The organism is Streptomyces sp. NPDC090442 (assembly GCF_044769405.1).
Classification (GTDB): Bacteria; Actinomycetota; Actinomycetes; order Streptomycetales; family Streptomycetaceae; genus Streptomyces.
In genome coordinates this window covers 1-57,671 of the sequence record NZ_JBIVXW010000045.1, presented here as the reverse complement: position 1 = coordinate 57,671, position 57,671 = coordinate 1, and the positions used below count along the sequence as shown (strand labels likewise).

The 57,671-nt window shown below is 70.6% G+C and carries 46 protein-coding genes and 2 pseudogenes (1 of these 48 running past the window's edge); 35 read left to right on the top strand and 13 right to left on the bottom strand.

All coding sequences use genetic code 11. The annotated features are described in order from the left end of the window. The 5 genes in view from argC to ACIQU6_RS28305 are tightly spaced (at most 19 nt apart) and all read left to right on the top strand, a layout consistent with a single transcriptional unit that may run on beyond the window. Nucleotides 1-492, top strand: the final stretch of a protein-coding gene (gene argC, locus ACIQU6_RS28325) for an N-acetyl-gamma-glutamyl-phosphate reductase (protein ID WP_403484513.1). The gene continues 540 nt to the left of window position 1, outside the view; 492 of the gene's 1,032 nt are visible here — the last part of the coding sequence; the start codon falls outside the window, past its left edge; the stop codon is at nt 490-492. A gap of 19 nt (nt 493-511) precedes the next feature. Then, nucleotides 512-1,333 carry a [LysW]-aminoadipate kinase gene (locus ACIQU6_RS28320; protein WP_403484512.1) on the top strand — a complete coding sequence of 274 codons (822 nt, stop codon included), beginning with the start codon at nt 512-514 and terminating at the stop codon, nt 1,331-1,333. Then, entirely contained in the window at nt 1,330-2,394 is a 1,065-nt protein-coding gene (locus ACIQU6_RS28315) for a M20/M25/M40 family metallo-hydrolase (RefSeq protein WP_403484511.1), read from the top strand. The genes ACIQU6_RS28320 and ACIQU6_RS28315 overlap by 4 nt, the downstream gene beginning before the upstream one ends. Further along, the gene (locus ACIQU6_RS28310; protein ID WP_403484510.1) at nt 2,391-3,200 is read left to right on the top strand and encodes a transketolase; all 810 of its coding nucleotides are present in this window, start codon (nt 2,391-2,393) and stop codon (nt 3,198-3,200) included. The genes ACIQU6_RS28315 and ACIQU6_RS28310 overlap by 4 nt, the downstream gene beginning before the upstream one ends. An 11-nt stretch (nt 3,201-3,211) precedes the next feature. Beyond that, nucleotides 3,212-4,174, top strand: coding sequence for a transketolase family protein (locus ACIQU6_RS28305; protein WP_403484509.1), 963 nt, complete (start codon nt 3,212-3,214; stop codon nt 4,172-4,174). Nucleotides 4,175-4,190: 16 nt separating this feature from the next. Here the strand turns inward: ACIQU6_RS28305 and ACIQU6_RS28300 are convergent, their stop codons facing one another. Beyond that, complete coding sequence (locus tag ACIQU6_RS28300; RefSeq protein ID WP_403484508.1) at nt 4,191-5,582, bottom strand: DegT/DnrJ/EryC1/StrS family aminotransferase; 1,392 nt, start codon at nt 5,580-5,582, stop codon at nt 4,191-4,193. A gap of 209 nt (nt 5,583-5,791) precedes the next feature. Here ACIQU6_RS28300 and ACIQU6_RS28295 point away from each other — a divergent pair, with 209 nt between their 5' ends. The 17 genes from ACIQU6_RS28295 to ACIQU6_RS28215 all read left to right on the top strand — a co-directional run bounded on the left by ACIQU6_RS28295 (nt 5,792) and on the right by ACIQU6_RS28215 (nt 35,859). After that, on the top strand, nt 5,792-7,576 hold the full coding sequence (locus ACIQU6_RS28295; RefSeq protein WP_403484507.1) for a condensation domain-containing protein: 1,785 nt from the start codon (nt 5,792-5,794) through the stop codon (nt 7,574-7,576). Nucleotides 7,577-7,593: 17 nt separating this feature from the next. Continuing rightward, nucleotides 7,594-15,528 carry an amino acid adenylation domain-containing protein gene (locus tag ACIQU6_RS28290; RefSeq protein WP_403484506.1) on the top strand — a complete coding sequence of 2,645 codons (7,935 nt, stop codon included), beginning with the start codon at nt 7,594-7,596 and terminating at the stop codon, nt 15,526-15,528. A gap of 39 nt (nt 15,529-15,567) precedes the next feature. Beyond that, nucleotides 15,568-16,548 carry a LuxR C-terminal-related transcriptional regulator gene (locus ACIQU6_RS28285; protein WP_403484505.1) on the top strand — a complete coding sequence of 327 codons (981 nt, stop codon included), beginning with the start codon at nt 15,568-15,570 and terminating at the stop codon, nt 16,546-16,548. A 96-nt stretch (nt 16,549-16,644) separates the two neighbouring features. Further along, entirely contained in the window at nt 16,645-16,857 is a 213-nt protein-coding gene (locus ACIQU6_RS28280; protein ID WP_403484504.1) for an MbtH family protein, read from the top strand. Between the two features lie 77 nt (nt 16,858-16,934). After that, entirely contained in the window at nt 16,935-17,696 is a 762-nt protein-coding gene (locus ACIQU6_RS28275; RefSeq protein WP_403484503.1) for a thioesterase II family protein, read from the top strand. A gap of 10 nt (nt 17,697-17,706) precedes the next feature. Further along, nucleotides 17,707-21,678, top strand: a complete 3,972-nt coding sequence (locus ACIQU6_RS28270) for an amino acid adenylation domain-containing protein (protein ID WP_403484502.1) — start codon at nt 17,707-17,709, stop codon at nt 21,676-21,678. After that, the gene (locus ACIQU6_RS28265; protein ID WP_403484501.1) at nt 21,675-22,955 is read left to right on the top strand and encodes an MFS transporter; all 1,281 of its coding nucleotides are present in this window, start codon (nt 21,675-21,677) and stop codon (nt 22,953-22,955) included. The genes ACIQU6_RS28270 and ACIQU6_RS28265 overlap by 4 nt, the downstream gene beginning before the upstream one ends. A gap of 128 nt (nt 22,956-23,083) precedes the next feature. After that, nucleotides 23,084-24,055, top strand: a complete 972-nt coding sequence (locus ACIQU6_RS28260; protein ID WP_403484500.1) for an aspartyl/asparaginyl beta-hydroxylase domain-containing protein — start codon at nt 23,084-23,086, stop codon at nt 24,053-24,055. 57 nt (nt 24,056-24,112) lie between these two features. Beyond that, complete coding sequence (locus ACIQU6_RS28255; protein ID WP_403484499.1) at nt 24,113-24,889, top strand: 2OG-Fe dioxygenase family protein; 777 nt, start codon at nt 24,113-24,115, stop codon at nt 24,887-24,889. A 66-nt stretch (nt 24,890-24,955) separates the two neighbouring features. Then, on the top strand, nt 24,956-25,996 hold the full coding sequence (locus ACIQU6_RS28250) for a hypothetical protein (protein ID WP_403484498.1): 1,041 nt from the start codon (nt 24,956-24,958) through the stop codon (nt 25,994-25,996). A 13-nt stretch (nt 25,997-26,009) separates the two neighbouring features. Further along, nucleotides 26,010-26,840, top strand: coding sequence for a fumarylacetoacetate hydrolase family protein (locus ACIQU6_RS28245; RefSeq protein WP_403484497.1), 831 nt, complete (start codon nt 26,010-26,012; stop codon nt 26,838-26,840). 99 nt (nt 26,841-26,939) lie between these two features. After that, nucleotides 26,940-28,631: a non-ribosomal peptide synthetase gene (locus tag ACIQU6_RS28240; protein ID WP_403484496.1), complete on the top strand. Its 1,692-nt coding sequence runs from the start codon at nt 26,940-26,942 to the stop codon at nt 28,629-28,631. Between the two features lie 4 nt (nt 28,632-28,635). Next, entirely contained in the window at nt 28,636-30,411 is a 1,776-nt protein-coding gene (gene asnB / locus ACIQU6_RS28235) for an asparagine synthase (glutamine-hydrolyzing) (RefSeq protein ID WP_403484495.1), read from the top strand. A gap of 73 nt (nt 30,412-30,484) precedes the next feature. Next, nucleotides 30,485-31,285, top strand: coding sequence for a phytanoyl-CoA dioxygenase family protein (locus tag ACIQU6_RS28230; protein WP_403484494.1), 801 nt, complete (start codon nt 30,485-30,487; stop codon nt 31,283-31,285). Further along, nucleotides 31,282-32,802 (top strand): AMP-binding protein, encoded by a 1,521-nt coding sequence (locus tag ACIQU6_RS28225; RefSeq protein ID WP_403484493.1) that lies wholly within the window; start codon nt 31,282-31,284, stop codon nt 32,800-32,802. Before ACIQU6_RS28230 ends, ACIQU6_RS28225 begins: the two co-directional genes overlap by 4 nt. A 474-nt stretch (nt 32,803-33,276) precedes the next feature. Continuing rightward, entirely contained in the window at nt 33,277-33,663 is a 387-nt protein-coding gene (locus tag ACIQU6_RS28220) for a hypothetical protein (protein ID WP_403484492.1), read from the top strand. Nucleotides 33,664-34,251: 588 nt separating this feature from the next. Beyond that, complete coding sequence (locus ACIQU6_RS28215) at nt 34,252-35,859, top strand: multicopper oxidase family protein (RefSeq protein WP_403484491.1); 1,608 nt, start codon at nt 34,252-34,254, stop codon at nt 35,857-35,859. 616 nt (nt 35,860-36,475) lie between these two features. On the opposite strand, the gene ACIQU6_RS28210 is transcribed toward ACIQU6_RS28215, so the two are convergent. Beyond that, nucleotides 36,476-36,973, bottom strand: a complete 498-nt coding sequence (locus tag ACIQU6_RS28210) for a hypothetical protein (RefSeq protein WP_403484490.1) — start codon at nt 36,971-36,973, stop codon at nt 36,476-36,478. Nucleotides 36,974-37,868: 895 nt separating this feature from the next. Here ACIQU6_RS28210 and ACIQU6_RS28205 point away from each other — a divergent pair. Beyond that, on the top strand, nt 37,869-38,114 hold the full coding sequence (locus tag ACIQU6_RS28205) for a hypothetical protein (RefSeq protein ID WP_403484489.1): 246 nt from the start codon (nt 37,869-37,871) through the stop codon (nt 38,112-38,114). A 372-nt stretch (nt 38,115-38,486) separates the two neighbouring features. On the opposite strand, the pseudogene ACIQU6_RS28200 reads toward ACIQU6_RS28205, so the two are convergent. Continuing rightward, a pseudogene (locus ACIQU6_RS28200) lies at nt 38,487-38,609 on the bottom strand (IS5/IS1182 family transposase); the annotation flags it as partial. A gap of 228 nt (nt 38,610-38,837) precedes the next feature. Beyond that, nucleotides 38,838-39,485, bottom strand: a complete 648-nt coding sequence (locus ACIQU6_RS28195) for a hypothetical protein (RefSeq protein WP_403484488.1) — start codon at nt 39,483-39,485, stop codon at nt 38,838-38,840. 437 nt (nt 39,486-39,922) lie between these two features. On the opposite strand from ACIQU6_RS28195, the gene ACIQU6_RS28190 reads away from it, so the two are divergent. The 5 genes from ACIQU6_RS28190 (at nt 39,923) to ACIQU6_RS28170 (ending at nt 43,916) form a co-directional block, all read left to right on the top strand. Beyond that, the gene (locus tag ACIQU6_RS28190) at nt 39,923-40,192 is read left to right on the top strand and encodes an ATP-binding cassette domain-containing protein (RefSeq protein WP_403484487.1); all 270 of its coding nucleotides are present in this window, start codon (nt 39,923-39,925) and stop codon (nt 40,190-40,192) included. 158 nt (nt 40,193-40,350) lie between these two features. After that, on the top strand, nt 40,351-40,785 hold the full coding sequence (locus tag ACIQU6_RS28185; RefSeq protein ID WP_403484486.1) for an AAA family ATPase: 435 nt from the start codon (nt 40,351-40,353) through the stop codon (nt 40,783-40,785). Between the two features lie 60 nt (nt 40,786-40,845). After that, nucleotides 40,846-42,063: a hypothetical protein gene (locus ACIQU6_RS28180; protein WP_403484485.1), complete on the top strand. Its 1,218-nt coding sequence runs from the start codon at nt 40,846-40,848 to the stop codon at nt 42,061-42,063. 35 nt (nt 42,064-42,098) lie between these two features. Continuing rightward, the gene (locus tag ACIQU6_RS28175; protein WP_403484484.1) at nt 42,099-42,665 is read left to right on the top strand and encodes a hypothetical protein; all 567 of its coding nucleotides are present in this window, start codon (nt 42,099-42,101) and stop codon (nt 42,663-42,665) included. A 219-nt stretch (nt 42,666-42,884) separates the two neighbouring features. Then, the gene (locus ACIQU6_RS28170; RefSeq protein ID WP_403484483.1) at nt 42,885-43,916 is read left to right on the top strand and encodes a serine/threonine dehydratase; all 1,032 of its coding nucleotides are present in this window, start codon (nt 42,885-42,887) and stop codon (nt 43,914-43,916) included. A gap of 52 nt (nt 43,917-43,968) precedes the next feature. Here the strand turns inward: ACIQU6_RS28170 and ACIQU6_RS28165 are convergent, their stop codons facing one another. Together ACIQU6_RS28165 and ACIQU6_RS28160 are read right to left on the bottom strand one after the other, a co-directional pair. Then, a complete protein-coding gene (locus ACIQU6_RS28165; protein ID WP_403484482.1) occupies nt 43,969-44,325 on the bottom strand; it encodes an Ig domain-containing protein in 357 nt (118 codons plus the stop codon). Nucleotides 44,326-44,687: 362 nt separating this feature from the next. Continuing rightward, entirely contained in the window at nt 44,688-44,843 is a 156-nt protein-coding gene (locus ACIQU6_RS28160) for a DUF6131 family protein (RefSeq protein ID WP_403484481.1), read from the bottom strand. A 252-nt stretch (nt 44,844-45,095) separates the two neighbouring features. Here ACIQU6_RS28160 and ACIQU6_RS28155 point away from each other — a divergent pair, with 252 nt between their 5' ends. The 3 genes from ACIQU6_RS28155 (at nt 45,096) to ACIQU6_RS28145 (ending at nt 48,024) form a co-directional block, all read left to right on the top strand. Then, nucleotides 45,096-45,773, top strand: a complete 678-nt coding sequence (locus ACIQU6_RS28155; RefSeq protein ID WP_403484480.1) for a DNA polymerase ligase N-terminal domain-containing protein — start codon at nt 45,096-45,098, stop codon at nt 45,771-45,773. A gap of 357 nt (nt 45,774-46,130) precedes the next feature. Then, nucleotides 46,131-47,162 (top strand): AI-2E family transporter, encoded by a 1,032-nt coding sequence (locus tag ACIQU6_RS28150; protein ID WP_403484536.1) that lies wholly within the window; start codon nt 46,131-46,133, stop codon nt 47,160-47,162. Nucleotides 47,163-47,319: 157 nt separating this feature from the next. Next, on the top strand, nt 47,320-48,024 hold the full coding sequence (locus ACIQU6_RS28145) for a hypothetical protein (protein WP_403484479.1): 705 nt from the start codon (nt 47,320-47,322) through the stop codon (nt 48,022-48,024). A gap of 85 nt (nt 48,025-48,109) precedes the next feature. Here ACIQU6_RS28145 and ACIQU6_RS28140 read toward each other — a convergent pair. The 4 genes and pseudogenes from ACIQU6_RS28140 to ACIQU6_RS28125 all read right to left on the bottom strand — a co-directional run. Then, nucleotides 48,110-48,457, bottom strand: a pseudogene (locus tag ACIQU6_RS28140) (ATP-binding protein); the annotation flags it as partial. A gap of 3 nt (nt 48,458-48,460) precedes the next feature. Then, nucleotides 48,461-49,654 carry a DUF2306 domain-containing protein gene (locus ACIQU6_RS28135; protein WP_403484478.1) on the bottom strand — a complete coding sequence of 398 codons (1,194 nt, stop codon included), beginning with the start codon at nt 49,652-49,654 and terminating at the stop codon, nt 48,461-48,463. A 167-nt stretch (nt 49,655-49,821) separates the two neighbouring features. Further along, the gene (locus tag ACIQU6_RS28130; protein ID WP_403484477.1) at nt 49,822-50,352 is read right to left on the bottom strand and encodes a PadR family transcriptional regulator; all 531 of its coding nucleotides are present in this window, start codon (nt 50,350-50,352) and stop codon (nt 49,822-49,824) included. 87 nt (nt 50,353-50,439) lie between these two features. After that, nucleotides 50,440-51,411 (bottom strand): DMT family transporter, encoded by a 972-nt coding sequence (locus tag ACIQU6_RS28125; RefSeq protein ID WP_403484476.1) that lies wholly within the window; start codon nt 51,409-51,411, stop codon nt 50,440-50,442. 74 nt (nt 51,412-51,485) lie between these two features. Between ACIQU6_RS28125 and ACIQU6_RS28120 the strand changes: the two genes are divergently transcribed. Then, nucleotides 51,486-52,403, top strand: coding sequence for a LysR family transcriptional regulator (locus tag ACIQU6_RS28120; RefSeq protein WP_403484475.1), 918 nt, complete (start codon nt 51,486-51,488; stop codon nt 52,401-52,403). 76 nt (nt 52,404-52,479) lie between these two features. Here ACIQU6_RS28120 and ACIQU6_RS28115 read toward each other — a convergent pair whose 3' ends face one another. Then, the gene (locus tag ACIQU6_RS28115; protein WP_403484474.1) at nt 52,480-53,715 is read right to left on the bottom strand and encodes an FAD-dependent monooxygenase; all 1,236 of its coding nucleotides are present in this window, start codon (nt 53,713-53,715) and stop codon (nt 52,480-52,482) included. A 135-nt stretch (nt 53,716-53,850) separates the two neighbouring features. On the opposite strand from ACIQU6_RS28115, the gene ACIQU6_RS28110 reads away from it, so the two are divergent. Further along, on the top strand, nt 53,851-54,474 hold the full coding sequence (locus ACIQU6_RS28110) for a PadR family transcriptional regulator (RefSeq protein WP_403484473.1): 624 nt from the start codon (nt 53,851-53,853) through the stop codon (nt 54,472-54,474). Nucleotides 54,475-54,509: 35 nt separating this feature from the next. On the opposite strand, the gene ACIQU6_RS28105 is transcribed toward ACIQU6_RS28110, so the two are convergent. Beyond that, the gene (locus ACIQU6_RS28105) at nt 54,510-55,124 is read right to left on the bottom strand and encodes an N-acetylmuramoyl-L-alanine amidase (RefSeq protein WP_403484472.1); all 615 of its coding nucleotides are present in this window, start codon (nt 55,122-55,124) and stop codon (nt 54,510-54,512) included. A 175-nt stretch (nt 55,125-55,299) separates the two neighbouring features. Beyond that, nucleotides 55,300-56,241, bottom strand: a complete 942-nt coding sequence (locus ACIQU6_RS28100) for a LysR family transcriptional regulator (RefSeq protein WP_403484471.1) — start codon at nt 56,239-56,241, stop codon at nt 55,300-55,302. 353 nt (nt 56,242-56,594) lie between these two features. On the opposite strand from ACIQU6_RS28100, the gene ACIQU6_RS28095 reads away from it, so the two are divergent. Next, on the top strand, nt 56,595-56,816 hold the full coding sequence (locus ACIQU6_RS28095) for a hypothetical protein (RefSeq protein WP_403484470.1): 222 nt from the start codon (nt 56,595-56,597) through the stop codon (nt 56,814-56,816). Between the two features lie 130 nt (nt 56,817-56,946). Further along, on the top strand, nt 56,947-57,543 hold the full coding sequence (locus ACIQU6_RS28090; RefSeq protein WP_403484469.1) for a dihydrofolate reductase family protein: 597 nt from the start codon (nt 56,947-56,949) through the stop codon (nt 57,541-57,543). Nucleotides 57,544-57,671: the final 128 nt, after the last annotated feature.

Sequence of the window (57,671 nt, the reverse complement as noted above, 5' to 3'; positions counted from 1 at the left end):
GGATCGGGGGCTTCCAGCGGACCCGCCGGCGCCCATGCTGAACGCAGCGGTGCCTTCCGGGTGTTCGCGCCCTCCCGGCACCGGCACGAGGCGGAGATCGCCCAGGCCACCGGTCGCACCGTGCGGATGTCCGCCACCGGCGTCGAGGCGGTCCGCGGCGTGCAGGTGTTGTGTCACGCGAAGGTGGCGTCCGGCGTGACGGAAAGAGAGGTCCGGTCCGCGTTCCGCGCGGCGTACAAGAACGAGCCGTTCGTCCGGGTCATCGCCCAACGGCACGGCCTGTACCGGCTGCCGGAGCCGAAGATCCTGACGGGATCCAACTTCTGCGACGTCGGGTTCGCGGTGTCCGCCGATGACGGCACCGTGGCCCTGATCGGAGCCTTGGACAACCTGGTCAAGGGCGGCGCGGGCGGCGCGGTGCAATGCCTGAACGTCCGCTTCGGCTGGCCGGAGCGGACGGGGCTGGAATTCCCCGGACTGCACCCGAACTGACGTGAGGCTGATAAAGCACATGCGAGACATGCTCGTGGTCAAGTGCGGTGGGAACGCCGCTGTTCGGTCGGATGCGATCTGCGCGGACGTCGCCGCGATACACCGCGGCGACAGGCCGGTGATCCTCGTCCACGGCGGTTCGGCCGACATCGACGGCCTCGCCGAACGCCTCGGAGTGCCTTCCCGCCGGCTCGTCGCCCCGAACGGGGTGTCGAGCCGGTACACCGACGACCGCACTCTCGAAGTGGTGCAGATGGCGCTGGTCGGCTCCGTCAAGCCCCGTCTGCTGGCCGCCCTGCGCGCATGCGGGGCCAACGCGGTCGGGCTGACCGGTCTGGACGCCGGACTTCTCGTGGCCGCCCGCAAGCCGGCGCACCGCGCAGTCATCGACGGACGCCGGCTCGTGGTCAGGGACGACCACACCGGACGGATCGTCCAAGTGAACGGCGACCTGCTGTCCACGCTGCTCGCGGCGGGACTGCTGCCCGTGGTGTCGCCACCGGCCCTGGCCCAGGACGGCCGGGTGCTCAACACGGACGCGGACCGCGCCGCCGCGGCCGTCGCGGGCGCCGTCCGGGCGAGCACCCTGGTGCTGCTCACCGGGGCGGGTGGGGTGCTGGCCGACCAGTACGACGAACGGTCGGTGCTCCCCGTCTGCCGGGTTCCCCGCCGGGGAGCGCCTCCGGTGGTCACCGGAGGAATGGCGGTCAAGCTGATCGCGGCTCGGGAGGCACTGCTGGCCGGTGTGGACCGCGTCCTGATCGCGGACGGCCGTCGACCGCATCCGGTCCAGGAGGCCCTGGCGGGCTCGTGCACCGAAGTGCTCCTGGAGGAAGAGTGACAGGGTTTTCCGACCCGGCCGCGATCGAACTGCTCCACGGCATGCTGAGGATTCCCTCACCGTCCTTCGCGGAGGCGGAGCTGGCCGGTTACGTGGTGGACGCCATGCGCGGAGCCGGTCTCACCGCGCGGATCGACAGGGCGGGCAACGCGGTCGGGGAGATCCGGCACGGCCCGGGCCCGACGGTGATGCTGCTCGGGCACATGGACACCGTGCCGGGGGACGTCCCGGTCCGGCTGGACGGCGATCTCCTGTACGGCAGGGGTGCGGTCGACGCCAAGGGGCCGCTCGCCACGATGATCTGCGCGGCCGCCGGGAGTACCGGGTTCCGCGGTCGGATCGTGGTCGTGGGGGCGGTGGAGGAGGAGACCACGATGTCCCGGGGCGCGGTGGAGATCCGTCGTACGCACGAGCCACCGGACGCGTTGATCATCGGCGAGCCCAGCGGCTGCGACACGGTCGTCCTGGGGTACAAGGGGAAAATCGACCTCCGCTACCACGTGCGGTGCGAGGCGACCCACCCCAGCAACGTCGTGCCCAAGGCGTCCGAGTTGGCGGCCCGAGCATGGACGGAACTCCTGGAACTGCTCGGCCCGGAGGCGAGCCATGCCCGATTCGACTCTCCCGGCCCGACCCTGACGTCGATCAACGGCGAACTGACCTGCGCCACCGCGGAGTTCAGCATCCGCACTCCTCCGGGCTTCGACGGTGCGGGCCTGGTGACGGCGCTGTCCGAGCGGTCGGCCCCGGGCACGCTTGAGGTCGTCAACACGGTGCGTGCCTGCCGGGTCGGCCGCAACGATCCCGTGGTGCGGGCCCTTTCGGTCGCGATCCGGGCGCAGGGCGGCAGCCCGAGGGCGAAGGTGAAGACCGGCACCTCCGACATGAACACGCTCGCGGAGGAGTGGACGATGCCCATGGCCACGTACGGGCCGGGGGACAGCAGCCTGGACCATTCCGACACCGAACACATCAGACTGCCCGAGTACCTGTTCGGCATCCGGGTGTTGACCCGGGCGCTGACCGAACTGGACGGGCATCTCACCAGAGAGGGCCGATGAGCGACGACCACGCGCGCAGGGCACGGGAACTCATCGTGCAGATGTGCGCCAACCCGGAAGGCGGCCACCTCGGCGGATCGATGTCCCTGGTCGAGATCCTGGTCACGCTCTACCACGACGTGTTGCGGATCGACCCGCGGCTGCCGCGGGCGCCGGACCGGGACATCCTGCTGCTGAGCAAGGGCCACGGCGCGATCGGACTGTACGCCGCCCTGGCGGAGCGGGGCTTCTTCCCCGAGGAGTGGCTGGCGAGTTACGGCGCTCCGGACAGCATGTTCACCGCACACCCGAACCCGGCCGTCCCCGGGGTCGAGATGCCGACCGGGTCGCTCGGGCACGGACTGCCGCTCGGCGTCGGCTTCGCGCTCGCCGCACGGTTGGACGGGAGCGACCGGCGTTGCTTCGTCGTGCTCGGCGACGGCGAACTGCAGGAGGGCTCGGTCTGGGAGGCCGCGATGGCCGCCGGTGCCCGGCGACTGGACCGGCTGGTGGCGATCGTGGACCGCAACGGGCTGCAGATCAGCGGTGACACCGAGGAAACCGTGGGCCTTGAGCCGCTGGGGGACCGTTGGCGTGCCTTCGGGTGGACGGTGCATGAGGTCGACGGGCACGACCCGGACCAGTTGCGGACGGCCCTGTCGGGTATCCCGCACACCCCAGGCAGACCGACCGTCGTGCTGGCCCGCACGGTCAAGGGCAGGGGATTGCCCTACATCGAAGGCCAGGCCCGCAGCCACTACGTCCGACTCACCGAGCGCGGGCACCGGCGTGCTCGTGCGGCGGTGATGCGCGGCGAACGATCCTGAACGGAGACGACATGTCCGTCGTGACAGCCGAACCGACCGCGTCGGACCAGGCCCGCGCGGCCCGGGAGATATACCGGGACGTACTGGTCGAGTTGGTCGGCGAGGACGAACGCTATGTGTGCCTGGACAGCGACACCGGTCTGTTCTCCGCCACCTCGTGGGGCGAGGCCGCGCGGCGGTACCTCAACCTCGGTATCGCGGAACAGAACCTGATGGGTGTGGCGGCGGGACTGGCCAGGTCCGGCCGGATTCCCTTCGTCAACACCATGGCGACCTTCGCCGCCACCCGTGCGCTGGAGGCGGTGAAACTCGACATCGCCTGGAACGACCTGCCGGTGCGGATCGTCGCCACCCACGGCGGGCTCTCCGCCGGCCATCTCGGCTCCACCCACCATGCGTTGGAAGACCTCGCCATCATGCGGATGCTGCCCAACATGACGGTGCTGGTCCCCGCGGACGGCCCCGCCACCGAGAGCCTGGTCCGGGCCGGCGCGGAGCTGCCGGGACCGGTGTACCTGCGCCTCGGGCGCGGCGCGACGCCGGCCCTGGCATCGCGGGAGCCGGTGCGGATCGGGGTCGCGCAAGTCCTGCGCCGGGGATCCGACGTGACGCTGATCGCCACCGGACCGGATCCCGTGCTCACCGCCGTCGAGGCCGCCGACGAGCTGGCAACCGCCGGAATCGACGCGGCAGTTCTCAACATGCACACGGTCAAACCGCTCGACCAGGAGGCGATCGTCGCGGCCGCCACCCGCACGCGCGGCATCGTCACCATCGAGGAACACTGGGCGGCCGGGGGCCTCGGCTCCGCGGTGGCCGAGGTCGTGGCCGGCCTGGGTGTCGGCTGCCCGGTGCGGCGGGTGGCGGTGGACGATCGGTTCGCCGCCGGAACCGGCGGACACCGTCATCTCTTGGCGCGCAACGGGATCTCCGGCGCGACGGTGACGGAGCAGGTGCGACGGCTGCTGGCGTGAACCGCCGCCGTCGAGGTCATCGCTCGTGGAACGCCGTGGACCATTCGGCGTCGGCGATCTCCGAGGCGCGTTCCCCGTGTGGCTTGTAGGCCGCCGTCGTGGCGACGGCGGCCAGCGCGTCGCGGTGCTGCCAGACCTTCTCGAACGCGTCGGCGTACCTGGCGAGCAACGGCCCTGACTCCGGGTGCAGATGCGCCTTTTGCAGGGTGAAGGAGTCGTCGAGGACCCGCAGGGTGGCCGGGAAGTCCTCGGCGCGGTAGGGGCGGGTCGCGACGCCGGGCAGCGCCCACGGATAGGCGCCGAACCCACGCTGTTCCGTGAACACCCGTTGCGCGGGCAGCGGTTGGAGCTGGTAGGGCGCGGCGGGCACCCCTTCGGCGCGCAAGGCCCGCTGTACGGCGGCGCGCAGCGGGCCCGCGCACTCGTCGGCCAGCCCGAAGGCGGCGGGGTTCACCCGGAAGCGCAGGATATGCCAGGCATGGGTGCGATCCCGTGGGACCTCGGGCACCAGGAAGCCGGGGAACGCGGCCAGCCGCCCCAGCAGTTGGCGGACGTTCTCCTCGCGGACGGCCGCTTCGGCGGGGAACCGGGTGAGACGGCTACGGGTGAAGGCCGCCTGTACCGCGTTCGGCTTGCAGTTCCAGCCCAACAGGTGGGCGACGTAGCTGCGTTCGCCGTTGGTCGGAATGAGCTCACCGAACTGCCGCAGCATGGTCGCCCTGGTCGCCACGTCCGCGTCATCGGTCGTGATCAGGCCGCCCTCACCACAAGTGGCGAGATTCTTGCTGACGTTGAGACTGAACGTGTTCACGGCACCGATCGAGCCCACGGCCCGGCCCTGATAGCGGGCGCCGTGCGCCTGCGCGGCGTCCTCGACCACGGCGACCCCGTGCCGGCCGGCGATCGCGGTGATCCGGTCCAGGTCGGCGGGCAGACCGTGCAGGTGGACCACGACGATCGCCTTGGTGCGGGGCGTTATCGCGGCGTCGAGCGCCGCGGGGTCCAGATTGAACGTGACGGGGTCGATGTCCACGAAGACCGGCACGGCCATGAGGTGCAGCGGAGCGGTGGCGCTGCCGATGAAGCTCAGGGCGGGCACGATGACCTCGTCACCGGCCCCCACGCCCACGGCGCTCAGCGCGACCGACAGCGCCGCGGTTCCGTTGCTCACCGCCACGCAGTGCTCCGTGCCGACGTGCTGCGCCCACTCCCGCTCCAGCCCCGCGATCTCCTGCTCTCCTGACGAGGCGGAGGTGAACCGGCCGGACCGCAGGACCCGTTGGACCGCCTGCTCGTCCTGCTCGGTCACCAACGGCCAGGGCCTGATCCGGAGTTCCCTGGGGACGGCTCGCGCGCCGCCGAACATCGCAAGGTCGACCGCCGACTGGGCCTGTTGCTGGATTGTCACCGTTAAGCCTCTTCTCGATGTGATTCCGTGCGAACGTCGCGCCTGTCAGTGTCGGCGTGCGCCGTCGCGTCCGGCGGCAATCGCACCGGCAATTCACCCGCCCTCCTTTGTGGTCCGCCCTCGGATTGCCGCTGCGACTGCCGCTGGTGGCGACCGCCGCTCGATAGCTTCGTTCTCGATTCCAGACCGGACTCGGAATGAGGGAATACGTGACCAGCCCTTTCGACGAACCGAATGCGAGCGTGGCCGGGCGAAATCCGGTCACCCGGCACCAGCGCGTCCTGTGTGAACTGGTCGCCGACGTGCTCCGGGTGGGCGACGTGGGGCTCGACGACGGCTTCGTGGCGCTCGGCGGAGACAGCATCATCGCCATGCAACTCGTCAGCCGGGCGCGGAAAGCCGGTCTGCGGATCACCGTCGGCGACGTGCTGAGGCACCGGAACATGGAAGCGCTGGCGGAGACGGTCACCACGGTCGACCGGACGTCGACGCCCGTCGCGGACAGCGGGGTGGGGCCGGTGGTCACCACTCCCATCATGCGCTGGTTCCGGGAACGCGGCGGTGGGGTGGACACCTACAACCAGTTCGCGGTCCTGCGCACGCCTTCAGCACTGACACAAGCGCACCTGATCTCGATGGTGCAGGCCCTGCTCGACCACCACGACGCCCTGCGCCTGCGGCTGTCCGTGCTCGGCGGCGACGAGGACTGGGCGCTCGAAACCCTGCCGGCGGGCGCGGTCGACGCGGCCTCGGCCGTCCGACGGATCGACGTGGCGGGGCGTCCCGAGGATGACTGGGCCGCGCTGGTTCGACCGGAGTCGGATGCGGCGCGCGACAGGCTCCGCCCGCGGGAGGGCAACGTCCTCCAGGCCGTGTGGTTCGACGCCGGACCGGATCGTCGGGGCGAACTGGCGCTGATCGTGCACCACTTGGCCATCGACTCCATCTCCTGGCGCATCCTGGTGGCCGACCTCGCGACGGCCTGGCGAGCGGTCGAAGGGAACGCCGCGATCGCCCTCGATCCGGTGCCGACCTCGTTCCGTCGCTGGTCCGAGGTGCTCAACGAGCAGGCGCACGCGCAGGCCGGCCTCGCGGAACTCCCCGACTGGCTCGCACGGTTGCGTCCCGGCGCCGCCCGGTTCGGTGCCCGGGCGAGGGTGCCCGGTCGTGACCTCGAAGGCCGGGACCGGTGCTTCACCGCGTCCCTGCCGGCTGAGTTCACGGAGGAGTTGCTGACCACCGTGCCGGCGTTGTTCCACGCCGACATCAACGACGTACTCCTCGCCGGGCTCGCACTGGCGATGGGCGACTGGCACCGCGCACGCGGCACGGCGGGCGACGGCACCGCGCTGCTGCACCTGGAAGGCCACGGCAGGGAAGGCGCGCTCGCGGACCTGGATCTCTCCCGGACCGTGGGCTGGTTCACCAGCATGTTCCCGATCAGGCTCGAAGTGGGGGAGCTGGACTGGGCGGACGTGGACGCCGCCGGGCCCGCGGTGGGGACCGCGGTGAAGCGGATCAAGGAGCAGGTGCGCGGCATTCCCGACAAGGGGGTCCGGTACAGCCTCCTTCGCTATCTGAACCCGGAGACCGGTGCGCTGCTGGAGCAGGCGGCCCAGCCGGAGTTCGTCTTCAACTACCTGGGCCGCTTCGAGGTCTCGGACGACGCGGACTGGTCGGTCGTTGCGGAGTACGGGACCGGCTTGGACGACACCGGGCCGGGTATGCCCATGGCCCACAGCATCGAGGTCAACGCGGCCACGGTGGACCAGGCGGACGGCCCGGTGCTGCGTGCCACCTGGACCTGGGCCGACAGCGTCGTGTCCGAGGCGGACACCCGCGAGCTGGCGGAGACGTGGTTCCGGATGCTTCGGACCCTGGTCGCGCACGCCCGCGAACCCGGAGCGGGCGGACTCACCCCGTCCGACCTGACGCTGAGCTCGCTCAGCCAGCACGAACTCGAAGAAATCGAATCCGACCTGCGGGCTTTCTGAGGAAGTTGACACGGAAGATGAGCCAATCAGTAGTCGAGGACGTCCTTCCCCTGTCGCCCCTTCAGGAAGGGCTTCTCTTTCACGCGCTGTTCGACCGGGAAAAGCACAGCCCCTACCTCGCGCAATTCGCGGTAGACCTCGACGGACCGCTGGACACCGCGCTCCTGAGGGCGGCGGCGGAGACCGTGATACGGCGCCACGCCACGTTGCGGTCCGGATTCCGGTACCGGAAATCAGGTGAACCGATACGGGTGGTCCGCCGCCATGCCTCGCTGGACTGGCGGGAGATCGCACTGGGGCAGGACGAGGGCGCGCAGCAGCGGTTCGCCGAACTGACCGAGCGGGACTGGGCACGGGGCATCGACGTCGGCGGATCGTCGTTGATCCGGTTCACGCTCATCCGGCACACCGCCCGCCACCACCGGCTCCTCGTCACCGCCCACCATCTCCTGCTGGACGGATGGTCCTTCGCCCTGCTGTTCCAGGAACTGTTCGCGGTGTACTCCCAAGGAGGCGGCACCGCCGGCCTGGCACCGGTGCGTCCGTACCGGGACTACCTGGCCTGGCTGGCGGCACAGGACCGGGCCGGCGCGGAGCGGCACTGGGCGGCGGCCCTGGAGGGGGTCGTCGAGCCCACCTTCGTCGCCTCCGCCGACTCCCGGAGCGGTCCGCCGCCGGAGGAGGTGGCGGTGCTGCTGCCGACGGAGACGACGGCGCTGCTGACCGCGCACGCCCGGCAGAACCACGTCCTGCTCAACACCGTGTGCCAAGCGGTATGGGCCGTCCTGGTCGGCACGCTCACGGGGCGCGACGACGTCGTGTTCGGCTCGACGGTCAGCGGCCGTCCGGCGGAGCTGACCGGCGCGGACTCGATGATCGGGATGCTCATCAACACGGTCCCGGTGCGGGTGCGGCTGGACCAAGCGGCTTCGGTGAGCGCGCTGTTCGAGCAGATCCAGTCGGGCCGCGCCGCCTCGCTCGACCACGATCACCTCGGGCTGACGGAGATCCAGCGCCTCACCGGTTGTCCCACCGCGCTCTTCGACACCAACGTGGTCTTCGACAACTTCCCGATGCACGACTACAAGGTCGACTCGCCCGACGGCGAACTCGAAGTGGGCGTCGCCTTCCGGGACAGCGCGCACTACCCGCTGACCCTCGCCGTCGAACCGGGCGAGCGACTCGCCCTGCGGCTGCACTACCGTCCGGACCTGTTCACCGCCGCCGAGGCGACCGAACTCGCCGAGCGGTTGCGGCTGTTGCTGGCACAGGTGGCCGCGGATCCGGATCAGCCGCTCGCCGCGCTGACCGTGCTCTCGCCCGATCAGCGCGACCGGGTCGTACGGGAGTGGAACGACACCGCGGTCGCACTGCCCGAGGTGACGCTTGCCGAGCTGTGGTCGGAGCAGGTCCGGCGCACACCACGAGCGACGGCCCTGGTGGGGCCCGACGAGCGGCTGAGCTACGCCGAGTTGGACGCACGCGTGGATCGACTGGCGTCGCAGCTCGCTCACCGAGGCGCGGGCCCGGACCGGGTCGTGGCCGTGGCACTGCCCCGTTCGGTGGAGCTCGTGGTCGCGATCCTCGCCGTGGTCAAGGCGGGCGCCGCCTACCTTCCGCTGGACCTGGAGCACCCCGCCGGGCGGATCGCCGCGATGGTCGCGGACGCCGGACCGGTCCTCGTGCTGACCGACTCCCAGAGCGTCGACGCCCTTCCCGACTCCACACCGAGGCTGCTGCTCGACGAGCCGATCGCGCCCGTCTCCGCCCGGCCGGTACGGCCGCTTCCGGCGCACCCCGCCTACGTCATCTTCACCTCCGGGTCCACCGGACGACCCAAGGGCGTCATGGTCCCGCACGCGGCCATCGTCAACCGTCTGCTGTGGATGCAGAGGCAGTACCAACTCATCGGCTCCGACCGGGTGTTGCAGAAGACCCCGGCCGGTTTCGACGTGTCGGTCTGGGAGTTCTTCTGGCCGCTGATCTCCGGCGCGACCCTGGTGCTGGCGAAGCCCGGCGGACACCGCGACCCCGGCTATCTCGCCGGGCTGATCCGGCGCGAATCGGTGACCGTCACGCACTTCGTGCCCGCCATGCTGCAGGCGTTCCTCCGGGAGCCCGGTGCGGCCGACTGCACGGGCCTGCGCCGGATCATCTGCAGCGGCGAGGCGCTGCCCGCGGAGACGCAACGCGAACTGTTCGCCACGCTCGGCTCCACCGAACTGCACAACCTCTACGGGCCGACCGAGGCCGCCGTCGACGCGACCTACTGGCGGTGCCGCCGTGGCGACGAGGGGAGTTCGGTGCCGATCGGCCGGCCGCTGGCCAATGTGGCGGCCTTCGTGCTGGACGGTGCGCTGCGGCCGGTGCCGCCGGGGGTGGTGGGCGAGCTCCACCTGAGCGGGACCCAGCTCGCCAGGGGGTACATCGGGCGTCCCGCGCTGACCGCCGAGAGGTTCGTGGCCTGCCCGTTCTCGGCGGGGGAGCGGATGTACCGGACCGGTGACCTGGTCCGGTGGACCGCCGAGGGGGAGTTGGAGTTCGTCGGCCGCGCGGACGCACAGGTGAAGATCCGGGGCTTCCGCGTGGAGCTCGGCGAGATCGAAGCCGCGCTGGCCGACCACCCCGAGGTGACCCAGGCCGCGGTCCTCCTCCGGGAGGACCGGCCAGGTGACCCGCGCCTGGTCGGGTATGCCGTGGCCCCATCCCGCGGCCTCACGGACCAGGAGCTTCGCCGGTTCGTGGCGGACCGCCTGCCCGAGTACATGGTGCCCGCCGCCGTGGTCCTGGTCGAGACCATGCCGACGACGGTGAACGGGAAGCTCGACCGTGCCGCGCTGCCGGAGCCGGACCGGACCGCGCACGCCGTGCGGGAGCCGCGGAGTCCGCGCGAGGAGATCCTGTGCGAACTCTTCGCGGAAGTGCTCGGGTTGCCCCGCGTGGGGATCGACGATCACTTCTTCGACCTGGGAGGGCACTCCCTCCTCGCGCTCCGGTTGCTTTCCAGAATCCGGTCGGTCCTGGGAGAGGGGTTCGAGATCCGGGACCTGTTCGCCGAGCCCACCGTGGCCGGACTGGCCCGGCTGACCGGGACCGCGCGTCCGGCGCTGACCGCCCGAGCGGGGGCGGAGCCCGTGCCGCTGTCGTTCGCCCAGCGACGACTGTGGTTCCTGAACCGGATGGAACGTGGCGAGGGGACGTACAACGTGCCCGTCGCGGTCCGCCTCACCGGCACGGTGGACGGGGACGCCCTGGCGCGGGCCCTCGCCGACGTGGCGCAACGGCACGAGAGTCTGCGCACGGTCTTTCCCGAGGACGGCGGTGAGCCGCACCCGGTGGTGCTGGATTCGGTCCCCGGGATCGAGGTCGTCGAGGTGGCGCCGAACGACCTCGCCGACGCCGTGGCGGAGCGGGTGCGTCACCGGTTCGACCTCACCGAGGACGCGCCGCTCCGGGCCACGTTGTTCCAGCTCGGGCCCGAGCGGCAGGTACTGCTGTTGGTCATCCAGCACATCGCGGCCGACGGATGGTCCCTGCGTCCGCTGCTGGGGGACCTCGGCATGGCGTACACCGCCCGATGCGCGGGGACCGCACCGGACTGGCCGCCGCAGCCGGTGCGCTACGCCGACTACACGCTGTGGCAGCGAGAGCTGCTCGGCGACGCCGAGGACCCGGCGAGCCTGATGAGCCGTCAGTTGGACTACTGGCGCAAGCAACTTGCCGACCTGCCGGCTGAGTTGACGCTGCCGGTGGACCGGCCGCGCCCCGCGGTGGCGGCACAGTCGGGTGGGATCGTGGCGGTCGACTGGGGGCCGGAGCTGCACGGCCGGCTGCTCGAACTCGCCCGGTCCGCCGGCTGCACGCTGTTCATGGTGGTGCAGGCGGGCTTCGCGGCGCTCCTGACCCGGATGGGCGCGGGCACCGACATCCCCTTCGGCACCCCGGTGGCGGGCCGGTCGGACAGCGCGCTCGACGAGCTGGTCGGGTTCTTCGTCAACACCCTGGTGCTGCGCACCGACACCGCGGGCGATCCGGGGTTCGCCGAACTGCTGCGGCGGGTCCGGGACACCGACCTGGAGGCGTTCGCCCACCAGGACCTCCCGTTCGACTCCCTCGTCGAGGACCTGCAGCCCGAGCGGTCGCTGTCCCGGAACCCGCTGTTCCAGGTCATGATCCAGGTGCAGCACGCCGAGACCTCCACCCCGGAGTTCGCCGGACTGGAGGGCGAACGGGCCCAAGTGAACTGGGACGTCGCGAAGTTCGACCTCAGTCTTGAACTGGTGGACGAGCGCGATGCCCAGGGCGCACCGGCCGGGCTGACCGGCTACCTGGAGTACGCCGAGGAGCTGTTCGACCGGACCACCGCCGAACACCTCGTGCCGCGCCTGCAACGGCTGCTGGAACAGGTGCTCGCCGCCCCGGAACGACCGATCGGCGCTGTCGACGTGCTCTCGGACGAGGAACGGCGACGCCTCCTTCCCGAGCGTCCCGCGCCCGCGCCGCGGACCGTGTTCCTGCCCGACGCGTTCCGGGAGCAGGCCGCCCGCACACCGGACGCGACGGCGCTGGTCTTCGAGGACACCGCGACGACCTACGCCGAACTCGACGCGCGCGCCACCCGGTTCGCCCGCCGCCTCGTGAGCCGGGGCGCGGGTCCGGACCGAGTGGTGGCGGTGGCCCTGCCCCGGTCCGCGGACCTGGTGGTCGCGCTCCTGGCCGTACTGAAGTCGGGCGCCGCGTTCCTGTTCGTCGACACGGCGTACCCGGCCCGACGGATCGCCTACCTGCTGGAGGACTCCGCCGCCGCCCTGGTCGTCACCGACAGCGAGTCCGCCGGGTCGCTGCCCGCGTGCGAGGCGGTGCGCATCGACGCCCCCGGGCTCGACGACGAGTCGTCGGAAGAACTCAAGACCACCGTCGACGCGGACCATCCGGCATACGTCGTGTACACCTCGGGTTCGACCGGTCGACCCAAGGGCGTGATGGTGACCCACGGCGGGCTGGCCAACCTGCTGGCCTTCTACCGCGCGGAGGTCATCGCCACCGCCGAGCGGATCCGCGGCGCGGGGCGCTGCCGGATGGCGCTGACGGCGTCCCTCTCCTTCGACACCTCGGTCGTCGGTCTGCTGTGGCAGGCCGTTGGCCACGAACTTCACCTCATTGGCGACGACACCCGCCGCGACCCCGCCGCCATGGCCCGGTACATCGACCGGTGCGGCATCGACGCCCTCGATGTGATGCCCAGCTACGCCGAGGAGTTGATCCGACAGGGGATGCTCGATCCGGCCCGAACGCCGCCGGCGGTGCTGATGACCGGCGCCGAAACGGTCGGCGAGAAGCTGTGGGCGCGGATCCGGGAGACCGAGGGGATCACCGTCTACAACATCTACGGACAGACCGAGACCACGGTGGACTCGCTCTTCTGGGCGTCGGACGAGGACGACCGCCCCCTGATCGGCCGTCCGATCGCCGGGGTGGACGTGTTCGTGCTCGACCCGGGACTGCGGCCGGTCCCGCCGCGGGTGGTCGGGGAACTCTACGTAGCGGGCGCCCAGTTGGCGCGGGGTTACGTGCACCGTCCCGGCCTGACCGCGGAACGGTTCGTGGCGAACCCGTTCAGTCCGGGCCGGCGAATGTACCGCACGGGTGACCTGGTCCGGTGGACCGGCGACGGCGCGCTGGAATTCCTCGGCCGGGCTGACGACCAGGTCAAGATCCGCGGCTTCCGGGTCGAACTCGGCGAGGTCGAGGCCGCGTTGGCCCGCCACGAGGGCGTCGCGCACGCGGTGGCGGTCCTGCGCGAGGACCACCCCGGGGACAAGCGTCTCGTCGGGTACGTGCTCGCGCGGAACACCGAACTCGACGCGCGACGACTGCGCGAGTTCGCACGGCAGAACCTGCCCGACTACATGGTGCCCGCCGCGATCGTGGTCATCGACGAGCTGCCGTTGACGCCGAACGGGAAGGTGGACAGTGCCGCGCTGCCGAAACCGACGTACCCCACCGGCACCCGGCGCGCGCCGCGCAATCTCCGCGAGGAGCTGCTGTGCGGGCTGTTCGCGGAGGTGCTCGGCCGCGACGCGGTGGGTATCGACGACGGCTTCTTCGACCTCGGTGGCCACTCCCTGCTCGCCGTGCGGCTGAGCAGCAAGGCGCGCTCCGTGCTCGGCGTGGAGCTGCCGGCCCGTCTGCTGTTCGCCAGCCCGACCGTGGCCGGGCTGGCGGAGAGCCTCGACGACATGCTCCCCGCCAGGCCGACGCTCCGGGCGGGGGAACGCCCGGACGTGTTGCCGCTGTCCCACGCCCAGCGGCGGCTGTGGTTCCTGAGCCAGTGGGAGGAGGCGGGCACCACCTACAACCTCCCCGTCGCCCTTCGCCTGTCCGGGCCGTTGGACCGGGAAGCCCTCGAACGGGCGCTGTCCGATGTCACGGATCGACACGAGAGCCTGCGGACGGTCTTCGTCGAACGGGACGACCAGCCGGCGCAGTGGGTGCTCGCGCCGGGCGAGCTCCGGCCGGGACTGGTGCACCGCGAGGTGTCCGAGGTCGAGGTCGAGGCGGCGGTTCGCGCGGCCGCGGACCACCGGTTCGAGCTGGCCGCACAACCTCCCCTGATCGCCCACCTGTTCACGACGGGCCCGGAGGACCACCTCCTGCTGCTGGTGTTCCACCACATCGTCTGCGACGGCTGGTCGCTCGGACCACTCCTGCGCGATCTCTCCGCCGCCTACGCCGCCCGCACGCGGCGCGAGGCCCCCCGGTGGGACGAACTGCCGGTGCAGTACGCTGACTACGCGCTGTGGCAACGGGACCTGCTCGGCAGCGAGGACGACCGGGACAGCGTGCTGTCCCGTCAGCTCGGCCACTGGCGCGCCCAACTGGCCGATCTGCCCGTGGAATTGGCCCTGCCGACGGATCGGCCCCGGCCCGAGACCAGCGACTCCGCAGGGGGATCGGCGCACGTCGAGTGGGGACCCGAACTCCATCGGAGCCTGCTCGCGCTTGCCCAGGAGCACCACTGCACGGTGTTCATGGTGCTCCAAGCCGGATGTGCCGCCCTGCTCAGCAGGCTGGGCGCGGGGACGGACATCCCGATCGGCACCCCGGTGGCGGGCCGGTCGGACAGCGCGCTCGACGACCTGGTCGGGTTCTTCGTCAACACGGTGGTCCTGCGGACCGACGTCTCGGGGACCCCGAGCTTCGCGGAGCTGCTCCGTCGCGTCCGGGCCACCGACCTCGCGGCCTACGAGCACCAGGACGTCCCGTTCGAGCGGCTGGTCGAAGCGGTGAATCCGCCACGCTCGCCCAGTCGTCACCCGCTCTTCCAGGTGATGGTGCAGCTCCAGCACGCGGCCGCCGACCCCGAGTTCCCCGGTCTGCGGGCGACGGAGTGGCCGGTCCCGACGACCACCGCGAAATTCGACCTGGTCATCGACGTGGAGGAGCGGCTCGACCGGGACGGAGCACCGGCCGGGCTGGTCGGCTCCCTGATGTACTCGACCGCGCTGTTCGACGCATCGACGGGGGAGCAACTCGCGGACGGCCTGGGCCGGTTGCTCACGCAGGTCGCCGAGGACCCGGAACGGCTGGTCGCCGACCTCGACGTACCACCCGTCCAGGACGGGCGGTCCCGTGACGTCACCGCACGCCCGGCCCCGTCGCCGGACGCGGCGCCGACCACCACCGGCCCGCGCACGGCGCACGAGGAGGTGCTCGGCGAGCTGTTCGCCACGGTGCTCGGCCTGGACTCGGTCGGCATCGACGACAACTTCTTCGCCCTGGGCGGGCATTCGCTGCTGGCGACCAAGCTGATCTCCCGGGTGCGCTCGACCCTGGGGCTGGAACTGCCGGTCCGCGAGTTCTTCCGGTCCCCGACGGTCGCCGGGGTCGCCAGCTACCTGGCGACCGCCCGCCCCGCCCGGCCGGCGCTGCGGCCAGCCACTTCCCGCTGACCGTGCGGCGTTCACCGACACACCTGGGAGACGGGCCTCATGCTCACCATGTTCGGACTGGAACTGATGGAAGAAACGGTGTACCGGGAGACGCGCGCGTCGCCCGCGTCGAGCGCCGAGGCGATCGCCGACCGGCTGGCCGTCGGGCCGGACCGGGTACGTGCCTGCCTCGACCGACTGCTCGAACTCGGCCTGGTCGGGCACTCCTTCGAGGTGCCGGGCGGATTCGCCGCCGTGGATCCGGTCCTGAGCCTGCGGCAGTCGTTGGCCGGCCAGCACGAGGAGTTGATGCGTCGGCAGCGGCGGCTCGCCGAAACCCACGCCGAGGTCGTCCGGCTGCTCACGTCCGGTGCATCCGGCCTGTCCGGCAGGGCCGAACAGGTCGAGCGGCTCCTGGGGATGGACGCGGTGCAGCGCCGGGTGGACCGCCTGGCGGGGGAGGCCACCCGCGAGGTGCTGACGTTCCGGCCCGGCGGCGCGCAGTCGCCGCTGGAACTGATGGCGTCGCGCCGGAACGACGCGGCGTTGCTGAGCCGCTCGGTGTCGATCCGGACCGTCGGCACGGACACCGACTCCTACGACGCCGCGACGATGGCGCACGTGCACTGGCTGACCGCCAACGGGGGCCAGTTCCGTGGCTCCGCGGCTCCGTTGCCGAGAATGCTCCTGGTCGACGGCTCGGTCGCACTGGTCCCGGTCGACCCGGAGAACGCGGCGGCGGGCGCGCTCCACGTGACCGATCCCGGCCTCGTCGCCCCCCTGCTCGTCCTGTTCGAGCAGACCTGGTCGTCGGCCACACCGCTGGACGCCGAGCGGCCCGCGGCGGGCGACGCCCCGAGCGGCAAGGAACTGGCACTGCTCAGGCTGGTCGCCAAGGGGTGCACCGATGCCGCCGCCGCGGGGCAGTTGCACATCTCGCACCGGACCGCCCGGCGCATGATGGCGGTGCTGATGGAGCGCCTCGGCGCCCGCAGCCGCTTCGAGGCCGGGGTCAAGGCCGCCCGACTCGGCTGGCTCTGACCGTCGAACAGGGCGACCCCGCAGCATTTTTGACGCTACGTCACATTCCCGGCCGATCTCCACGATCCGGCCTGATCACCTTGAAGGGAAAGTACCGTGAACAACCCGTTCGATGACGAAAACGGCTCCTATCTCGTGCTGGCCAATGCGGAGCGACAGCATTCCCTGTGGCCCGCGCACCTCGACGTGCCCGCCGGATGGTCCACCGTGTTCGGAGCGGGAACGCGGGCCGCGTGTCTGGACTACGTCGAGGAGAACTGGACGGACATGCGGCCCGCCAGCCTGGCGGCCACGATGAACGGGGCCTGACCGATGGCAGCGAACGCAATGGGTACCACCGGGTTCGAGGCCGAGCTCCCGCTCACCGGGGCGGCACGGTGAGCGGCGTGCGGGACACCACGGTGGTGCCCCTGCACCGGACGCCGAACGCCGGACAGACCCTGGTCGGCCTGAGCTTCTTCGCCGGTGGCACGGCCGCGTACCGGCCGTGGGTCGCGAACATGCCCGCCGGGACGGACCTGGCCGTGCTCTGTTACCCCGGCCGGGAGGGGCGGTTCACCGAGCCCTTCGCCCGGGACTGGGCCGAACTGGCCGCCAGCGTAACGGAATCGCTGTCCGCCGCCGATCTCGGCCCGTATGTCCTCTTCGGGCACAGCATGAGCGGCTGGATGGCCTTCGATGTCGCCACCCGGCTGGAGAAGGCCGGGGCGCGGAAGCCGGAGGCGCTCGTCCTCTCCTCCTGCAACGCCCCCGACCGGGGCCTGACCGACAGCGAACGTTTTCCCACGCTCCAGGACGACGACGAACGACTCCTGGAGTGGCTGGGGACCTACGGCCTGTTGCCCCCGCACGTCCGTGAAGACGACGGACTGACCGAGCTGGCACTGGAGTTGATGCGGGCCGACTTCGGCGTCCGGGACACCTTCGGCTATGCCGGCGCCACGGTGAGCGTGCCGCTGCAGGTCTTCTCCGGCGCCGACGATCCGCTGATCAGCGCCGACGTCGGTGCCCGGTGGAGCGCCCTGACCTCCGGTCCGTACCGGCACGACGTGCTCGGCGGCGGCCACTTCTACACCCCGGAGATCTGGCGGACTCTCCCGAGCCGGATCGTCGCCACCCGTTCCGCCGCATCCGGCTCTGCCCCCTGAGGAGTGGCCTGTGTCCCCCGTGTCCTACGCCCAGCGGAGGCTGTGGTTCCTCAATCGCGTGGACGGCCGGTCGGCGGTCTACAACTGCCCGCTCGTGATCCGGGCGAAAGGCGAACTGGACCGCACGGCCTTGGCCGCGGCGCTCACCGACCTGGCAGATCGGCACCAGGTGCTGCGCACGGCATACCCGGCGGTCGACGGCGAACCCGCACCGCGGGTGCTCGCCCGACGGCCCGCGCTCGACGTGGTCGTCTGCGAGGAGGAGAGCCAGTTCGCCGAGGCGCTCGCCGCCACCGTCGACCGTGGCTTCGACCTGACGACGGAACTCCCGATCCGGGCGACGGTGTTCGCGCTGGCGCCACAGGAGCACGTGCTGGCGTTGGTGATCCACCACATCGCCTGCGACGAGTGGTCCTGGCAGCCGCTGCTCAACGACCTGGCCAGGGCCTATCACGCCCGGGCCGCGGGGCGCTCTCCGCAGTGGACGCCACTGCCGGTGAGCTACGCGGACTACGCGGTGTGGCAGCGGCAACTGCTGGGTGACCAGGACGATCCGACGAGCCTGCTCGCGGCGCAGCTGTCCTTCTGGCGGGACCAACTGGCCGGGCTGCCGGCCGAGTTGGAGCTGCCGTTCGATCGTCCGCGCCCCGCGGTGGCCGACCACCACGGTGACTGGGTGCCGCTGAAGCTCGACGGCGATCTGCACCGCCGCCTGCTCGCGGTCGCCGCCGACCACGGGTGCACCACGTTCATGGTCCTGCAAGCCGGGCTGGCGGTTCTGCTGTCCCGACTGGGGGCCGGTACGGACATCCCCATCGGCACCGCGGTGGCGGGGCGCTTGGACGAGGCGCTGGAAGACGTGGTGGGCTTCTTCGTGAACACCTTGGTGCTGCGCAGCGACGTGTCCGGTGATCCGACCTTCAGCGAGCTGCTGCACCGCCTGCGGGAGGCGAACCTCGCCGCCTACGACCACCAGGACGTCCCGTTCGAGCGGCTGGTCGAAGAGCTGAACCCGGAGCGGTCGCTGGCACGGCATCCGCTCTTCCAGGTCATGCTGACCCTGTCCCGAGCGGAGGAGGCAACGCTCGCGCTGCCAGGCCTGACCTGCACCGAGGAGCAAACGGACTGGAAGGTCGCGAAGTTCGACCTGTCCGCTGACTTCCGGGAGAACTACACGCCGGACGGGGACGCCGCGGGCATCGACGGCGCCCTGGAGTACGCCACCAGCCTCTTCGACCGGGCCACCGCCGACCAGATCGCCGACGCCCTGCCGCGGTTGCTGCGGCAACTCGTGTCGGCACCCCAACGTCCCGTCGGCGAAGCCGACCCGCTGTCCGCCGAACACCGCCACCAGGTCCTCGTCGCGTGGAACGACACCGCCCAGCCCGCGTCGCCGGCCACCGTGCCGGAGTTGTTCGAGGCGCAGGCCGCGCGAACGCCCCGAGCGACCGCGGTGGTGTGCGGGGACACGCGACTCACCTTCGCCGAACTCAACGACCGTGCCAACCTCCTGGCACGCCGGCTGCGCGCCGCGGGAGCCGGGACGGAGCGGCTGGTCGGGCTGGCCCTGCCCCGGTCGACCGAGTCCATCGTGGCGATGCTGGCGGTGCTCAAGACCGGCGCGGCCTATCTGCAGCTCGATCTCGAATACCCACCGGACCGGATCGGGCACATGCTGCGGGACGCCGCACCGGTCGCCGTCGTCACGGACACCGCGACCGCGGCCGCGCACGGATTCGGTGAGTTGCCCGCGGTTGTCGTCGACCGGATCGAGGCGCCGACCGGTCCCGTGGCCAACCTGGACTGCCGCGTACCGCCGCACAGCGCGGCGTACGTCATCTACACGTCCGGATCCACCGGCCGCCCCAAGGGAGTGCTGACGCCGCACTCCGCGTTGAGCAACCTGTACGCCTTCCACCGCGAGGGTCTGATCGCGCGCACCGAGGCCACCGCGCGCCGGCGACTGAGGTCCGCCGTCACCGCTTCGCTGTCGTTCGACACGTCGTGGGAGGCGCTGTTCTGGATGCTGGCCGGGCACGAACTCCACGTGATCCGCGACGACATCCGGCGCGACGCCGTCGCGTTGACCGCCTACGTCACGGCCGCCGGGATCGACGTCCTGGACGTCACCCCCACCTACGCGGAGCACCTGCTCGACGAGGGCCTGCTGTCCGGACCGCGCGCGCCGCTGGTGCTGCTGCTCGGCGGGGAAGCCGCCGGGCGGACGCTGTGGACCCGCATCAGGGAGGCGTCGGGGACGCTCTGTTACAACCTCTACGGCCCCACGGAGTGCACCCTGGACGCGCTGTGGTGGGACGCCGCGGACAGCCCCGCCCCGCTGATCGGCAGGCCGATCGGGAACACCCGGGTCTTCGTGCTCGACGAGCGGCTGCGCCCCGTCGCGCCCGGTGTCCCGGGCGAGTTGTACGTGACCGGGCCCGGCGTGGCCCGCGGCTATGTGAACCGCCCGGGCGCGACCGCCGAACGGTTCGTCGCCTGCCCCTTCGTTGCGCAGGGGGCGGCGGGGAGCCGCATGTACCGCACCGGTGACCTGGTCCGGTGGGACCACCAGGGCCGGTTGGACTACCTGGGCCGCATCGACGACCAGGTCAAGGTGCGGGGCTTCCGGATCGAACTCGGCGAGGTGGAGGCCGCGTTGAGCCGGTGCCCGGAGGTGGCACAGGCGGCCGTGGCCGTGCACGAGACCGCCGGGGGCGACAAGCGGCTGGTGGGTTATGTGCAACCCGCCGCGGACCAGGCGCCCGACGCGCGCGACCTGCGCAGCCGGCTGTCCACGATCCTGCCCGACCACATGATCCCGTCGTTCTTCCAGGTGGTGGAACGGCTGCCGATGACGCCCAACGGAAAACTCGACCGGGACGCGCTGCCGCCCCCGGACCTCGCGCACCGTCCGACGTCGCGTGGCCCGCGCGGCCCCTACGAGGAGGTCCTGTGCGGACTGTTCGCGGAGGTGCTGGGGCTGAGCCGGGTCGGCGCCGAGGAGAGCTTCTTCGAACTGGGCGGCCACTCCCTGCTCGCAACCAGGTTGCTCGCCCGGGTGCGAGCGGTGCTGGGTGGCGAACTCACCATCCTGGACCTGTTCCAGGCGCCGACCGTGGCCGACCTGGTGGACCGGCTGGCCGCCGAGGCGCGACACGACCCGCTGTCGGACCTGCTCCCGTTGCGGACGGGAGCCGATCGGCCCGCCGTCTTCTGCGTGCATCCGGCCGCCGGGATCAGCTGGGTCTACGCGGGCCTGCTCAGCCACCTCGACGCCGACTACCCGGTGTACGGCCTGCAGGCGAGGGGTCTCACCGATGCGGCGGCGACGGGCCGGTCCTGGCGGGAGATGGTCGAGGACTACGTGGCGCAGATCAGGTCCGTCCAGCCCGAAGGGCCCTATCGGTTGGTCGGTTGGTCCTTCGGTGCCGTGCTCGCTCACCTGATGGCCACCGATCTGCAGGCCGCGGGAGCCCGGGTCGACCTGCTCGCCCTGCTCGACGGCTACCCGCCCGACTCGGTACCCGACTACCGGCCCCTCGTCGACGGCAGTCCGGAGGCGTACACCGAGCTCCTGGACTCCTTGGGGTACGACCTTTCCGCCTGCGGCGAGGGACCACTGCGCTACGACGACTACGAGCGGACGGTCCGCCGGCCGGGCAGCACGCTGGAACGGCTGACGCCGGCAGAAGCCGCCGCCCTGGCGCGGGTGTTCGTGGACAACGACCGGATCTACGGGGAACTGAGGCCCCGAACCTACGAGGGTGACCTGGTGTTCTTCTCCGCCACGGAGGGGAAACCGGAGGATTCGCCGGCGCCGGAAGCCTGGCGTGACCACGCGACCGGACGGCTGGAGGTACACGAGATCGCCTGTAGCCACGGCGAGATCACCCAGGCGAAGCCGATCGCGCGGATCGGCGCCGTCCTCGCCGGGAAACTCGCCCGGCTCGACGGTTCGCGGCCCATGGCAGGAGAACGATGAGCGGCAAGCAACGCCAGGGCGCGGTGACCGGGCGCGAGTTCCGGTTGTTCTGGTTCGGGGAAACCACGAGCATGTTCGGCAACGGGATCGCGGTGGTGGCGCTGCCCCTGGTAGCCGTCCTCACCCTGCACGCGGACACCCTCGTCGTCGGACTGCTGACGTCGGTCGCCTATCTGCCCTGGCTGATACTCGGTCTGCCCGCGGGCGCGTGGGTGGACCGGCTGCCGCGCCGCCCGGTGATGCTGGTCTGCGACGCCGTTTCCTTCGTCGCCTACGTCAGCGTCCCGGCCGCGGCCTGGGCGGGCGTACTCACCACTCCCCACCTGCTCCTGGCCGCCTTCCTCGGCGGTTGCGCCAACGTCTTCTTCACCACCGCACAGCGCGCGTACCTGCCGACGCTGCTCTCCGACGCGGAGTTGCTGGCCGGTAACGCGCGGCTGCAGGGCAGCGAGTCGACAGCCGAGATCACCGGCCCCGGCCTGGCCGGACTGCTGGTGCAGGCATTCGGCGCCGTCACCGGACTGTTGGCCAACGCGCTGAGTTTCGTGGTCTCCTGGCTCTGTCTGCGGGCGATCCGGACGACCGAGCCGCCGCCCCCGGCGGTCCAGCGGCGCCGACTGCGCACCGAGGTCGGCGACGGTCTGAGATTCCTTTTCCGGGACCCCGTTCTGCGCACCCTCGCGGTTTTCAGCGCGGTGTCCAACATCGCGTTGACCGGAATGAGTTCGATCGAGGTGGCATTCCTCGTTCGGACGGTCGGCATCGGCGAGGCCGTGGTCGGCGCGGTGTTGACGTTGTGCGGTCTCGGCGGGGTCCTCGGAGTGCTGTTGTCCGGCCGGATATCCCACCGATTCGGCAGCGCCCGGGCCGCGTTGATCTGTCAGGTGAGTGCCGCGCCCTTCACGTTGTTCTTTCCGCTGACGGGCCCGGGTGCCGGCCTCGCGTTCTTCGTCGTCGGCGGTATCGGTGCCGGCGCCGGTGTGGTCGCGGCGAGCATCATCACCGACACCTTCCGCCAGCGGTACTGCCCACCGGGCCTGATCGGGCGGATCAGTGCGAGCGCGGCCGTGATCAGCTTCGGCGCCATCGCCGTCGGCGGGTTACTCGGCGGCGCGCTCGGCGAGTTGTGCGGTGTCCGGGAAACGCTGTGGATGATGAGTGGGCTGCAAGTGCTGTCGACGGCCATTCTGTTGTTCAGCCCGATCCGAAAGTTTCGCGATTTCCCGGAATCCCGGCATGCGATTTTTGCGGCCGCGGCCGGAAAGGTCATGTCCTAAAGAGTCCTGGCCGTTTCCGCGCGCCGCGAGAACCTTTTCCCGGCGCATTGCGGAAGTAAGCTACCGACAGCAAGGCCAAAGCGAACAAGGCTTATTGAAGCGAGGCTTTCATGCAGGAGAGCGGATCCTTGAGGGATCTTCCGGCCGTGGTGATGTTGCGGGACGATCTGGATATCGACCGACTGAACGCGGATCTCGCGGAACTCAGCGGTTCCGAATTCTGGGCACGGCAGCGGTCCTTCGAGGACGGCGTCGTCGGCGAAGAATCCGACGTGGACTGGAAGGTCCTCTCGCTGCGTGCGCCGAGCGGGGACGTCCGGCGAACCGACCCCGGTGGTCCGGGACGCGACGGGTTCGCCGACACCCCCCTGATGGCGAAGGCGCCCTACCTCGGCCAGATCCTTTCCGAGCTGGGTACCGAACTGCGCAGTGTCCGCCTGATGGCCCTGGCTCCCGGAGTGTCCGTCGAGGAACACTCGGACACCCCGATCGGGCTCCCCTACGGCTACGTACGGCTGCACATACCGCTGGTCACCAATCCCGGTGCGGTGCTGGTGATGGACGGGGTCGAACAGCGGTGGCAGCCGGGCACGCTCTGGTACGCCGACTTCGACCGGATGCACTCCGTGCGCAACACCGGTGACCGGGCCCGGATCCACCTGGTCGCGGACTGCGCGACCAACGACAGCCTGCTGGCCCTGTTCCCGGAGAGCTTCCGGGCCCAGCTTCCGACCAGCGACATCGCCTACTACCGCCGCGTTCTTCCGCTGACCCCGCCCGAACTCGACGAGTTCGGCTGCCGCTTCGCCGTCCCGCTCTCCTTCATGGAGTGGGGACTCGCGGTGGTCGACGACCAGGAGACCGACCTCGTCGCCGAAGTGGCCGCCGAAGACGGCGCGCTCGTCCTGCGGGTCGAGGGGCGCGCGTCGGTGGAACTGCTGCACCTGGGCGCCGGCGAGTTCCGGTTGCTCGGCTGGAGCGAGGAGCGGCTGCTCCGCCTCGACCTCTTCGACGACAACCCGCGGGTGGAGTTCTCCACCCGGCGCGGACGCCGGCGCCAGGTGGTCGTCCGCCCGGCTCACCGGCTCACCACGGTCTGACGGCCCGGGCCGTCGTCCACCACAACCCGCCCGTTTCGACAACCACTTGGGACAGTCATGCAGACGCTGACCGAATCGACCACCCTCGTTGAGCAGGGATTCGCCCGTTACGACCTCGCCGAGGAGTTCGGGATCGCCGAATCCGACGACGTCTACCAGAGCCTTCGCGCCGAGTTCGTCGACCTGCCGCCGGACCCCTACGCGACGGAGGCGGGACGCAACCGCCGCTACGCCCGCGGTATCTACCTCCCGTGGTCGCGGGAGTTCAGCTGGATACCCAACACGCACTTCGACGAACAGGGTTGGATGAACGGCTACTACCAGGCCGACCACAATCCCGAGTACGTCGGCGTGGTCCGCAAGCTGCCCGCCATGAGCGAAACCGCCCGGAACAACCCGATCATTCGCGAGATCCTTTCCTTCGACTTCGCGCAGACCCGGTGGTCGCAGGACGACGCGGCCTTCCCGTTGCATGTCGGGGTGCATCTGATCAAGCTGGCGGTGGACGACCCCGGACTGGAGGCAATCTCCTCGCCCAACGAACTCCACCAGGACGGCGAGCCGTTCGTCTTCGCGCACCTGGTGTACCGCCGTAACGTCGTCGGCGGTGTGAACGTGGTCGCGCCGCCGAAGTACCGGGGCAAGCAGCCCGCGGACGTGCCCGACGGCGAGGCCCTGGCCGAGTTCGAACTGATAAAGCCGCTTGAGTCCTACGGCATCACCGACGAGAAGGTCAGCCACTACGTGTCCCCCATCAAGCGGGGGGCCGGAGCGGAGACGGGCGAACGTGCGGTGATCCTGGTCGACTTCACCCCGATGCGGCAGTACATCTGAGCCCGTTTCCCTCATCACCTGTTTGTCCGCGTGTACGTCCGTGCCGAGCCGAGGAGGGCGAAGGTTATGACAGACGGCCGATCCCGGGCGATGTCCGAGATGGAACTGCTCGACTGCACCTTGCGCGACGGTGCCTATGCCGTTGATTTCGAGTTCGACGAGAATTTCGTGGCCGAACTTCTCGCCGGGCTCAACGAGACCCCGGTTTCCAGGGTGGAGATCGGTCACGGGATCGGGCTGGAGGCCGAGCAGACCGGCATCAAGGCGGGAAACATCGATCATTTCGCCTGGTGTGACCTCGCCCGGTCGACGCTGTCCGCGAAACCCTGGGGAATGTTCGCGCAGCCCGAGTTCACCCGGCCGGCGACGATCAGGCAGATGTGCGACCGCGGAATGTCCTTCATCCGGGTCGGCGTGGAACCGGATCGCGTCCACGAGCACCTGCCCTACCTCCGCCAGGTTGCGGACGTCTGCGGCGAGGTCCACCTCAACCTGATGAAGTCCAGCGCCACGCCGGTCGACCGGCTGCTGGGCATGCTCGACGGGATCGGGCCGGAGATCGCGGGTGTCTACGTCGTCGACTCCTACGGCGCGATGACTCCCGAGAGCGTGGAGGAGTACGTGCGCGCGGTCGCCGACCGGTACCCGGTCGTCGGCTTCCACGGTCACGACAACCTCGGCCTGGCCAACATCAACACCGTCACCGCCTTCCGGGCGGGGGCCACCCTTGTCGACGGGACGTTGAACGGCATCGGTCGCGGTTCGGGCAACGCCGCCACCGAGTCCCTCGCCGCGCTCGTCAACATCATGGGCGGGGACCGGTTCGCCTACCAGGAACTGGCCGAACTCGCCGAACTCTGCCGGGTCAACATGAACGTGATCGGGCAGGGGCGCACGATGCAGGTCCTCGGCGCGGTGATCGGCATCCACTCGGGCTTCTTCCCCTTGGTCGAGGAACTCGCCGACAAGCACCACACCGACCCGGCCCACCTCATGGAGGCCGCGGTCGGGGTGGCGGAGGAAAGCCCGCGCGCGGCCGACTTCCACGCGGCGGCGGCCCGTATCGCCGACGGCGGCACCCCGCGCCACCTGCAACTCGCGAACTGAAGGGAGCGACGCCATGAGGCTCGCCAAGAGCGGCGACAGCCAGGACATCTTCGTGGGAATCGACGGCAGTTGGTTCCCGCTGCGGGGGATCAGCGGTTACGAACGCCTCACCCGGCTCGGGGACCTGGTCGCGGACCGGCGGTTCGGCGACCTGGAGGCACAGGTCAGGAGGCAGAGGGCCGGCTCCGACGGTCTCGACCTGACCGACGCGGCGACCCTCGTCGACGGCGACGCCGACATATGGGGCGCCGGGCTCAACTACCGTCGGCACTCGGATGACCTGGAGACCGAACAGCCCGGCTCCGGCCCCGGATCGTACCTGCGGCCCACCTCGTGCCTCGTCAGCAACGGCGGAACCATCCGGCTGCCGAAACAGTCGCAACGGGTGACCGCCGAGGCGGAGTTGGGACTGGTCGTGGGCACCCGCTGCAAGGACGTTGCCCGCGGCGAGTGGCGGTCCGTCATCGCCGGCGTGACGGCCGTCCTCGACATGACGGCGGAGGACGCCATCCGCCGGAACCCGCGCTACATCCCGTGGGCGAAGGGGTTCGACACGTTCTGCAGCATCGGCCCGGCCCTGGTGACCCTGGACGAGTTCCCCGGCGACAGCCTGGACGGGATCCGGATCTCCACCGTGAAGAACGGAGAGGTGATCGCGACGGCGACGCCGCGGGACATGAAGTACGACCTGGGCTACCTCGTCGAGTACTTCACCATGGGCCGGACCCTCGCACCGGGAACGGTGATCTGCACCGGAACCCCCGGTGCCGTTCAGATCAGCCCGGGCGACACCGTGCGGGCCACGGTCGAAGGCGTCGGCACGCTCACCCACCCCGTCGGCTGACCCGGAGGTGGGCGTCCCCGCCGCGGCCCGCCGAGAACGCCCCCTGCTGTCTGAAGTCCGCTTGACCTGCGCGTCGGCGGCGAGTGGAACTGGAGTCACATGTCCCTGATATACGGATTCGAGCGCGCGGTGCGGGAGAATCCCGATGGTGACGCCGTGCGGACGGCGGACCGGACGGTCAGCTACGGAGAGTTCGACAAGCTGACCCAGGTGTTCGCGGACGACCTCCGCGCGGAGGTCGCACCCGGCGGGTTCGTCGGGATCGAGGCGAGCAAGGGGCTCGGCGCGATCACGGCGATGATCGGAGCACTCCGAGCGCGACGCCCGTTCGTCTTCCTCGACAGTCGCGACAGCGTGGCGTCGAACTCCGAGAAGGTCAGACTGCTCGGCGTCCGACGGCTGGCCCGGTCGCGGGACGATGGCGAGGCGTACCTCACCGACGTCCCGGAGGTCTGGCGCGCCGACGAACCCGCTCTCGCGTGCGGGGCCTTGGAGGTGGCGGGCGAGCTCTGCTACGCCATCTACACCTCCGGCTCGACCGGCGAGCCCAAATGCGTTCTGGTGCGCCCGGACCCGCTCGCCGCGGTGGTCCGGGACCACGTCGAGCGGCTGTCCGTGGGGCCGGATGCGCGGACGCTGCAGTTCGCACGCCTGACCTTCGACGGCTGCATGACCGAGATCCTGTGGACCCTGACGGCCGGCGCCTGCCTCGTGGTGCTGGACGAGGCCCGCCTGGCGCCCGGCACCGAACTGCGGGAAACGCTGGAGCACTTCGGCATCACGCACCTCAAGACCACCCCCTTCGCGCTGACCGCGACGGAGCCCAGCGGCGCGATGCGGCTGCGTCACGTGATCAACGGCGGCGGGGCGTGCCGGTCGGCGGTGGTCGCCAAGTGGTCCGAGGTGGCCGCGCTGCACAACGCCTATGGCGCCACGGAGACCACCGTGTGCAATCTGCTCACCGGCCCGCTCGACCCGGCACGTTGCCGTGACGGGGTGCCCCTCGGCGACGTCGTGGGGGACGGTGCGTACCACCTGCGCGACCTCGACGAAGGGACCGCGCACGCGCGGACCGGCGGCACGGTGCGCCGGGGCGAGATCGTGATCACGGGCTCCGCCGTCGCCGCCGGGTACCTGACCGAGCACGGCGTGCGGCCGTTCGGGCCGGCGGGCGACGGCACGGAATACCGGACCGGCGACGTCGCCGAACTCCGCGACGGCAACCTGTACTTCGTGGAACGCCTGGACCACCAGGTGAAGCTCCGCGGCTACCGCCTGGACCTCGGCGAGATCGAGAACACCGTGTGCCAGGCGGACTCGGTCGTCGAGGCGGTGGTGACCGTGGAGTCGCACGACGGCTCGGAAGTCACCGGGGACGACGCGTTGGTCTGCTACTACCTGGGCGACGCCGACCCGAGGGAACTCCGCCGCCACCTCGAAGGGGTCCTGGACCCGTACAAGGTCCCCTCGGTGTTCGAGCGCGTCGAAGCGCTGCCGTACACCCCGAACGGAAAGGTCGACCGCGATTCCCTGTGGGGAAGCCGGACCCGCGACGCGGACGCCGCGTCGCCCCCCGTACAACAGGTGCTCACCCTCGTGGGCCGCCTCACCGGGATCGGTGACGCCGCGCTGGACGACAACTTCTATGCGCTGGGCGGCGATTCGGCGTCGACGCTGCTCCTGGTCGCGAAGTTGCGCGAGCTGGGCTGGCTGGACGCAGGGGTGCGCGACGTGCTGCGCGCGGAGGACCTGCGCGCGCTCACCGACCAGTTGCTGCAGCGGAGCGTGTAGCGCGATGTGCGGCCTCTGCGGGACCTTCGCGCCGGACGGCGACCTCGACCGCACGGTCACGGCGACCATGCACTCCCGACTCATCCACCGCGGCCCCGACGAAACCTACTCGCTGAGCACCCCCGTGCTGACGGCGAAACTCGCCCGCCTCGGCATGACCGCGCTCAAGGACGGCTGGCAGCCCGCCGAGGACAGCGGCGAACGGTTCGTCGCCGTCACCAACGGCGAGATCTACAACGCCGACGAACTGCGCGACCGACTCGGCCTGGCGCGGACCGCCAACCGCGTCGACGTGGCGGTCATCCCCGAGCTGTTCGCACGCTACGGGCCCGCCGGACTCGGCCTGATCGACGGGCAGTTCGCCACCGCGATCCACGATCGCGCCGAGAACACCCTCCACTTGGGCCGGGACCGCTTCGGCATCAGCCCGCTCTACTACACCGAGTCGGACGGGCAGGTGCACTTCTGCTCCGAACTCGGACCCCTGGTGCGGTCGGTGCCGGGCACCTGGCGGCTCGACCTCGGCGCCGTCGACCAGTACCTCCAGCTCGGCAACATCGTTGCGCCGCGCACCCTGGTGCGTGACGTCCGTGCCGTGCCGCCCGGGACCGTGGTGCGGTTCGGCGGCCGCGGACGTGAGACGGTCCGCTACTGGCGGTACGGCGAGTTCGTGACGGACGGACCCCCGGTGACCGCGGAGGAGATCCGGCACGGCGTCCGACGGGCGGTGCGCGACCGGCTGCGCGGGGACGTCGAGATCGGGGCCTGTCTCAGCGGCGGATTCGATTCCTCCACGCTCGTCATGGAGGCCGCCGCGGCCGTGGCGAAGCCGCTCCGCACGTACTCGGTGGTGTTCGGCGACGCCCTGCTGGACGAACACCGCTTCCAGCGCGAGGTCGCCGAGGCCGTGGGCAGCGAGCACCACGAGATTTCCTGTCTCCGGGAGGACATCGCCGCCGGGTTCGAGCAGATGGTGCGCCGCTGTTGTTATCCGCAGCGTGAGACCTACAACGTGGCGGCCTTGATGCTGTCGCGCGAGGTCCGGCTGAGCGGGCTCAAGGGCGTGCTGTCGGGGGAGGGCGCCGACGAGCTGTTCTTCGGCTACGACTCGTACGCGTTCGACGGGCTCGGCCGCAAGCCGCGCCAGAGCCGTGCGGAGAACGAAAGCGCATGGGGCCGGGCCGACTTCTCCTGGGAGGTCGACTGGCGCCAGGTGGACCGCCGGCGGTCGGACGGCCTGACCCCGGAAAGCATCGAGGCGCTCGCCGGTCAGGAGTTCTGGCGGGACAGGCTGATTCCGTTCTCCGACGCCGAAGCCGCGACGCTCACGCCGATGCAGCTCCGATCGGTGGCCGATACCTCCGTGCAACTGGGGAGTCACCTGCTCGGCGACCACGGCGACGCGATGCTGATGGCGAATTCCGTGGAGGGCCGGTACCCGTTCCTCGGCAACCCCGTGGTCGACCTGGCGCTGCGCGTCGGCGACGACGAGAAGGTCGTCGATTTCGAGGGAAAGGCCAGCCTCAAATCCGCATACGCCGGCGTCGTCCCGGAGACCGTCCTGCGACGCCCGAAGCAGGGATACACCGCGCACGGCCTGTCCGCGCTCGCCGACGACCACCTCATGGCCACCTGGCGCGACCTGGTCGCGGCCAGCGGTGTCTTCCGCAAGGACGCGCTCGAACGGATCGCGGCCCACGGCGCCGAGGGCAAATGGGACACGCGGCTGAGCGTGATCAGCATCAGCATGGTGATCGACGAACTGGGACTCCAGATGTGATGCCGCGTCGGCGCCCCCACCTATCCAACGCTTTTCATCGCCCTACCGAACAAGGCAGAGAGGTCCTCAACTCATGCTCACCGAAAGCCAGATAGCGGAATACCGGTCCGAGGGGTTCCTGCTCCTCGACGGCGTTTTCGATGCCGACGACATCGCCGCGCTGCGGCGTGAGGTGGCCGATCTCTACGCGACCGAGCACCCCGGGCGGATCTTCGAGGAGGACGGCACCACGGTGCGGGGCATCCACGGCTGCCACACCACGGGAGCGCTGTTCTCCAGGCTGGTGCGGCTGCCCGAGCTGCTTTCCGCGGCCGAGGAACTGCTGGAGAGCAAGGTGCACGTCTTCCAGTGCAAGGTCAACGCGAAGCAGGCGCTTCGCGGGGAGGTGTGGCAGTGGCACCAGGACTACAGCGTCTGGGGGCACAAGGACGGAATGCCGGAGCCGCGGGCGGTCAACGTCGCCGTGCTCCTGGACGACGCGACCGAGCACAACGGCCCGCTGCTGGTCGTACCCGGTTCGCATCGAAACGACGCGATAGCCCCGTGGCGTCCCGAGTCCGAGGGCGCGTCGCAGTGGGAGGCCGACCTGTCGGCGAAGCTGGAGTTCGCCCTGGACGCCGAACAGATGGCCAAGGTGACCGCGGATTCGGAGATCCGGTCCGTCGTCGGACGTGCCGGAAGCCTGCTGTTCTTCCACCCCTGCATCGCGCACGGCTCCGGTGCGAACATGTCGCCGACCGACCGGACCATGGCGTTTGTCAGCTACAACAGTGTCGACAACGAACTGCGCGAAGTGCCCAACCCCCGCCCGGAGTTCGTGGCGTCGCGTGACTACCGGCCGCTGGCACTCGTCGACGGGGGGCTGACCGCATGAGCGAGCTCGACGGTTCACTGATCCGGACGCTGGTCGACGCCATCGCCCGGCACCGGGACGCGGTGGCGGTCGTGGACAACGGCATCTCCCACACCTACGCCGAACTCGACGCCGTGTCGGCCGAGATCGCCGGCGGCCTCGCCGCACACGGCATCGGCCCCGGTGACGTGGTCGACGTGCACGCGACCCGTTCGTGGTCCCGTTGCGCGGCGGTGCTGGGGGTGTGGCGCGTCGGAGCCGGCGTGCTGTCCATCGACCCGGCCATGCCGCCCGCCTGGACTGACAAGCTGGTGCGCAGCGCCGACTGCGCCATGATCCTGCGGGCCGACGAGTGCGCACCGATCGCGTCGGAGGTCGCGCAACACACCTTCCGCTCGATCCGGGGAACGAGGCGCGACGAGATCGCCACCGGTCCGGTCTGCTACGTCATCCCCACCTCCGGGTCCACGGGCGAACCCAAGGCCGTCGCGGTGCCGCCGGTGGTCCTGGCGGATCTGGGGAACTGGCACGTCCAACGGTGGAGCCACAACCGGCCGCCGAACACCCTGCACATGTCGTCCATCGGCTTCGACATGGTGTACGAGGACACGGTGGCGACCTGGCTCGCCGGTGCGACCCTGATCGTGGTGAACGACCAGGACCGGCTGGACCCCTTCACCCTGCTCGACATCATCCGCGAGCACGACGCCGCCCGGCTCTTCCAGCCGGTGGTCGGATTGCACGGACTGGCCGCCGCCGCGTGTGCCGCGGGTGAGAAGACCCCGAGCCTGCGGGAGATCTCGGTGGCGGGCGAACAGTTGGTGATCAACGACGAGGTACGGCAGTTCTGCGCCGACGGCGACCTCACCCTGGTGAATCAGTACGGGCCGAGCGAGACCCACGTGGTCACTCAGTACCGGCTGGCGGGCGACGTCACCGACTGGCCCGACCGGCCGCCCATCGGTACTGCGGTCGTCGACGCGGAGTTGCTGTGCCATGTGGACGGACGGCTACGCCCGTTCGCGCCGGGCGAGACCCGAGAGCTGGTCATCGCCGGGAATTGCGTCGGGATCGGGTACGCGGGTGACGACGCGCTCACCGCGCAGAGATTCCGGGAGGTCGAACATCAAGACGGCGGCATGCGGCGCTGCTACTTCAGCGGAGACCTGGTCACCTTCGACGGCGTCGAGTTCCGCTTCGTCTCCAGGCTCGACGACCAGCTCAAGGTGAACGGCTACCGGGTCGAGCCGGGTGAGGTGGAGTCCGTGATCGCCGGGGTGGCCGGTGTCCGTCGAGCCGCGGTCGTCGGGGTCAAGGTGGCCGCCTCCACACAACTGGCGGCGTTCTACACCCTCGTGACCGGTGCGGAGGTCGACCAGGACGACCTGCTCAGTGCGTGCGCCTCCCGTCTGCCCCGGTTCATGGTCCCCAGACACTTCACCGCGCTGGACGCCCTCCCGTCGACGCGGAACGGAAAGATCGACCGGGCGAAGCTCCGGGAGTCGTTCCAGGAGCCTTCGGCGAGCCGTGCCGGCTGAAGCCGCCGGACAGTCATGTCCGCCCGTGCCGCCGACAGTTGAGGCGCCTCGCGCCGGTGCCGTAACGGGAACCACCGCCGTCGACACCGGCCTCGCCGAACAGATACCAGCACCGGACCCGCCGCGGGGCACGCCTCAATCGGTACGTGCTCCAGATGCCCACAATCAAGGAGAAGCCGCACCCACGCACCAACTTCAATAGGTGTTGTTGCGGCCGGCGATTCGGCATAGCCGAAAAGGCGCGCGGCAATGTCGACGAAGAGGGGGAAGCGGACGGTCTTGCGCTCGTAGTAGCGGGTGTAATGGATAGTCAGCAGACGCAGAACTCAACACGGTTGGCCCGGGAGTTTTTGATGGCCTTCGTTCTGGGGCGTGGAATCGGACCTGCGAACGGGTGAATCGCGGACTGAGGGTCTGGGATTAAGGGCATGAACGCAAGGTCGTATCAAGCACACACCGGAGATAATCATGCGTATGCGCACTGCTTTCGCCACGGCACTCCTGTGCTCGGCCGCCCTCCTCGGTTCCGCCGGCTCCGCCATCGCCGACGAGCACGCGGAAGACCTGATGGGCGTCGGCAACCAGACCATGCAGAACGTGAACACCGACGATTCTCCTCGCTGGAACTTCGGTGAGAGCAGCAAGGCGGAAGGCTCGGAGCACGACAAGGCGGACGGTTCGGAGCACGGTAAGGCGGACGGTTCGGAGCACGGTAAGAAGGACGACTCGGAGCACGGTAAGAAGGACGGCTCCGAGCACGGTAAGACAGACGGGTCGGAGAACGGCAAGAAGGACGGCTCGGCACACGGCGGCAATCACGGAAAGGAAGACGACTCGGAGACCGTTCCGGACGAGGTCTAGTAAGCATCCACGACCTCGCCCCACCTTTCAGCGCCAACGCTGAAGGAGGGGCGGGGTTTTTCATGCCCGCATTCAGGGGCGCAGACAAGTATTGGACGTTCGGCTTCCCACGGCCGGACACGCCGGGCACGCGACACCGGCAGCCGGTACGGACCGTGAGCCCTCGCCGGGGCCGCGGCACGGATGGTGCATCACGGCATGACGACACGCCAAAACGTGTCTGACCATGACGGCATGACGGTGCGCCAGGAAGCCGGCTGGTCGGTCGCGGACACCGACGACCTCGCCATGGACCCTTCCTCGGTCCGTACGGCCGTGCGCTCCTCCTGGAGGCCGGCTCCCCTCCTCCTCTTGGGTGCCTGCCCGCACTCCGCCCGACGGGAGTACGGCTCGGCGGCCGTCCGCCCCGCCTCCCGGCCGCCCGGACAGTGGTCGATACGTCCGCCGCCGCGCCAGAGACTCCTCGCCCGAATGTCGGTGCTGCGCGTGGAGCAACGTGCCCCGCCGCCGAGACCCCAGGGAGCACGCCCAGCGCCCCCTCGCCGACCACACATCACACCGACACACTCGCCACGAGGTGCTTTTCCTATGCGTACGCATTCCAGACGCGCCCTGCTCGGCGCGGGTATCGCCGCCGCCGGCAGCGGACTGCTGGCCACTGGGGCCACCGCCCTGGACACCATGAACGGCAGGCGCCACCCCCACGGCACGCCGCACCCGTCTGACGCCTCACCAGGACCGAACGGCCACGGCCACAACGCTCCGTCCCGCTACGTGTCCCCCGACGGCCCTGAGGTCATCAGGACGGAGCGGCGCCGGGGGGCGGGCCCCGTACGCCGCTTCACGATGACGGCCAGCCAGGCACAGTTCGACTTCGGTGGCCAGATCGTCGACACCTGGGCCTACGGCGACCGGCTGCCGGGCAGGGAGATCCGGGTCAACGCGGGCGACAAGGTCGCCGTGAGCTTCCACAACCGCCTCCCGCAGTCCACCACCATCCATTGGCACGGGGTGCACATCCGCAACGACATGGACGGTGTCCCCGACATCACCCAACGGACCGTGAAGGCCGGCCACTCCTTCGACTACAACTTCGCGGTCACCACACCCGGGACGCACTGGCTGCACCCGCACGTCGGCGTGCAGCTCGACCGTGGACTGTACGCGCCGTTGATCATCGAGGACCCTCGCGAGCCCCTCTCGTACGACCACGAGTGGGTCGTCCTGATCGATGACTGGCTCGACGGCGTCGACGGACTGACACCGGACGTGGTGCTGGCCGAGCTGAACAAGAACAAGCCCGGCGGCGCCAGCGGCCACGGCATGCACAGGAGCGGCAACCAGTCGGCGGCCGCCTTCGCGTCCCGGATGCGGGGACGCACCAGACACCTGATGTTCGACGATCCCTCAGACGACGTGGGACACCCCTTCCACCTGATCAACGGCCGGGTGGCCAGAGACCGGGAGACCTTCCGCGCCAAGCCCGGCGACCGCATCCGGATCCGGATCATCAACGCGGCCGCCGACACCGCCTACCGCGTCGCGCTCGGCGGTCACAACATGACCGTGACGCACACCGACGGCTATCCGGTGAAGCACAAGACGACAGACAGCCTGCTCATCGCGATGGGCGAGCGCTTCGACGTCCTGGTCACCGCGAAGGACGGCGTCTTCCCGCTCACCGCGCTCTCCGCGGGCAGCAACAACAAGACCGCACAGGCCCTCCTGCGGACCGGAAACGGCGAGGCGCCCAACGAGAAGATCCGCCCGACGGAGCTCAGAAGCGGAGGGTTGGGCGCGAGCAAGTTCAAGGCCGCGGCATCGGTCCGGCTCTCGGACCGCAAGCCGGACCGCATCATCAAGATGGACCTCACCGGCACGATGAAGGACTGGGACTGGGCGATCAACGCAAGGCCGTACACGGATTCACAGCGGTATCCCGTACGGGAAGGGGAGCGGGTACGGATCAGCTTCCACAACAAGACGACCATGTGGCACCCGATGCACCTGCACGGACACACCTTCGCGTTGGCCGACGGCGGCCCCCGCAAGGACACCACGATCGTCCTGCCGGACAAGAAGGTGTCCATCGACTTCAACGCCAACAACCCCGGGCTGTGGATGCTGCACTGCCACAACCTCTACCACTCGGAGTCGGGGATGATGACCGTCATGGGCTACAAGTCCAAGAGGTGACTCCCGCCACCCCCGAAAGGGGGTGGCTCCCCAGCTCGCGTCTCCTGCGGCTCGGCGGGCACGCAGACCGTACACGGCCAGCGCCAGCCGGGTACGCGACGAGACCGAACGCGCCGTCACGCGGGCGGAGTTGTCATTCGTGAGGTACCCGGCACCCGCCCGCGGTGCAGGCACACATCCGCTCGGAAGGCGGTAGTGCGTGCCTGGTTCTCGCTCGGCACTGCGCACAGTCCATCGCGGTGCACGCGGGGTGGGCCGGGTGCACGGCACATGCCGAGATGCCGGCCCTGTCGCACGCGAGCCGACTGCCTTCGACGTCGGCGTCCTCGCCACCAACGCCCGCGACGGCGAGGGCCTGAAGCCGACGGGGGCAGGTCACCAGTCGAGACGCGAGGCCCGTAGCTGCCCGGCGTTTCTCGAACCCGTCGTCGCCCTCTGCCGCTACCGGCGTCTGATCCGACTCACCGCGCACTCGCACCGCTGGCCGGGCTTCCCCGAGGAGCCCAGCCAGCGGCCGTTCATTCCGACTCAAGGCCGAGCGGACTCCCGCGGCCCGGCCCGGATGAGGCCAAGAGGGTCCCGGCCCGGACTGTGACACGCACACCGGGCCCCGGTGTCACTCCCGGTCGCCCCCGCCTACCGCGTGCACCGGGCCTTCCCCACCTTCCCGGACTTCCGCACCTCCGTTGCCTTCCTTGCCGCCGTTGCCTTCCTTGTCTCCGCGGCCTTCCCTGCCCTCGTGGCCTTCTCTGTCCTCCGAGCCTCTGTCCTCCGAGCCTCTGTCCTCCGAGCCTCGGTCCTCCGAGCCTCTGCCCCCGCCTTCGTCAGCTCCCTTGAAGGTGAAGGTGTTGTCACAGCCCACGGACGAGCCCACCTTGGTGCTCTGCGCACCCGGCGCGCCCTCGCCGCCGAGCGCGTTGCCCAGCAGGCCGTTGAGGATCCCGACCTCGCCGAGGACGTCGACGTTCGCGTCGTGCGACCGGCACTGCGAGCCCTGCCTGACGTCGAACTCGGTGCCGCCCCTACCGCCGTCGGCGTAGGCGGGGCCAGCGCCGAGAAAGCCAACGCTGCCGAGGACGACGGCCACGACGGCGGTCTTCTGAAGCTTGCGCATTTCGTCTCCGGTGGTCGAACGGATGCAATCCGTGATATGGCGACTTCGTACAGTTATGGGAGGTTAATGCGAATATGCCACTGATCTGCGGCAACGCGCCGGATCGCGGCCGTTGTGAACGAGCGACCGTCCGCGAGCCGTCCCGCAACCGGAGCAGGCCAGGGCATCGATCGGCCGCAACCGGCGCAGGCATTCCGTTCCAATGGCCCTACCTGGAGCAGGAGGAAATCTCGGCCGCGGGTTCCCTGGAGGCCGGACGCACTCCTGGCCCGCCGCGACGACCTGTCCCCGTCATGTCTCTGCCGATCGGTGTCGCCGACAACGGCACAACTCATTTCGTCTCGCGCCTACACGCCCCCGCCCCTGCCCGGCCCCGATCGAGCCGACGAGGTATGCCTTCCGGTCCTGCCACGGTGTTCCCGCGCCGCACCGATCAGCGTCTGCGGATCTCCACACGCCATGTCATGCCACGCCACGGTTCCTTCAATGAAGGATGGGCAAGCACCACGAAGCCCCTGGTAGTACGGGTGACCTTGGTCGTGAACCCGTCTACCAGGAGCTTCTTCACGCTGTATGGCAAGCCAACGCCCCTGCGCAGCATCCGGGTTGAAGAAGACGCGGTGACTGCCCGTCAAAATCCTCTGAGGAAGAGGATTCCTGGCGGTGTGGGACGCGGTCGGCCTCCCGGCCCCGCCAAGTTGGCCCGTTACAACCGGATGATGTTGTTGCACCCTTCGGAAGAGCCGATCCGGATGGGTCGCCAGTCCCGCCGCTCGTCACCTCTGTGTCCGTGACCCCACCCGTCGGCTACTCGGAACCTGCCGAGTACGTCGACGTTGTCCTCGTACGTCCTGCATGAGGTGCTCTGGCGGATGATGACTTTGCGTTCGTGCGAATGGCCGTGGACGTGTCTGCCACGCGACTGCTGCCGATGAGTGTTTTTGTGGCTCGGCTGCGGGTGGTTGTAGCCGCTGCCCGTCCCGCTACCGGCGTAGGCGGTGCTGGTGCCGAGGAGGCCGACGCTTCCGAGGACGGCTACGACGACGGCGGCGTGGTGGAGTTTGCGCATGTCATCTCCGAGGAGCGATTGGATGCGATCAGTAATTGTTCGGTTTGGTGCGATTACTGGAGGTTAATGTAAAACGGGATGTGCCCACTGAGCGGCGCGCCGAATGATGCGCGTGTCGCAAATCGGTGTCGCCTGCCGTCTTTGGGTGCGGAGTCGGCCGTTGGGCGCTCGGTCATAAACTGTTCGCGGGCGGGGGAGTCGCTTGGTGAACGTCCTGCCGCCTGTCGGCTTCTCGGCCCCGGTCGACTTGATGAACTGTCTGGTGGTGTCGCCCTGCGGGCATTCCAGGTGGCCCATTCCGTGGTGGAGGTAATTGCCTCCACGGTCATGAATCGACTTCCCGACACGGTTCCCGCCGGAGGGGGCTGCGGCGACGTGAAGCGCTGGACCTCGGGCTGAATAAATCAGCCAATACTTCAATCATGGGGATCTTTGGAAGTTGTCTCATTTGGTGAGTCTGCGATAGCGGGCGAGGCTGCAGGTAATGGCGATGGCGGTGAAGGCGAGGAAGTGTTCGGCCTTGCGCTCGCAGCGGCGGTGCGGGCGGTGGCGGCCGGCGAGCCAGGCCGTTGCACCCCGGTGAGGTGTCGGAGATCGGCACGGTGTAGTGCTGGGCGCGTCACGGCGCGTACGGGAGCGATGGCCGGCAGTGTGCCCCGGGCACCGGCCCTGCTCGATGCCGCCGTGCCCGCCACCGAAGCGTTCATCCGCGCTCTGAGTGAGTCCGGTATTGCGACGGGGGAGTTGGTGCTCAAGGCCGCGGGCCGGCCGCGGGTCACGCCAACTGACCTAGAATTAGGGGCAGTTGGGGTTTGTTGTCCGGTCTGCTCCGCTGCACTGACCGTTCGTGATCTTCAGTAGCGCCTCGGCGAGTTCCTCCGGTGGCCGGCCGTCGCCCGCGTCGAGGCGGGCCAGGCCGAGTCGGTGCACGTCGGCGAGCATCAGTGACTGGTAACGCGCCGTGCGGGCCAGGAACTTGTCCATCTGGTGTCGCTCGTCGGCGGTCGCGGACGGGTAGCGTCCCGCGCTGTGCACGCGGGTGCGGATGACGGACTGGTCCGCGGTGAGCCACACGGCCGCCGTATGCGGGACCGACAGCCCGGCGACCAGGGCGGGCCACAGTGCGGAGCCTTCCAGGACCAGTCCCGGTTCCGCCTCCTCCCCGGTGGCACGGGCCGTGACCAGTTCCTCGATGCGGGGCCAGAGGCGTGCGTAGTGGTCGAGAACCGAGGTGATCAACTCGTCCACCGGGAGCGAGGTGTAGTGCTCGGCGACGTGGGCGGGAACGGGCCGTTCCGGCGTTGGCCAGGGCCGGCCCGGATGCCTGGCCAGTCGATCCGTCGACAGGTACGTGAACCCCAGCCGTCCTGCGACGACCTGCGCCACGGTCGACTTGCCGACGTTCGACGTCCCTCCGATGAGGACCACCCGCACCTCGCGCATGCCAACGACCCTAGACCACAGGCTGGTTCCGGTCATCCTGGCCGGCTGGCGTGGTCGGGATTCGAGGGGGGCAAGGTGCCTGGAACGCTCTCCCTCGGGGAGAGGCGAACGTCAGTCACGGGGGCGTAACACTCCAGATTGGCCTGAAGGTTCCAAACATTGTTGCAACGTGCCATATCCGGCCAGATGATCGATCGACGCCCGCGAGCCGGTACCCGCAACGCCTTGGGATGCGCCGTGGGGAACGTTGACCACAAGGCCGGACAGGGGCAGTCGAGGGGGAACGGTGCGCGTCTCGTGCGCGTCAGGCGTGGCATCGCGCCGGGGCGGCTCGTGGCGGGAGGAAGACCGCTCCCGACTGCCTTCCTGCGGCCCGCAAGAGCGAGGATGGCATGACTCTGCAATTCACCCAGTGTTCCTTCCAATACGGTCGGAAGGTGCCTGTCCTCGACCGGCTCGACCTCGTCATCGACCACCGGGCAACCGTCCTCCTCGGGCCGAACGGTGCGGGCAAGTCAACGCTCATGGGTATCGCCGCCTCCTGGATCTCGCCCACCCGGGGTTCGGTCGCCTGGCGCGGCGTCGAGCCGTCCCGGGCGAAGGCTCGCGCCGCCTACCGCAGGGCAGTTGGATGGCTCCCGCAGCACGTCAGGCCGATGCCCGGCCTCACCGTGCGGGAGAACGTGGCCTACCTAGGGCGCTTCTGACGGATCTCCGCGGCGTCGCGGCGTCTGGCACGCACGCTCGCGGCGTTGCCGAAATGTCCCCATAGCTCCGCTATGAAGACATCCCGGCGCCTTGCGATCGCACGCACCAGACGCCGCTCCTTCCTCCACGGAGATCCGTCAGAAGCGCCCTAGCCTGGTTGAAGGGCATGTCGCGCACCGACGCCTGGGACGCGTCCAAGGGCGCCTTGCAGCGGGTGAAGCTGGACAGCCTGGGGGAACGGAAGAGCCATCAGCTCTCCGGTGGGCAGCTCCGCCGGATGGGCATCGCGGGAACGCTCGCCCACAGCAGCGAGGTTGTGCTGCTCGACGAGCCCACTGCGGGGCTCGATCCCTCGCAACGCCAGATCTTCCGGGACCTGGTCACGCGGTTGCTGGCCGATGTCCAGGTCGTCGTCTCCACCCACCAGACCGAGGACCTCGACACCGTGTACGACCACGTCGTGGTTCTGGATCAGGGGCGGGTCCGCTTCCAGGGAGATGTCGATGACTTCCTTGAGCTGGCGGCCCCCGGCACCCCCGAGGGACGGCGAGCGGACGCCGCCTACACCCAGCTCATCGCCAAGGAGGTGTGAGCGGTGCGGTGGCGAACCATTCTTCGTTCCTCTTCCGCTACTTGGCTGGCGCCGCTTCTCGTGGCTTTCGTCGTGGTCCTGCTGTCGAAGGACCTGACCGCCGGTGTGGTGCCTGGCTACTGGCCCAGTGCGCTGGGTGCGGCCAGCTTCGCCCTGCCCTTCGTCGCCCCGGCGTGCGCCACCGCCGCTGCTTGGGAAGGCGCTCGTTGCACCCGCGGTGCGGTGCCGCACTGGGCGCCCATCCGCTCCGGACTCGGCGTAGCGCTGCCCCTGCTCGTACCGGTTTTCGCGCTGGGCGCGGTCGGCATGGCTGCCGCGTTGGCGCTGACCGTCGCCGAGGGCCACCCTTCGGGCGGGACGCCGCCCGTGGGCGTGATCGCGGTCTGGCTGGTCGTGCTGGCCGCCCACTCGTGCGCCGGCTTCCTCCTCGGCAGGCGACTGCCCCTGGTCGTCGGCGCACCCCTGGCGCTGCTGTTGAGCTTCGTGCTCACCGCGTACCCGGCGGCCATGGAACCGTTGTGGCTGCGGCATATGGTCGACGGTGGCCTGGCGGACTGCTGCTCGTTGGACCAGACCCCCAACTGGCGGGCAGCCTCAAGTGCCGTTGTCCTGGCCCTTGGTGTGATCGTTGCCGCGGTGGTGCTACTGACCGTCCTGGCCCGGCGCGTCCGGATCGCCCTGACGGGCGCAGCGGTGGTGGTCGGGCTGGTCGGCAGCGGATGGTTGGCTTACGGGGTGCCCGTTGTCTCTGTCGGTGCACGCTCCGCCGAGGAACTGCAGTGTGCGGGTGAGAAGCCGCGGATATGTCTGTGGCCCGAGGCCGAAAACGCCAGCATGGTCCGCGAGGACGCCGCGGACGCCCTGCACCGCTTGCAGCGGGCCGGCCTCGTCGTGCCCGACGAACTGACGATGGACAGCAACAACCCCCGACGTGGAGCCGCGTTCATGGGGCTGTCGACCAACCCGTCAGGTGTGCGCTCGGGAGTCGGTGCGGCACTGCTGCCCACCAACTCGCCCACCTGCACGGGCTCTCGACAAAGCGCGGACGGCGACGCCTTCGGGCCGACGATTGCCTGGCTCTCGCTGACCGCTGGCGCCGATCCCCAGGACATCGCCGCTCGATACGAACCGGGGAGCGTCGCGGTCGCCGTGCGCGTCCAACAGGCTGCCCGCGACCGGCAGCTTGCCTGGTTCCAGCAGAACCGCCGGGCGCTGAGCGACTGCGCGACGCACCCGGCTCCGGTTCCCGCGCCCGACGCACGGGAGGCCGCGCGGTGACCTGGTGGCTCAGGACGAAAGGCGCTCCCGCGGTAGTGGCGGCCACTTTCGCCGCGTACGTCGTGGCGATCTTGGTGCGGCAGGAAGCCAACCCCGTACCGGCCGTCGTCGGCCCCGCCGGGCGGCTCCTGGTCACGCAATTCCTGGGAGTGCTGCCCGTCGCCCTGCTCCTGCACGGCATCGACCGCGGCGACGCCTTCGCCGAGGAGGTCGCCCTGCGTCACGCGGGGCGCCGCAACCTCGCGCTGTGCGTCGCGTTCGCCGCCCTGGCCGTTGTGTTGACGATGGTGGTCCACCTTGCGTGGGACCGGCCGGAGGCGGTGTCGCTGGCCCGCAACTGCGTCGGCTTCCTCGGCACCGCCCTCATCGTCCGCACCCTGCTCGGCCCGGGCATCGCCATGATCTGCGTCGCCGCGTTGCCACTGGCCTGCGCGGTCGCCGGCCGACGCCCGGGTGGCTCCGCCCAACCGTGGGCATGGCCCATCCAGGAAGCGACGTCCCTTCTCGGCATCGGCGAAGCGGCGTTCCTCTTCGCAACGGGCTGCGCACTCGCCCTGTGGCGCAACCGCCCGCTCCTCGACCCTCTTGCCCGTACCAGCTAGGCAGCAGTCACCCGCACCATGTCCATGCGCGCCCGAAGTTCGGCCTGATGCTCAGGTCGGGCCTTCGCTTCCCGGCCTGACTACTGCCGTTCGGTGAGCCTGGTCAGGGCTCGGCGCTGCGTAGGGTGGGAGGCGGACGGACAGCGGTGAGTGGCCCAACGTCGAGCAACGGCCGGGTGCTTGCCGGGGCGCGATGCGCGGGGCGTGGGAGGAAGGGCCATGAGGGAGTATCTGGAATACGGCGATGTGACGGCCGCGGCCCGGCGGATCTCCGGGCAGGTGCGGCCGTTGGCGGTGGCGCCGTTCGATGTGGCGCCGTCGGGTGGTTCCGGGGTGGCGTGGTTGGGGTTGGAACACCTGCAGTTCACCGGGTCGTTCAAGGCGCGCGGGGCGCGGAACTTCATTGAGGCGCACCGCGCGGACGGGTCGTTGCCGGAGGCCGGTGTCACCATCGCGTCCGGTGGCAATGCCGGGCTTGCCTGTGCCTGGGCCGCGCAGCAACAGGGCGTCCGGGCAACCATCTTCCTGCCTGAGACCGCGCCCGAGGTGAAGGTGGCGCGGCTGGGCGGGTACGGGGCCGAGGTGCGGTTGGTGGGGGAGGAGTACGCGGAAGCGCTGGCGGCCTGCCGGGAGTTCGTCGCCGAGACCGGTGCGCTCGCCTCGCACGCCTACGACAACCCGCTGATCGCCGCCGGCGCCGGAACGGTGCTGGAGGAGTTCCGCGCCCGGGTGCCCGACCTGGACACCGTCGTCGTCGCGGTCGGTGGCGGCGGGCTGTTCGCGGGCGTGGCGGCCGCCGCACGGCACCACGGCATCCGCGTCATCGCCGCGGAGCCGGAGCGGTGTTGTGCGTTGAACGCGGCCGTGCGGGCCGGGCATCCGGTCGACGTCACGGTGGATTCGGTGGCCGCGGACTCCCTGGGCGCCCGGCGGGCCTCCGCGCTCGCCGTGCACGCCGCCCAGCAGGACGGCGTCTCCTGCGTGACCGTGCCGGACTCCGAGATCGTGAGTGCCCGCCGGATGCTGTGGGCCGAGCACCGCCTCGCCGTCGAACACGCCGCGGCCACCGCGTTGGCCGCCTACCGTGCCTGGCAGACGGGCCGGCACGGCGAGACGGGCGCGGGTGCGGCCTCGGACGACTGGCCGCCGCGTGGGGGCGGGGTGCCCGGGGGACCAGGGACGACCGGCATCGTGCTCTGTGGGGCCAACACCGATCTTCGGACGTTGAGCGATGAGGTGGAGATGGGGTGAACTGAGGCCGCCGGCCGGGAAGTTGGCGCCGTTGGTGGCCGGGGGTGGTCGCTCAGTGGTTGACCGTGATCTCGATGTGGGCCGGGGGAGCGCCGGGTGCGGTGACGGTGAAGGTCGCGGTGCCGGCGGCGTCGCCGGCGATCAGCCGGGGGGTCTCCGCGTATCCCTGGGGATCGGTGCGGACCGTCACGGCGGGCTCGCCGCTCCCGCCGTCCTCGAACAGGGCCTGTTGGCTCATCGAGTCCCAGGCGAAGGTGACCGGGACCTCCGCCACCGGCTTCTGGTTCTGACTGTCGACGACCCGGGCCTTGAGCGGGTGGGGGAAGGTCTGGTGGTGACCGACGTGCTGCTCGGTTCCGCCGGCGGGCTGGATGGTGTACGTCCGGCCGTGGCCCGCTTCCGCGCTCATACCGCCTCCTGATCGGATCCGGCTCGCCTCGCTGTGAGGTGCCGTGGTGTCTGTGGTGCCGTGGTGTCTGTGAGTGTCGCTGTGTGTCGGTGATGCTAAGTCGGTGCCTGGGGCTACCCGCGCAGGAACGAGCCGTTTTGGGGTTTTTCCCGCGGTGGGGTGACGGGGACTTGGGACGTGAACTCGGGTGCTCGGCGCGCCGCGGTGCAGGGGCAGGGCACGGCCGCGACGACGGGTGGTTCGGGCGTCTGTTGCGTGCGTGCCTCGCCGCGCGTGCTCAGGCGCCGGGCGCGGCCGTGAGCGCGTGGCGAGAAGGCCAGGCTGTACCGCCAGGCCAACCAGTGCTGTCCGTCAGACCGCCGCTACCAGTAGTGCCGTCGTCCGCCGACCGCATGGCCCACCGTGCCGAGCAGCCAGAGAACGGCGCCGATGACGGCGAGGATGATGCCGATCGTCCACAGCACGGAGAGGCCGGTGACCAGGCCGACGATGAGCAGGAGGATCCCGAGAACGACCACGATGTGCTCCGAGCTCGTTCCGATGCTTGTACTTGCTTCCCTTTCACTGTGTGCCTCGGGTGGCGTATCGGCAACCAAACGGGAGTGGGTGGCGGTGCCGAGGTCGGTCCGGTGAGTCCGCACATGCGGCCGGTGTTGCGGCGAGCCAGAGTGAGGGGGAGGGGGAGGGCTGCGGCGAGGGTACCGGGATGCCAGTCACCAGCCCTGAAGCCCGCAAGCGATCCCCCTCGCCAAGGAAGGCAGGCGGGCGACATGGTCGAGGACGGACGTGGACGTGAACGCGCGGAGCGCAGCGCGCAGTCATCGGGCGGCAGGCAACGGAACGGCGGTCCCGGTGACCCCGGCGAGGCCAGCGGGGCCGGTCGGGGCGCCGCCGAGCCGCACTTCGTCGTCCAGATCCACGACGCCAGCACCCTGCACTTCGACTTCCGGCTGGAGGTCGACGGCGTGCTGAAGTCCTGGTCCGTCCCCAAGGGCCCGTCCACCGATCCGCACGACAAGCGGTTGGCCATGCCCACCGAGGACCACCCGCTGGAATACCGGGAGTTCGAGGGCGTCATCCCGGAGGGCGAGTACGGCGCGGGGACCGTGATCGTCTGGGACGAGGGGAGCTACCACCCGCTGCGGAACAAGCGGAAGCAAGGCTCCCGGGACCGGTCTCGCTCCCGGTCCTTCCGCGAGTCGCTCGACGACGGCCACATCGCCTTCTGGCTGGACGGCAGCAAGTTGCACGGCGGCTATGCGCTCACCCGGTTCCGGGGTGGTCGGGGCTCCGGCGAACGGGAGTCCTGGCTGCTGGTGAAGGAGAACGACGAACGCGCCGAGGGGCGTGGCACCCCCGATGCCCGGCGGGCCCGTTCCGTGCTCAGCGGTCGCACCCTGCGCCAAGTGGCCGCCGACGACACCCCGGAGCGGCGGGGCGACGGCTGACGGCCGACGCGGTCCGGGTCCACCGCACGGCCGCGAAGAGCAGCGCGGCCGCGAAGAGCAGCGCGGCCCGGGCCCTGGGGAGTCCCCGGAGCCGCCCGTCATCGGGTGCCTTTGAGCGAATACCGGCCGGTCGCGTTCGGTGAGCGCCGGGCGGTGATACCGGTCCCTTCAGCGCCGGCGGCACGGCCGGCGCCGAGGCCCGCGGGCGGGAGGAGGTGGCGGCGCAGCGTGCCGAACCCACCCCGTCCGGCCCGCCGGACCGGAGACCGCGCGGCCGCCGCGCAGCGCCCCGTCCCGCGCCGGCGACGCTGGCGGACCGGGCGGACGCCGCGCCTCCGGCCGCGCGAGGCGGTCGCCGTGCCCCGCCCGCTGCGGGTCGCCGCAGCCTACGGGTGGCGGCTGTTGGTCGTGGGGGCCGCCGTCTACGTGGTGTTCATCGTGTTGGGGCGCTTCCACCTCGTCACCCTGGCGGTGTTCCTCGGCCTGGTACTCACCGCCCTGCTGGGGCCGCTCACCGATCTGCTGGACCGGTGGCTGCCGCGGGCCGCGGCCGTCACCGCCGCGTTGCTGATCGCGATCCTGGTGCTGTTCGGCGTGCTGAGCCTGCTCGGGGCCGACGTGGCCACGGCCTGGCCCGGGTTGCGGCAGGTGTTCGCGGGCGGGGTGAGCCGGATCGAGCGGTGGCTCGAAGGGCCGCCGTTCCACCTCAAGCACGGGACCCTCGCCCACGTCCAGACGTGGATCTCCCGCTTCGTGTCCAGCAACCGCACCAGCCTGATCAACACCGCGGTGAGCGGCGTGGGGCGGCTGGCGGAGGCCCTGACCGTGGCGGTGCTGGCGGTGTTCTGCTCGATCTTCTTCCTGCACTCCGGCAGCCGGATGTGGCAGTGGTTCGGCGGCCAACTGCCGGAGCGCGGGCGTCGCCCGGTGCGCACGGCCGGCCGCGCGGCGTGGACGACCTTCACCGGCTACACCCGTGGCATCGTGCTGATCGCGGCGACCAACGCGATCCTCGTCGGACTGGCGCTGTTCGTCTTGGGCGTGCCGCTGGTCCTGCCGCTGGCGGTGTTGGAGTTCTTCGCCGCGTTCGTCCCGTTGATCGGCTCGCCGGTGGCCCTGGCGGTGGCCGCGGTGGTGGCCCTCGCCGCCAAGGGGCCGCTGGTGGCGCTGCTCGTCATCCTGCTGATCGTGGTCATCGGCCAACTCGAAGGGCATGTGCTGCACCCCCTGGTGATGAGTCGTGCGGTGAGCCTGCACCCGGTGGTGGTGGCGCTGGCGGTGGTCTGCGGGGGCGTCACGGCCGGGGTGCTCGGGGCGGTGGTCGCGGTGCCGCTGGTGTCGGTGGTGTGGTCGGTGTACGGGGCGTTGCGCGGTGAGGGCGCTGCCTGATGGTGGGAAGCCGGCGTCCGGCTTCAGGGTCGATCGGCCGTGGGGAGGGGAAGGACAGAGGAGACGCGTCGTCGCCAATTCTGGCTCCTGGGACGGATGTTGGTCCCGGGGGTGAGCCGGCTGGCCGGCCGTTCGTCGCGCGCCTATGCTGCCCGCCATGGTGAGTGCAGCGGAGCAGCGGCAGGCGCTGGTGGATGCGGTGCGGGTCGCGCTGGAGCGGGACTGCCCTGGTTCGCGGACGCTGCTGCTGGGGTCGTTGGCGACGGGGACCGCGGACGACTTCAGCGACATCGACGTGGAATGGGTCGTCCCGGACGAGGAGTTCGCCGCGTGCCTGGCGCGGATGGAAGGCGTACTGGGGCGGGTGCGGCCGGTGGCCGAGGTGCGCTACGACCCCGACTTCCGCCACTCCGACCGGCGCCGCCTGGTGCTCGTCCGTTTCGCGCGGCTGCCGTTGTTCTGGCGGCTCGACCTCTCCGTACGGGCCGAGTCCGTCGCGGACGAGACCGACTACGACCGGGGCAACCCGGCGGCGCGGGCCCGCGAGGACGAGTGGTCGCGGCCGGCCAGCGCCCTGGCCAACTCCGTCGGCGCGGTCAAGGCCCTGGCCAGGCACCGCTTCGACGAGGCCCGCGGCCTGCTCGACCGCGGCTTCGCCCGCATCGGTGTGCCCTACGAAGCGGGCGGCGACCCGAACGTCCGCAAGGGCGGTGGCGCGGCGGCCGCCGTGGGCGAGGGCTGGGTCGCGGAGATCGGGCGCCTGGCGCGGGCCGCGGCGGACCAGGAGCCGCGGTTGCGGCCACTGGCCGACGAGGTCGTGCGCCTGGCGGAGGAGCACGGAGCCGGGTTCACCGGCAGCTAGGGCGGGGTTCGCCTGCCCCGACGCGGATTCCGGAGGTGCGGACGTCGGACAGCCAGGGGCATCCCCGCCCGACGGTGTGCGCGGGTCAGCCCAGGCGGACGTGTTGGACACCGATCCGGGTGCGGCGGAGACGGGCGCGTAGGGGGCCGTCGGTGTTCGGGGCGAGGGGGAGGCCGGCGGAGGTGGCGATGGGGTCGGCCACCTGCGGGATGGTGCGGTGGTCGGTCCAGGGGTGTTCCGCGAAGCGCGGATCGCGTAGCCGCAAGCAGGGTGAAGTGCCGTACGTCATGGCCGCGTTGGCGTAGTCGGCCGACCGTTTCGTCGAAGTGTGTCGGCTCGATGAGCGTCATCGGGGCGATCACCGGGCCGGGTGCCTGGTGAGGGTGAGGGTGAGGTCGAGGACCTCGTACCCGCCCCGGCGCCAGGCGGCGAGACTCTATGGAGCCGGGGCACTCTGCGCCGGTGCCGGATCGGCTTCCGGCCGTGGGGCGGTGACCCGTCGCTCCCGCTTGAGCGCCGCGCGTCCGCGCACCACCCGCAGGCTGACCACCGTCGTCGCCTCGAAGGCCAACATCCCGCAGCCGATGGCGATGCCCGCGTCCCAGGCGGTGCCCCGGTCCAGTCCGCCGTAGCGCGCGAACAGCAGCCCCGCGCCGACCGAGAGCACGGGCGCCAGGCACAGGCCGACCAGGTGCAGTCGCCACTCCTCGCGGGCCCAACTCCGGCCGTTTCGGCCCGCGCGCCGTTGGCCGAGGAACATGACGACGTAGCTGGCGGCGAAGGGGAGCAGATAGGCCGCGAGCAGGCGGTGGCCGGTCGTGCCCCGGTCCAGATAGGACGCGATGATCCAGGCGAGGGCCGGTGCGCCGGCCAGGTGGGCCGCGACGAGCACGGGCGTGGGTACCCATGTGCCGCGCACCCCGGGAAGCCGGTCGCGGGCGTCCAACGCGCGGGAGGCGAGCAGCGCACCGAAGACGACGACCGATCCGAGGTGCATGACGGCGACGCGGTTGATGTCGGCCATGGACAGGCCGGGCAGCAGCGTGGGGAGCGCGCCCCATTCGAGGCGCAGCAGCGGTGCCGTCATCAGGTAGGCGTAGCACAGCAGCAGCCAACGCTGGTGCAGGTCCGGGTAGTTGGTGACGGCGGCGAGGAGGCCGAACGTGATGCTGGCGACCGTGCCGACCAGGATCGTGGCGAGCACGATCCAGAACGCCGGGCCGCTGAAGGCGTCGGCCGGCGCGGTCCGGGCGAGGTAGACCCCGGCGCCCGCCATCGAGGCGTAGACGGTCAGTGCGAACACCACGCCCACGATGCGGTGCAGCCGCCTGCGTCGGCGTAGTGCGGAGAGCAGTTGGACCGGCCCGAGCAGCATCAAGAGGCCGCCCAGCACCGCGTGGAGGATCATCGGGGTGAGGCTGCGGCCGTACGGTCCGATGCGGGTGGCCAGGGCGTCGGCGACATAGCGCGGCGACACCGCCCGTCCCAGCAGCCATTCGCCGAGTGCGGGGGCGCCGCGGTGCGCGTACGGCCACAGTTCGGTCATCGCGATCGGTGCGTATCCCACGCAGACGGCGACCACGGTGATGGTGGCCGCGCGGCGCCAAGTGGCCCTACCCGTACGGTTCATGGCGGCTCCCTGGATCGCGGCCCCGGCCGGGGCCGGGCTGCCGTCCGCCCGGATCGGTGAGGGGACCGACGGGCGACTGCGGCCTGCGCTGGATAGTCCTCACTGGACTGTTGAGAAGGTAGGGGTGATCCACTGCGCGGTCAATGGTCGTGCGGCGGGGGCGGGGATCATTCGCCGCGTTGTTCCACCCACTGCCAGAAGTCGATCGTCATCCGCTCGTACCGGATGCCGAACTCCAGCGCCTCGCGCTGTCCGCGGGTCAGCAAGTCCCCGAGGGTTTCCGCGAGTTCCTCGTACTCGGCGAGCGTGCGGCGGTGTTCGGCGATCTGCGCGGGGGAGTGGACCTCGGGGAGGCCGCCGAACCACAGCTTCAGGACGCCGCGTTCGCGGGCCTCGACGGGCGCGACGGCCGAGTCGGCCAGCCACTCCTCCAGCGCCGCCCTACCGGCCGAAGTCAGCCTCAGCAGGCGCCGGTTGCGCCCGCCCGACTGCCGGGACTCCGACAGCAGGCCCGCCTCGACCAGCCGGTCGCACTGCGCGTAGACCTGTGCGTGCGGCATCGACCAGAACGGGGCCACCGTGCGGGCCGCCTCGACCTTCACGTCGTACGGACTGGCCTCGCCCAACTGGTCGACGAAGCCGAGCACGAGGAAGGACGGCGTGGTCAGGCGGGGCGCAGAGTCGGAGGAATCAGTCATGTCGTGACCGTATCGCGAGGCGGGGGCCGGGCGTTGCGCCCGACTGGGCGGCGGACAATTGCCCACGCACCGGCCTGCGCCCCGCCGTCAGTTGCGCCGCCTCCGTGGCGGTCGGCTGCTCTGCCAGACGGTGACGATCACCAACGCGCACCCCAATGCCTGGGTGACGGTCGGGCGTTCGCCGATCGCGACGCCGAGCCCGAACGCCATCACCGGCTGCAACAGCAACAGCGCGGCGCCGACGTTCGGCGCCAGCTTCGGCAACGCGGCGGTGATCAGGAGCCAGGCCACCACCTGCCCGACGACGGCGAGGGTGATCAGCCAACCCCACGCCGGCCAGCCCGGGTTGAGGTCGATGCCGGTCCACAGGCCGCCCAGCAGCGCGGCCGTGCCGGCGGCCGCCGCGGTGGAGACGCACACCGGGGTGACGGTGTGCGCCCGTCCGCCGCCCAGTCGCATCAGGAACAGATATCCCGCGTACGCCACCCCGGCCGCCGTGCCGAACGTCACCCCGGCCACCGGATCGCTGCCCGGCTGGGGATTGCCGATCGCCCCGCTCGCCAGCGCCACCCCGGCCAGCATCAGCGGGATCAGCAGCACGAACCGCCGGGTCAGTCGGGTCCCGGACACCATCCGGGCGAGCAGCGGGAAGACCACCACCTGGACGTTGAGCAGCACGGTGGAGACCGAGGCGCCCACGGTGAGCACGCTGGCCGCCCAGAACACCATGTCGATGCCGAGCAGCACCCCGGCGCCGAGGTCCATCGCCTGGTAGCGCCGTGGCCGGGCGCCGACCCGCCGTACCTCCCGCCAGGCGAGCGGGACCAGCAGGAACAGTGCCAACGCGCAGCGGAGGAAGGCCGCCGTGCCCGCGTTCGTCCCGGAGAGCTTCATCAGGACGGCCGAGGCCGAGATGCACGCCGATCCCGCGAGGGCCAGGACGAGGGGGTTGCCGGCGCGGGCGAGCGGCGAGGGCCGATCGGAAGCGTCGGCGGGGGGCCGTGCCCGCAGGTCCGACCCGGTCTCTCCCGAAGCCAACGGCTCGTCTCGGTACGTCATGGAGCCCACTGTGCCCGGCCGGACCGTAAACAAAAAGCGACGATTCAAGCCCAATAATCGGTAGCATCCGTAATGTGTTCAGCATTGACCGGCTCCGTGCGCTCGCCGCCGTCGCCGCCCACGGATCGATCGCCCAGGCAGCCCGCACCCTGCACATGACGCCCTCCGGCGTCTCCCAGCAACTGGCCAAACTGGAACGAGAGGCGGGGCACCCGCTCCTCCAGCCGCACGGCCGCACCGTGCGCCTGACCCACGCCGGTCGCGTCCTGGCCACCCACGCCGACCGCCTCCTCGACCAACTCGCCGCGGCCCAGGCCGACTTGACCGATCTCGGCAGCGACGTCCTGGGCCCGCTCCGGATCGGTGGCGTCGGCAGTGCGGTGCGCACCCTGCTGCCCGACGCGCTCGCCACCCTCGCCGCCGAACACCCCCGCCTCGCCCCCACGGTCGTCGACGGCGAGGCCAACGAGCTGCTGCCGCGCCTTCTCGACGACGAACTGGACCTCCTCCTCGTCGAGAGCTGGCCGACCCACCCGCTCGCGGTCCCAGGGGGCGTCACGCTCCGCACCCTCACCAGCGAAGAGGTCTACGTCGCCCTCTCCGCGCACCACCCGCTCGCCGACCGCACCACCCTCGACCTGGACGCGGACCTCGACGGCCTGGCGGACACCGCCTGGGCCTGTTGTCCACCCGGCACGGAGCCTCACGAGGCCCTCCTCCAGACCTTCCGCGCCCGCGGCCTCGAACCCGAGATCCGTTACCTGCTCGCCGACCACGTCACCCAACTCGCCCTGGTCGCACGCAACTTGACGGTCTGTCTTGTTCCCGCCAGGTCCCGTCGCCCCGCCCCGACCGGTGTGCGCTTCCTCCCCACCCGGCCGGCCCTCCGCCGCGACATCCGCGCCGCATGGCTCACCCGCGCCGAGGGCCCGCCGGTCCGCGCCTGCCTCGACGCGGTCGCGGCGGTTGTCGCGACCGCGACGGGGGCGTGAGCGGTGGGGCTGTGACGGTGCGTCAGGGCGCGGGGGCGTTGCCTGGCAGGGGCAGCGCCCCACCGCGTCCCCGCGCCTACGCGCCGGCCAGGCCCCGCAGCGTCTCCTGCACGCTCTGCTCCCAGTCGATCCGGTGGAAGTGGAGCGGGCGGAACATCTCCTCGGGCGCCGGGAACGACGGCCTGGGCGAGGCGCTCTTGCCCGCCTTGACCTCGTTGACGGCCGCGGCGTTCAGGCCGATGGCCTCCACGCGCGGCCGGCGCAGCGCCTCGTAGGCGGCGAACGCCTCGCCGTGGCCGGGGAGATCGCGCAGGCAGCGGCCCAGCTCGACCGCGCTCTCGATGGCGAGCGAGGCGCCCTGCCCGGAGCTGGAGGACGGTGCGTGCACCGCGTCGCCGACCAGCACCATCCGCCCCCGGTGCCAGTGCGGAACGGACGGCATCCGCTCCATCTGGCCGACCATCATGAGCGCGTCGGGAGCGGTGTGCCGCAGCACGTGCTCGCCGGGGAAGTGGCCGGCGTACAGCTCGCGGAGCTTGCCCAACCACTCGGCGGCGGGCACCCGGGCCAACTCCGCCTGGCTCGGCGGGTTGTCCGCCGGCAGCCCGGCGAACCAGATCAACTGCCCGTCCGGGCCCTGCCAGTAGCCCATGAAGGCGCGGCCGAACGTGAAGTACATGGCACCCGGTTCGGGCTTGAGCTCCGCTTCGAGGCCGCGGTCCATCGCCGCGTAGCCGCCGAAGCTCAGCACGCCGCCGTACTCGGGCGCGGGTGCCTGGGGATCGATCACGGTGCGGACGGTGGAGCGGATGCCGTCGGCGCCGATCAGCAGGTCGGCGGTCGCGGTGGAGCCGTCGGCGAACCGCGCGGTGACGCCGTCGGCCGTCTCCTCGGCGTCCACCAGGCGCTTCCCGTAGACGAACGGGACGCCCTCGGCGGCCGCGTGGTCGGTCAGCGCCCGGAACAGTCGGTCGCGGGGCATCGCCATCGTGGGCGGCAGCTCGGGGAAGCCGTCGAACCTGGCGTAGTGGTTCCCGGCGCCGTCCGCCATCACCGCGCCGGGCATCGGCTGCCCGATCGCCCGCACCGCCGCGTCGGCGCCGACCGTCGCCAGCGCCGCCAGTCCGTTGGGCGCCAGGCCGAGCCAGGCACCGATCCCGTCCGCCGCGGTCGGGTACGCCTCGTAGACCGTCGCCGCGATGCCGGCCCTGCGCAGCGCGAGCGCCGCCACCGGTCCCGCCACGCCGCCCCCGATGACGAGCGCGGTCCGTATCCCTGCGGCGTTGTCGCCGTTTCCGCTGTTGCTGTTCATGGCCTCTCCCAGGTGGAGCGTCTGGATCGATCTTCCGGACGTGCCGGATCTGCGTGCCGTCGTGCGCGCCCACTTATAGTTGCAAAGAAACTAGTCTTAATGCAACTAGTTCCTGTGTTGACTACGATGACCTGCATGACCGCCCCCGTGAAGAGCTCGCCGCTCGGCCTGACCGTGCTGGTCCTGCTGCACCACCGACCGCTGCACCCGTACGGCATCCAGCAACTGCTCAAGCAGTGGGGCAAGGAGCAGGTGGTCAACGTCGGCCAACGGGCCGGGCTCTACCGCACCATCGAGCGGCTACAGGCCGGCGGACTGATCACCGTCCGGCACACCGAGCGGGACCAGCAGTACCCCGAGCGGACCGTCTACGAGGTCACCGACGAGGGCCGGACGGTCACCCGCGAGTGGCTGGAGCAGATGCTGGCCGTCCCCAAGGCGGAGTTCCCGGTGTTCCCGGTGGCGCTCTCCAACATGCTGATGCTCACCCCGGACGAGGTGACGCCGATCCTGGAACGGCGACTGGAGCGCATCACGGCCCAACGCGCCGAGTTGGAGCGCCAGAACGCCGCGACCCCGCCCGGCCTCCCGCGGATCACGCTGATCGAGACCGAGTACCTCCTCGCCGTCCTCGGCACCGAGGAACGCTGGCTGGGCGGGGTGATCGACGACCTGCGGGACGGGAGCCTCACCTGGTCCCCGGAGATGCTCGCCGCGTTCGAGGCGGCCGCGGAAGGGGCGGAGGGGGACGGGGCGTAGCGAAGGGGCGGCGGGAACGCCGCGGGCGCCGGGGATCAGAACGCGGCCTTCACCAGCCGCATGTAGCGCGGCCAGTCCCACAGCGGGCCGGGGTCGGTGTGGTCGCTGCCCGGCACCTCGTGGTGGCCGATGATGTGCCGGCGGTCGACGGGGATGCGGTAGCGGTGGCAGATCGCGGCGGTCAGCGCGGCCGAGTGCTCGTACAGCGCCCCGGTGAACCACTTGGGTTCGTCGACGCGCCCCTCGTGCTCGATGCCGATGCTGCGCCAGTTGTACCGGGTGTTGCCGGCGTGCCAGGCAACGTCCTTTTCGCGCACGGACTGGGCGATGAAGCCGTCGTCGGACCGCACCGTGTAGTGGGCGGAGGCGCGGTAGCCCGGGCGCCCGAACAGCATCAGGGTGTCGGGGAACGTCTCCTGCGTGACGTGCACGATCACCATCTGGATCGGGTGACTGGCCGGGCGGTTGGCGGGGGTGTAGTTGGTGATGCTCGCCGGGACCCACTGCGCTTCGGGGTAGCCGGGCACCGTGCGGGAGGGGCTCGGGCTCGGGGCGTTGGAACGGGAACACGCCGTGGTGGTCGCGAGCGCTGCCATCCCCGTCATCAGGTGCCGACGGCTGAGTGCCTGCCCGTCGCCGTTCCTCGCCATCGCCTGACGCTCCCTCCGGCCGCACCGCCGCACCGCTCGCGGAACGAGTGGCAATCCACCCCGAAAACTACCGCCGACCTGCGCGGGGGCCGCGCTTCGACACGGGACGCGGGGTGGCCGTGCGGGGGTTGGCTGCGCCGCCGGTGGTCGTGGCGCGTGGCCGGAGTCGTCGTGGCTACGGTGCCTTGGGCGGGCGGTGCGCCGGGATGCCGGTGAGGGCGGCGACATGGGCCGGGACGGGGCGGGCGTGTTCGGTGAGCACGTCGATGAACGCCGACGTGAGCGCGTCGGGTTGGCTGCGGGTGTACGCGGCGAGTGGCCGCCGGACCGGCGGGTCGGGCAGCAGGACCCGGGCGACGAGGTGCGCGGGGATCATGTTCGCGGGGAGCATCGTGGGCCCGACGCCGGCCAGGGCGAGTTGGAGCGCGGCGGCCGTCTGTTGGGTCCGTGCCGCGACGCGCGGTCGGAACCCGGCGCTCTCGCAGGCGTGGCCGAAGATCTTCGACAGGCCATTCGGCTCGGTGAAATGGACCCATTCACGTTCCGCGAGTTCGGAAAGGTGGAGTCGGGAACCCGCCCGCGGCATCAGCGGATCGTCGGCGGCGAGAACGACCACGAACTCCTCGGCCTCCAGGGGAAATATGGAGCCCGGCCAGTCAATGGGCGGCGGCCCGATGGCCACATCGGCTTGACCGGCGCCCAGAGCGAGTTGGAGTTCGTTGTCATGCAGTTTTTCGACGAGTGACAGGCGGACGCCCGGGTGTGCGCTCCGCCATGCGCCCAAAACCGCGGGCAGCACCCCGAGGCTGATCGAATGCAGCGTGGCCAACCGCAACTCGCCGCCGCAGGCATTGACCACGCGCAGGGCCGCCGAGTGCGCCTTCTCGACCTCGAACAGCGCGGCGCGGGCGTGCGGGAGCATCGCTCGGCCCAGCGGAGTCGGAGTGATCGGGCGTCCGCCGCGCTCAATCAGCGAGCCGCCGCAGGAGCGTTCGAGGATCTGCAACTGGCGTGAGAGGGCGGGCTGCGAGACGTGCAGTCGTTCAGCGGCCCGGGTGAAGGAACCCGTCTCCACGATGGTCACCAGGTATTGCAACTGTCTCAACGTCATGGCCATGCCGGGAGGTTATAAGGTCGGCGTTCAAACGGCGCTAGATGACTCGCACTTGGCTCGGCTCGTCAGCACCGTCACACCGTCAAGTGACCAAGAGTGAATACCTCTTCACTCGATTTCGGGCCGCTGCCAGCCGTTGCCATAAAGCGTTGAGGGTCGGTGGTGAGTCGCCGCGGGTTGCGTATTCGCATTCTTCTTTTGCCGTGCGCCGGCGTTCACGAGGGTCGCGGGGCGGTGGGGCTGGACGGCGACGGCGAGCGGGTGTTGACAGGGCTCGTAGGGTGGAGGGGCGGAACGCAGCCCGGCCCATGCGAGGCCGGGCGTACCCGAGTGGGGGGAAGAAAGGTGCGTGCCCGATGGCCATCGGGCTCCTGTCTGCCGCTGGCGTCACCCTGTATGCGGTGACGGTCTCCGTTCTCGCCTTCACCTCGGCCTTCGCGCGGCGCGCCGGGCTCAGGCGCGAGGCCCGGGCCACGTTGGCCGTGCTCGTCCTCGCCCGTAGCCCGCAGGCACCACCCCTGCGGTCCGGTGAGGGCGGCGATGTCATGCCGTGCCTCGGGGGCGACGGCGGGCGATGATGCTGTTGGGGTTCGCGCCGCTTCCTCCGGCGTGAACCCCAACAGCCGTGCTTCCAACCGCTGTGTTTCCCACAGCCACGTCACCCGTAACTACGTTTCCCACAGCCGAGTGGGACAGAGAGGCAGACCCATGCGCATCGTGATCAGTGAGTTCATGAGCCTGGATGGTGTGGTGCAGGCGCCGGGGGGACCGGACGAGGACCGCGACGGCGGCTTTGCGCACGGCGGGTGGTCGCACCGGTTCTTCGATCCGGAGGTGGTGGGCGGGGCCTTCGCCAATGCGTTGGACGAGGCCCAGGCACTGCTCTTCGGGCGCCGCACCTGGCAGACGATGGCCGCGGCCTGGCCCGAGCGGGCCGGCGACCCGTTCGCCGACCGGATGAACGCCATCCCCAAGTACGTCGTGTCCAAGCGGTTGCAGGCCGCCGAGCTGGCGTGGGACAACAGCCGGATCATTCCGGGCGACGAGGCGGTGGCGCGGATCCGCGAGCTCCGCGGGACGGACGGCGGCAACCTGTTGGTGATGGGCAGCCCCACGCTCGTGCGCACCCTGCTCGGCGAGGGCCTGGTCGACGAACTGCGCCTGGTCATCATGCCGGTGCTGCTCGGTGGCGGGAAGAGGATCTTCCCGGACGACGGGGCGCTGCGCGCACTGGAGTTGGTCTCCGCGGTCGGCGGCGCCACGGGCGTGCAGGTGTGCACCTATCGACCGGCCGCCGAGGGGTAGCGAGGCGGACCGGCCGTCCGCCGCCGCTATCCGGGCAGGACGACGCGCATGTCGAGTCCGCCGCCCTCGCGGGGTTCGGCGGTGATGGTGCCGTCGTGGGCGCGGGCCACGGAGCGGACGATGGACAG

Bases quoted from the DNA above. Each gene is read 5' to 3' on its own strand.
- ACIQU6_RS28320 (WP_403484512.1), top strand. From the start codon at position 512: ATGCGAGACATGCTCGTGGTCAAGTGCGGTGGGAACGCCGCTGTTCGG.
- ACIQU6_RS28310 (WP_403484510.1), top strand. From the start codon at position 2,391: ATGAGCGACGACCACGCGCGCAGGGCACGGGAACTCATCGTGCAGATG.
- ACIQU6_RS28305 (WP_403484509.1), top strand. From the start codon at position 3,212: ATGTCCGTCGTGACAGCCGAACCGACCGCGTCGGACCAGGCCCGCGCG.
- ACIQU6_RS28290 (WP_403484506.1), top strand. From the start codon at position 7,594: ATGAGCCAATCAGTAGTCGAGGACGTCCTTCCCCTGTCGCCCCTTCAG.
- ACIQU6_RS28285 (WP_403484505.1), top strand. From the start codon at position 15,568: ATGCTCACCATGTTCGGACTGGAACTGATGGAAGAAACGGTGTACCGG.
- ACIQU6_RS28265 (WP_403484501.1), top strand. From the start codon at position 21,675: ATGAGCGGCAAGCAACGCCAGGGCGCGGTGACCGGGCGCGAGTTCCGG.
- ACIQU6_RS28255 (WP_403484499.1), top strand. From the start codon at position 24,113: ATGCAGACGCTGACCGAATCGACCACCCTCGTTGAGCAGGGATTCGCC.
- ACIQU6_RS28250 (WP_403484498.1), top strand. From the start codon at position 24,956: ATGACAGACGGCCGATCCCGGGCGATGTCCGAGATGGAACTGCTCGAC.
- ACIQU6_RS28245 (WP_403484497.1), top strand. From the start codon at position 26,010: ATGAGGCTCGCCAAGAGCGGCGACAGCCAGGACATCTTCGTGGGAATC.
- ACIQU6_RS28240 (WP_403484496.1), top strand. From the start codon at position 26,940: ATGTCCCTGATATACGGATTCGAGCGCGCGGTGCGGGAGAATCCCGAT.
- asnB (WP_403484495.1), top strand. From the start codon at position 28,636: ATGTGCGGCCTCTGCGGGACCTTCGCGCCGGACGGCGACCTCGACCGC.
- ACIQU6_RS28230 (WP_403484494.1), top strand. From the start codon at position 30,485: ATGCTCACCGAAAGCCAGATAGCGGAATACCGGTCCGAGGGGTTCCTG.
- ACIQU6_RS28225 (WP_403484493.1), top strand. From the start codon at position 31,282: ATGAGCGAGCTCGACGGTTCACTGATCCGGACGCTGGTCGACGCCATC.
- ACIQU6_RS28220 (WP_403484492.1), top strand. From the start codon at position 33,277: ATGCGCACTGCTTTCGCCACGGCACTCCTGTGCTCGGCCGCCCTCCTC.
- ACIQU6_RS28215 (WP_403484491.1), top strand. From the start codon at position 34,252: ATGCGTACGCATTCCAGACGCGCCCTGCTCGGCGCGGGTATCGCCGCC.
- ACIQU6_RS28210 (WP_403484490.1), bottom strand. From the start codon at position 36,973: ATGCGCAAGCTTCAGAAGACCGCCGTCGTGGCCGTCGTCCTCGGCAGC.
- ACIQU6_RS28205 (WP_403484489.1), top strand. From the start codon at position 37,869: ATGGCCGTGGACGTGTCTGCCACGCGACTGCTGCCGATGAGTGTTTTT.
- ACIQU6_RS28195 (WP_403484488.1), bottom strand. From the start codon at position 39,485: ATGCGCGAGGTGCGGGTGGTCCTCATCGGAGGGACGTCGAACGTCGGC.
- ACIQU6_RS28170 (WP_403484483.1), top strand. From the start codon at position 42,885: ATGAGGGAGTATCTGGAATACGGCGATGTGACGGCCGCGGCCCGGCGG.
- ACIQU6_RS28165 (WP_403484482.1), bottom strand. From the start codon at position 44,325: ATGAGCGCGGAAGCGGGCCACGGCCGGACGTACACCATCCAGCCCGCC.
- ACIQU6_RS28155 (WP_403484480.1), top strand. From the start codon at position 45,096: ATGGTCGAGGACGGACGTGGACGTGAACGCGCGGAGCGCAGCGCGCAG.
- ACIQU6_RS28145 (WP_403484479.1), top strand. From the start codon at position 47,320: ATGGTGAGTGCAGCGGAGCAGCGGCAGGCGCTGGTGGATGCGGTGCGG.
- ACIQU6_RS28135 (WP_403484478.1), bottom strand. From the start codon at position 49,654: ATGAACCGTACGGGTAGGGCCACTTGGCGCCGCGCGGCCACCATCACC.
- ACIQU6_RS28130 (WP_403484477.1), bottom strand. From the start codon at position 50,352: ATGACTGATTCCTCCGACTCTGCGCCCCGCCTGACCACGCCGTCCTTC.
- ACIQU6_RS28125 (WP_403484476.1), bottom strand. From the start codon at position 51,411: ATGACGTACCGAGACGAGCCGTTGGCTTCGGGAGAGACCGGGTCGGAC.
- ACIQU6_RS28115 (WP_403484474.1), bottom strand. From the start codon at position 53,715: ATGAACAGCAACAGCGGAAACGGCGACAACGCCGCAGGGATACGGACC.
- ACIQU6_RS28110 (WP_403484473.1), top strand. From the start codon at position 53,851: ATGACCGCCCCCGTGAAGAGCTCGCCGCTCGGCCTGACCGTGCTGGTC.
- ACIQU6_RS28105 (WP_403484472.1), bottom strand. From the start codon at position 55,124: ATGGCGAGGAACGGCGACGGGCAGGCACTCAGCCGTCGGCACCTGATG.
- ACIQU6_RS28100 (WP_403484471.1), bottom strand. From the start codon at position 56,241: ATGGCCATGACGTTGAGACAGTTGCAATACCTGGTGACCATCGTGGAG.
- ACIQU6_RS28095 (WP_403484470.1), top strand. From the start codon at position 56,595: ATGGCCATCGGGCTCCTGTCTGCCGCTGGCGTCACCCTGTATGCGGTG.
- ACIQU6_RS28090 (WP_403484469.1), top strand. From the start codon at position 56,947: ATGCGCATCGTGATCAGTGAGTTCATGAGCCTGGATGGTGTGGTGCAG.